Below are 57,292 nucleotides of genomic sequence, written 5' to 3'. Positions count from 1 at the left end.
GCGGAGTGCGAAGACGCCGTGGCCGTGCTTCCCGGCCGTCCACACGACTACATGCTGCAGGAGCCGCTCACCGCAGGCGTCTGCGACGGTGCGACGGAGAGCGCTCTGGCCAAGGACTGGGCCCGTCTGCTGTCGCGCGCGGCGGCTGAGCACGCCATGAGGCTGCCGGACCTTCTGGCGGGCGGCACTGCCTTCGAGGAGTTCGCGGCTGCGGCGGTGGCCCAGTGGGATCCCTGGCTCGTGCAGTACACGCAGATGCGCTGCGCGGAAGGGCGACCGTTGAAGTGGTACGAGCACACCAAGCTGGCAGAGGGTGCCTACGCGACTCTGCTCACGGTGCGCGTCGATCCGGAGTCCGATTCCCACCCCGATACACGTGGACCGGCCTGGCGATGGCGCGCTGCCGCACTCGGGGACAGTTGCCTGTTCCACCTGCACGACGACCGGCTGGTACAGGCATTCCCGGTGGCGGCCGTCGAGGAGTTCGGTACAGCTCCCGACCTCTTCAGCAGCCGCAACCACGACGTGGCACTGCTGGCCCGCCGCACGCGGTTCACCGAGGGCTGGTGTCGACCCGGTGACCGTCTGCTCTTGATGACCGACGCCCTGGCCGCATGGCTCTTGTCGGCCCCGGACCAGGACGACGCCGTAGGCCAGTTGCTGGAGTTCGCCAGTCCCGACGACCTGGACGGATTCAAGAACTGGCTGAACGGTCTGCGGGGCCGCCGACATCTGCGGAACGACGACGTGGCGCTCGTACGGATCGATTTCGAGGGGCGGTGAAAGTGGGCTTGGCCACCGGTCCGCAGCGACAGTTTCCCAGCGGCGCTGATTATGCGGAGGCGCTGCAGCACACGCAGTTGTGTTTTCAGCATCCCGAACTCCGGGGCGCACGGCCAGAACTGACCAAGCTCGGTCTGCCTCGCGCCATTTCCGGCGCCTTCGCGAGCGTTTTCTCGGTGACCTCGGCCTCCTCGGGCAAGCGGTATGCGGTCAAATGCTTCACTCGTCACGTCCCGGACCAGGAACGCCGTTACGAGGCCATCAGCTCCCGACTCGCGCAACTAGATCCAGCCGAACTCTCGCAACCGTGGAATCTGGGATTCGAGTACCTGCCCGACGCCATCAGCGTCGGTCGGGATCGCTATCCGGTCCTGAAGATGGAATGGGTCGAGGGCGTCACCCTCTCCTCCTGGCTCGACGACAACCACACCCACCGGTTCGCCGTCGACCGTCTGGCTGACCGGTTTGAGGCGCTGACCCGTGATCTGGCTACCCACGAGATAGCCCATGGGGACCTCCAACACGGCAATCTGCTCGTCGCGAGCGATGACACGTTGCGTCTGGTCGACTACGACGGAATGTACGTCCCGGCGTTGGCGGGCATGGGCGGCACTGAGCGGGGACACCGCAACTACCAGTCGCCCATGCGGGGGGATGATGACTTCGGGGTTGCGCTGGACCGGTTCTCCGCTTGGGTCATCTTCTTGTCGCTCAAGGCAATTGCCTCCGACCCTGATTTGTGGGGTCGGCTGCACGAGCCCAGCGGAGAGTTCCTGCTGCTCACCGAGGACGACTTCAAGAACCCAGGTGGTTCCACGAGACTGCAGACGCTGCTGTCCCACCCCGACCGGTCGGTGAGCGGCCTCGCTGACCAGGTACGGTCGTTGGCCTTCCAGCCGCTGGACCTCCTACCTCCGCTCGCCGTGGCCGTGCCCAGACAACGGGCCGCCACGGCGACAACCTCAGCGGTATCGGGCGGTGGCACAGCGGCCGCCCCTGGTACAGGTGGACTGCCCGGATGGATGACCGGCCACGTCTCTTCACAGGCCCCTCCGACGCCGAAAGTGCCCTCGGCCACCGCACCGGACGGCTTCCACACACGGACGCCGCTGGACGTTGTCACAGCCGTACTCTGGCCGCTCCTGCTTGTCGCAACGGTCTTGATGTTCGTCGCCGGGCTCTCGTTGCCACCGATCGGGCCAGGTGCGCCCGTTCTTGCTGCCATCGCGCTCACCACGTTCGCCAGAAGCCGCCGCACGGAGCGGGCGCAGTCACGGGCCGCTCTAGCGGAGTTGACGAATGAACTGGCCCAGCTCGATGACCCGGGCAAGGCTGCCGAGAAGCTGCGGAAGGACCAGGCGAAGTTCGACGCGGCGGAGACGAAGCGTGCCGCTGCCTACCCGCGAGCCCAGAGCAAGCTCACAGCCCGGTATCACGCCGAGCTCAAGGAGGCCGAGAAGCGCAAGGTACGCAAGCAGCGCGACATAGACAAGAAGATCGACGGGCTCTCGGAAGAGCTCCGTCGAGCCCTGGCCAAGGCACTCATCGACAAGCAGTCCGCGTATGTGCGGAATCAGCTCAGCCGATGGGTGATCGCTCAGTCTCCGCCGCACGGCATCGGACCGAAACTCGCCGGGCGGCTGGCAGTCAAAGGGATCCGTACGGCAGCTGACTTCATGGGCTACCGGCCCGTGCAGAACGCTCAGTACAACAGCACCGGAGCCGTGCTCGTGCTGAGCAGCGGCCGTGTCGTCGACGTCCACGGCATCGGCGAGACCAAGGCCATGGCCCTCGATGAGTGGCGAAGAGCCCTGGTCGCTGCTGCTGAAGCCCGGCAGCCGAGATCCCTCGACGCGTCAGAGCGACAGCCGATAGAGCAGGGTGTCGCCAGCCGCCGGATCCAGCTCACCGCCCAGCGTGAGGCCGTGGAATCCGAGGCCGATGCGTCGCGTGCGAAGGCACGGAAACAGATGGAGGACGACCAGAAGCGTCTCACCCGAGAGAACACCATTGCGGGCGATCAGGCTCGGCAGCAGCGACAGGAGTTGAGCCAGCGCGCGGTCGCGCTCCAGCAGAACGGCGCGCTCCACAGGACGCTGAGCGCCTCCGTCGAGGCTGCCAAGCTCCGGCAGCGCGGATTGTCGTTCGCGTGCTACATGCGATTCCTCTTCGTCGGTCGCTGACGGAGGGCGTGGCCGCAGTGGGGAGTCGTACCGCTTCAGATTCGTGTGCGGGAATCCAACGTGCCCAGGCGGTGTCAGACCTTCTCGGCGGCGATCCGGGTGTGATCGGCGGTGGGAAGGTCGAGGTCTTCGACGCCGGAGGTCAGGATGGTGACACAGCCAGGGTGAGCTAGAGCAGTGGCACAGAGCATGGCGTCGATGGCGTACTTGTGGCGGTACAGCCCGGCCGTGCGCAAGAGGGCGGCGGCGGACTGCGCGATGGCTTGGGTGACTGGCTCGACTCGCAGCCGAGGCAGGGTCCATTTCAGCGCCGCGTCATTGATCCTGGGATGGATGACCTCGACCAATACTGCGGCTGAGGTGACCACGGGCAGGTCCGCGTCACGGGCGGCGGTGAGCCGCTCGTGAGCCTCGCGGTCCCGCTGGACAGCTTTGGCCAGGCCCTCGCTGTCCAGGACGAGGGCGCTGCTCACGCGGCTGCCCCGGCATCGGAAGAGGGGGTGGTCCCGGTGAGCTTGGCCCGCTTGGCGGCCACGGCTTCCGCGTTGGCGGGACCGTTGGCCTGGTCGAGGTCGGCGATCAGCTCGTCCAGGTTCTTGCGCTCGATCTGGCGTTGTGCGGCCTTCTCCAGGTACGCGGATACGCCGCGCTTTCCGACCCGCTCGCGGATCGCCTGGAGGGTGCCGGCGGTGAGGGAATCGGAGATGCCGCTGCTGGGACCCTCGCCGGGGAGGAAGTCGGTGTCGTCGTCAGCCATGAACCGTGTATGGCATTTCTCATGCAATTTTGCTCTCGGCGGCCAGCTGACCTGCGGTTTCTCTTCACATGTTTTGATTCACGTTATTCCTATGGCGCATCATGTGGAGTGCGTCGCGATCCTTGAGCCCGTGGAGAAGCGTCGCTGAGCTGCTGGTGACCCTCGTCCGGCGTTCGTTGTGAACCGGGCCGGGCGGGGCGTTCCGTGTCGTCCGGCCCTCGGTGGCCACCAGCGTGACCGTCGCGGCTGCGAGGTACGCTCGGACGCATCGTCAACGCGGCCCGACGGGCTTCCGGCTCCATCTCGGTGGAGCCTCGAAGGACACGCCCCTACCCGCGCGAGTCACTTCGTGCTGCCTAGGGGAAGTCCTTGCTGTTCCGCGCGTCCGCGAAGACGGTCGCCGTCATGGCGCTCGACACGTCGCTCTACCACCACCTCGCCGAGCAGTTCTTCCATGTGCACGGCTACCGGCCGGGCACCTCGGAGGTGCGTTCTTGGGAGCGGAGCCTTCCGGCGTTGACCGCCGTGCTCAACGACGCGGGGCTGGGCGATGTCGAGGTCATGGTCGAGTACACGCTGCCTCTGAACAGCAAGCGTGCCGACGCGGTGCTCGCCGGAGTCCATCCGGTGTCGGGCGAGCCGTCCTACGTCGTCGTGGAGCTCAAGCAGTGGAGCCAGGCCGAGCCCGATGAGGATGACCTCGCCCTGTGTCGCGTCGACGCCTACGCGCATCCCGTGCTCAACCCCATCGAACAGGTGCGGCGCTACCGCGAGTACCTCGTTGACTTCAACGGTGCGTTGGCCGAGCACCCCGGCCGCGTCAGTGGCGTGGCGTTCCTCCACAACGCCACGGAGTTCGGTGTCGGAGCTCTGCGCGCGAGGGAGCGGGACGACCACGGCCAGCTGTTCACCGCCGAGCGACGCGGGGAGTTCATCGACTACCTCCGTGCCAGGCTCAGCCCCGATCACTCAGGTGCTCACGCGGCCGATGAACTGATGGGGGGCAAGACCGCCCCGTCGAAGCAGTTGATGGCGGTCGCGGCTCAAGAAGTGCGGGAGCGAGCGGAGTTCGTCCTCCTGGACGAGCAGCAAGTCGCGTACCGGCTGGTTCTCAACGCCGTGAGCAGGGCCAAGCGGTCCGACCACAAGGAAGTCGTGATCGTCACCGGTGGGCCCGGCACCGGCAAGAGCGTCATCGCGCTCTCCTTGCTCGGTGAGCTGTACCGGCAGGGCGTCTCCGCGCTGCACGCCACCGGCTCACAGTCGTTCACCAAGACGATGCGGAAGGTCGCGGGGGCGCGCAAGCGTCAGGTGCAGGAGCTGTTCAAGTACTTCAACAGCTTCATGGCGACGGAGAAGAACAGCCTCGACGTCCTGCTGTGCGACGAGGCCCACCGCATCCGTGAGACCTCGGCCAACCGCTACACGCCCGCCGCCCACCGCACCGGTAGGCGGCAGATCGACGAACTCATCGACGCCGCCCGGGTCCCCGTCTTCCTCCTGGACGAGCACCAGGTGGTGCGCCCCGGTGAGATGGGCACCGTGGACGAGATCAGGGCGGCCGCGGCGGCGAAGGGTCTGGACTGCCATGTCGTGCCGCTGGAGAGCCAGTTCCGCTGCGGTGGCAGCGACGCGTACCTGCGGTGGGTGGTACGACTGCTGGGCCTGGAGCCCGGTGGCCCGGTGGAGTGGGAGCCCGACGGCCGCATGAGTCTGCTGGTCGCGGAGAGCCCGGGGGAGATGGAAGCGTTCCTCCAGGCCCGCCGTGCCCGGAACTACAGTGCGCGGCTGTCCGCCGGTTACTGCTGGCGCTGGTCCCCGGAGCCCAAGCCCGGTGAACCGCTGCCCGCCGACGTCGTCATCGGTGACTGGGCCCGGCCCTGGAACCTGCGAGGTGACCGCTCTGTCGCCGGCGCGCCCCCGGCCGCGCTCTGGGCCACCGACCCCGCGGGCTTCGGACAGGTCGGCTGCGTCTACACGGCCCAGGGGTTCGAGTACGACTGGTCCGGCGTCGTCATCGGCCCCGACCTGGTCTGGCGGGGAGATCGCTGGGTGACGGACCGGGCGGCGTCCAAGGACCCGGTCTTCAAGAGGTCCACCCCCGATGCCGATGTGGACCGTCTCATCCGTAACACGTACAAGGTGCTGCTGACCCGGGGAATGATCGGCACGATCGTGTACTCGACCGACGCGGAGACGCAGGAGAAGCTGCGGGAGCTGGCGTGCGCCGGGCTGGCGGACGACTCCGCCGCGGATGGCCGCTCCGAGGTGCGCGGCACCGCGCCGAGTCGGTCGTGAACCTGTACGCGCCCGGGGCGCTGAGAGCGTGATCCGGCCACGACGTCCGCCGTTCGAGCCGTGAGTGGCAGATGGCGTTTCGTGATGAGCGGCGGTGTTCTTATGATCGCCGATACCGGTTGCGGCCCGACGGGCTTCCCCACGAGGACACGCCCCCACCCGCACGAGTCACTCGTGCCCTGGGGGGAACCATCTCGTGTCCATGCTCCTGCTGAAACTGGCGGCGCAGGATCTGCTCGCTCTGGACGCGAGGCGCCGCATGGTGTCGCACCTCGCCGCCAGATGGCGGCACTTCCGGGGGGCTGACGCCTCACTGACGGAGAGTTCCGCGTGGGCGGAGAGTCTGGTCAGTCTCGCGAACGACCTCGTGGCCGCCGGACGCGGCAACGTGGAGATGATCGTCGAGTGCGCCGCCACGGTCGACGAGGGTGACCGTCCAGGTGCTCCCCGGCTCATCGATGTCGTTCTCGTAGGGCAGCACCCGCGGGAACACCGACTGTCCGTGCAACTCGTCGAGCTGAAACGGTGGTCCCTGGTGACCCGGGTGGAGCGGGCCACCGCAGAGGTGGTGCACGTTCCGGGGATGGGCACGAAGAAGCACCCCGCCCTGCAACTGCGTGAGTACTACGAGGCCTTCACCAGCGACAGGGGCCCGTTCAGCGGGCTCGCGTTCGAATGCGGAGGCTTCGCGTATCTGCACAACGCCACGGACGACTCCGTACGGCCGCTGATGGACATCGACGCGCCGACCGGCCCCTACGCCCGCGTGTACACGAACGACGGGCGCGAGCGGCTCCTGGCCTCGCTCCGTGAGAGCTTTGCCGAAGAGGGCAGCGCCTCGGCCGCGGAGCTTCTCCTGCAGAGGATGGGTCTGCGCAACACGCCGTTGCTCGATGCCATGATCCGCTCACGCGGTGACGACAGCGTCTTCACGCTGAGGGGGCGGCAGCGCGAGGCCGCCGAGCAGATCCTGGACACGGCGTGCAAGGTGCTTCCCGACCCTGAGCGCCCCGCTCTCGTACCCGATGAGAGGCGTGTGGTCTTCCTGGTGACCGGTGGGGCCGGAACCGGCAAGAGTGCCATCGGACTCCAGGTCAAGGCGGAGCTGGAGGCTCAGGGCCGGTCGGTCAAGTACGCCAGCGGCAGCCGGGCGTTCAACGGCGCGATCCAGGAGCACGTGGGCTACGGGGACCGGGAGTTCAAGGAGAGCTTCACCTACTTCCACAGCTTCGTGACGACCCCCGAACCGCCGCTGGACGTGCTGATCTGCGATGAGGCGCACCGTCTCCGCGACCGCTCGACCAGCCGGTTCTGGAAGCCCGAACAGCAGGGCACACGACCGCAGGTGGACGAGCTCCTCGACGCGTCCCGGCTGACCGTCTTCTTCCTGGACGAGGACCAGACCGTACGGCCGAACGAGGTCGGCACGGTCGGCCTGATCGAGGAGGCGGCACGGCGGCACGACGCGCGGCTCGTGCGGTACGGCCTTCGGGAGCAGTTCCGTTGCGGCGGCAGCGACGCCTACATCGGCTGGGTGCGCGCCGTGCTCGGGGTCACGGACGAGCCACCGGAGCAGTGGACACCGGACGGGCTCATGCACGTCGAGGTGGCGGACACCCCCGAGGAACTCGAACACGTCATTCGTACCGAAGCGCGGGCGGGCGCGTCCGCCCGTATGGTCGCGGGCTACTGCTGGCCCTGGACGAAGCCGCTCGGCAAGGAGAAGCGGCTGGAGGCCGACGTGCGCATCGGTGGCTGGCACCGGCCGTGGAACGCGGACAGCGAGAGCTTCTGTGCGGACGGCGCGCCCCCGTCGAAGATCTGGTCCGTGCACGAGAACGGCATAGGTCAGATCGGCTGTGTGTACACGGCGCAAGGGCTGGAGTGGGACTGGTGCGGCGTGATCATGGGCGAGGACATGGTGTGGCGTGACGGCCGGTGGCTGTTCCGCCGGGGCAAGGCGGGCGAGGGCCCTGACCGAAAGATCAAACGCGTCGACATACCGGGTTCGTTCGACCCGAAGGTGAGGGCGTCGAGCGTCGACGACGACGAGTTCGCCCGGCTCGTGCGCCATGCCTACCACGTGTTGATGACCCGGGCGAGTCGCGCGACGGTGCTGTACTCCACGGATGAGGAAACGCGTGCCTATCTGAAGGGACGCGTCGGTCAGGTCGAGTTCCACGGGCTGCGCCCCACCTGGGAGAACCTGCCGCAGGAGGCACGGATACCGCATCAGCCCCGGCCGCGAAGAGGCAGGCGTCCCCGCCGGAACCGCAACGTGTCGGGGGCGCAAGGACCTGAGGCACGACTGTTCTGACCGGCGCTGTGCCCGGTGATGCGGAGTGGCGGGCTCTCCGGGCCCGCCACCTGCCTGGGTCAGAAGACCAGGCGCGCTGCCGCGATGAGGCACGCCACCATGAGGTTGGTGGCGACGCCTACGGCGACGTCGGCCAGGATCTCGCGAAACCGGTGACGACGTGCAGGCTTGTACTCAACGGGGTTCATGCGGCAACCACTCCTCGGGGTGAGCTGGGAATGGCAGGGATCGCCCTACCGGGCATCCGCACTCACACCACGTGAGACACATGGTGGAAACCACTCGACAGCTGACCGAGCAGAGGCACCTGAACACCGCCGTCGTACCCTCCGGGAAGGTGCGCAGCGTCAACAACAGTAGTACACGCCCGCGTTGGGAGAGGGCCGCGGGGCGCGATCAGGCCCCGCCCCCGTGATCAGGCCCCCGCCCCCGGATCCCCCCGCAAGTGCGCCAGTACCGCGAGCACCCTGCGGTTGCCCTCCGTTGGGTCCAGGGAGAGCTTGGTGAAGATGTTGCTGGCGTGTTTGACGACTGAGGCTTCGGTGACCGTGAGGCGGTGGGCGATGGTTTGGTTGTTGAGGCCCTGGGCCATCAGGGAGAGGACTTCTCGTTCGCGGGGGGTGAGGCGGGTCAGGGGTTCGGTGCGGCGGGAGAGGAGGACGCGGACGACCTCGGGGTCGATGACCGTTTCGCCCGCGGCGACCCGGCGCAGGGTGGTGAGGAAGTCAGCGACCTCGCCCACCCGGTCCTTGAGGAGGTAGCCGAGGCCCGTGAGGCCCGCGCCGTCGCCGGTCAGGAGTTGGGTCGCGTAGGCCGTGGCGACGTACTGGGAGAGGACGAGGACGGGAAGGCGGCCGTGGCGGGCGCGGAGGTCGAGGGCCGCTTTGAGGCCCTCGTCGCGGAAGTCGGGGGGCATGCGGACGTCCGTGATGACGACGTCCGGGCGCTCGGTGTCGACCGCGCGGGTCAGGGACGGGGCGTCGCCCACCGCCGCGACCACCTCGTGGCCGCCGCGCGTGAGCAGTTCCACGAGTCCGGCGCGCAGCAGTACGGCGTCCTCGGCGAGGACTACGCGGAGCACGGTACCTCCACTGTCAGTCGAGTCGGTCCGCCGACGGGGCTGGACACCGTCAGGCGTCCGCGCAGGATCGCCAGGCGGTCGGCCAGGCCGGTCAGGCCCGTGCCGTGGGCGGGGTCCGCGCCGCCGCGGCCGTTGTCTGTGATCGTCAGCGTAAGGCGTTCGTCCCGCAGGCTGCCCTGTACGCGTACTTCTGTGGCTTCGCTGTGTTTCGCCGCGTTCGTGAGGGCTTCCGTGATGGTGAAGTACGCCGTTGTCTCCACGGCGTCGGGCAGGCGGTGCGGCAGGTCGATGTCGACCGTCACGGGTATCGGGTGCCGCAGCGCGACCTCCGTGACCGCCGCGGCCAGGCCGTGGTCCGTGAGGACCTGCGGGTGGATGCCCCGCACCAGGTCACGCAGCTGGTCGAGGGCGTGGCGCGCCTCGCCCCTGCCGCGCGCGAGGAGTGCGGCCGCCTCCGGGTTGCCGTCGCCCAGCTCCATCTCGGCGAGGCCGAGCGTCATGGTGAGGGCGACGAGCTGCTGTTGCGCGCCGTCGTGCAGGTCCCGTTCGATACGGCGGCGCTCCGCCTCGAAGGCGTCCACCAGGCGTGCCCGGGAGCGGGTGAGTTCGACGACGTGCCGGGTGAGTGGTTCCTCGCGAGAGGTCAGGAGAAAGTGCGCCGTGCGGACCTGGAGGCCTGCCAGGAGTCCCGCCGCGTACGCGGTCAGGGCCAGGAAGAGGAGTCCCGCGGCGGTGAACGGCAGGGCCGCCAGCGGGTGCGGGACCGCCTGCCCCGGGATGATCATCACCGTGTCCGGCGCCAGCGCCCAGACGATGACCGGGCATATGAGGAGTACGAGCGCGAAGAGCAGCAGCAGGGACACGCCGAGGCCCGCGGTCGAGAAGACCAGGGCCAGCAGCCAGGCGTAGCCGAGCTCCCGCCACGTCGCCCGCTCCCCGCACCGCGTCCGCAGCCGCGCGCGGAGCCCGGTGCCCTTGAGGGGGCGGTGCGGGTCGCGCAGCGGTGTCGGTTCGACCAGTCGGAGACGGCGGCGCTCGAGGCGTCCCAGGGGGATGCCGGACAGCGCGGCCGCCGTCAGGAGGACCAGGCCGATCCCCACGGCGGACGTCAGCAGCCCTCCGGCTACGAGCACCAGCATGACGAGCAGCACCGCGAGCCCCAGCGGCACGCCGCCGCACACGTACGCCCAGCACCGCAGCGGCCAGGCGGAGAGGAGGAAGCGGTGGGGTGGGTGGTGGCGCATCACCGTCCATACGGTGACCGGTGCCGGTACCGGTGCCGGTCCTGGTGCCGGTGCGGTCTCCTCGGCCGTCCGGCTGCCCTGCGGGTGCCCCGACATCGGTGCCCTCCCGCCGACTGTCGCCTTCCGCGATCACGCCTCGTGATCGTGAAAAGCCTAGGTGGGTGTCAGGCGGCCCGGGGAGGGGGCTTTCCGGTGTTCTCAGGGGTGGGTTTTCCCCCCTCACGCCCGCCGCCCGCCGCCCGCCGCGAGCCGTGGCCACACCACAAGGACCACCGGCAGCGCCAAGTAGCCGAACCGGCCCGCCGGTGCGAGCAGGAACGCCGTGCACAGGCCCGCCGCGAGGCGGTCGGCCGCGGCCACGGCGGTGGCGGGCGGGCGTAGGACGAGCGTCGTCGCGACCGCGGCTCCGCCGCACAGGAGCAGCGCCACGGCCGCGTACCAGCCGAGCGGGCCGAGGTCGGCGAGCAGGCGGCCGGGCAGGGGGCTCGCCGCGGGGGTCGGGATGTCGCCGCGCCCGGTGGGGAAGGCCAGGACCTGGCGGACCATGGGGCCGGGCGTGAGCAGCGCGCTCGGCAGGGCGGCGGCCACCGCCCCGGCGACGGTCGTGGCCGCGCAGCGCACCGCCGCCCGCCTCCCCGCCCTGTGGGTGAGCAGCGCCGCGGCGACCGCCACCGCGGGCCACGCCGTCCACTTGAGCGCGCACGCGGCGGCGAGGGCGAGGCCCGCCGCCACCGGCCTGGCGCGCGCGGCGAGCGTGAGCCCGAGGCAGCACAGGCCCGCGAGCGGCAGGTCCACGCCGCTCACGCACAGCGGCAGGGCGACGACGGGGGAGGCGAGCAGGGCGGCCAGGCCGGTGCGGTACGAGGCCCGGGCGCGCGCTGTCTCCAGCCTCGCCGCCAGGCACGTAAAACCCGCCCGCAAGCACACCAGGAACACCCCCGCGCACCACAGCCGCGCGTCCCCGAGGACCCGCAGCGGCAGCGTGGCGTCGCCGAACAGGGCCCGGGGCAGCCCGAACAGCGCCATCCCGGGCAGGTAGGGGGTGTACTCGCCGACGTTCTGGGGGTCCGTCAGGTACGGGCTGGCCCGGTGGACGAGGAGGACGCCCGAGCGCTCGATCACCCCGACCTCGCTCTGTCCGTGCCCGGTCAGGACGAACAGCGTCAGCGGTACGACGACGGCGCCCGCGAGCGCGGACGCCAGCGAAAGCGCGCGGGCCCGGGGCCGGGGCAGCCACCACGCGGCCAGGGCGGCACCGGCGTACCCGGCCGCCGCGGAGAGCCCCCATGCGCGGTGCGTCGCCAGCGTGGAGGCGAGGGGGAAGGACAGGGCCCACGCGGCGGCGGCCAGCCAGCCCACGACCCAGACGGCTCGGCGGGGCAGGGCGCCCGGCCCCGTACGCGTACGGGGCTTCGTGGCTCGCGGCGGGGGAGTCGTCGTCCTGTCGATCAGCACCCGTCCATTGCAGCCGCGCGGTACGGGTGCGGTCATGACAGGTAGATCGACACTTCGTGGTCGGGTTTTCCCGACCGCGTTCCCTGCGCCCGCCGCGTCGGCCGCGGGGGTGACGCCCGGCGGCGTCACCCCCCCTTCCGGTTGTGTCGGATCAGGCCGCGGTCAGGGCCTCGATCAGGTTGGCGCGGGCGCGGGCCACGCGGGAGCGGACCGTGCCTACGGGGCAGCCGATGGCTGCGGCGGCCTCCGCGTACGGCTGCTGGAGGAGTTGGGTGAGGACGAACGCCTCGCGCCGTTCGGCCGGTATGCCCGCGAGGAGTTCGGCGAGCGCGATGCCGTCGTCGAAGCCGGGCAGGCCGCGCGGCTGGGCCTGCTCGGCGGCGGTCTGCCAGTCGTCGCGGTCGGAGAGCCGGGGCCGGGCGGCCGCGTGCCGCAGGCTGTCCACGACGGTGCGCCGCGCGATGGACAGCAGCCAGGTCCGCGCCGACGAACGGCCCTCGAACCGGTGCAGGCTGCCGAGCGCCCGCAGGAACGTGTCCTGCGCGAGGTCGTCGGCGGCCTGCGGGTCCGCGCTCAGGTGCGCGACGTAGCGCAGTACGTCGCGGTGCAGGGCCCGTACGAAACGGTCGACGGCCTCCGGGTCGCCGTCGCGCGCGGCGAGCGCGAGCCGCGTGACGGGTTCGTCGGCGGCGTCGGTGCGGCGGCCCGTCGGTCGACGGGGCTGGCCTTTCGGGATTTTTCGGGCAGGTGGGGTCGCCAGGGCAGCAGTCATCGCCTGTGGTCCTTACGGGTGTCCGGAAACCGGAGGTGCAGCGTCCGGAGTGCGGAGTTCGGAATCCGGCCGCGACGGCGCGCGGCCGGTGAGGGGTGTCGTACGGCCCGGTGCCGCCGGGTGGGGCGGTGCGGGCCGACGCCCGGTGCGCGCACGACGAGGGGCGGCGCGGCGCCGGGCGGCGCCGGGCCGGGGCCGCCGTCGTGGCGGGCCGGGGTACCGGCTGTCAGCTGACAGCGATCCCGAGGGGTGGGCCCCGTGAGGTGATGGCGTGGACGAGGAGCAGCCGCCGCAGCCGTCGCGCGCGGTGGTCGCGGCGCGGGCGCAGGCGCGGGCGGTGCGCGGGCGGCGGCAGCCGGAAGGCGAGCCGCAGCGGCGCGACCAGCCAGCCCGCGACGGCCCGGCCGATGCGGAATGCGGCGCGCTCGCCGTACGCCAGCCACAGGCCGCACAGCAGGGCGGCGATCAGGTGCGCGGCGAGCATGCCCAGCGGTGACATGCCGCCCATGTCGTGCCCAGCGTGCATGCCGGACATCGTGTCGGGCATCGCGCCCGACATGGTGTCGCCGTGGCCTCCCGCGGAGGTCATGTGGGTCATGTCGTGTGCGCCGGGTGCGGGGACGGCTGTCTCCTGCATGCCCATCGAGTGCCGGGTGTGCCCGGCGGCCTCGTGCATCCGGTCCGCGAGTCCCGCGTCCGTCACGGCGCGGAGCGCGTCCGCCTCCGACATGCTGCTTCCCGTGCCGTCCGCCCCGCAGAGCAGATGGCGAGCCCACTGCTGGGCGAGGGACGCCCCGCCGGACGCCGAGGACTGGGCCGCGGCCTGCGCGAGCGAGAACCACGTGTGCAGCGCGGCCTGTGCCACGACGGACGCGGCGGTCACCAGGAGGACGCCGCGCTCACGCCCGGCCAGGAGCCAGGCCCCCGCGAACGTCGCGGCGCCCGCGCCCGGCAGCGCCCACCACGGCAGCGGGGACGCCGACATGAGGGCGTGGCCGGTGGCCGCGAGCAGCACACAGGCGGCCGCGAACACCGCGGCCCGTATCGCGCGACAGCTTCGGCCCCCAGACATGGCGGCCTCATCTTTGCATCCGCTCGGCGCGGCCAGCGGGCGGGTCCGGAATGTTCCGCACGGGGCCGTACGGGGCCGTCGTGTGGTGCGGGTCACTCGGGGTGCCGGGAACTGGCGTGGGCGCGCGGCCGACTCCTGGTCGGCCGACTCCGATCGGCCCACTGTCGAGCAGGGGAGCGGCCGCGTGGCGAGAGAGCAGGGAGATGCGGCGGCGGGGGCCGGGGGCGGGGGCGCCGCGTCGCGTACGCCTGGCGTGGGCGGGGTCGGAGCCGTGGGCCGGGGTGGGGCCGCCGCGTCGCGTACGCCTGGCGTCGGCGGGGCTGGAGCCGTGGCCGGGGGTGGGGGCGAGGCCGTGGCTCGGGGCGGTGGCGTGGCCCGGGGCGGGGGCGTGGCGCGGGGCGAGACTGTGGCCGGGGCCGGGGCCGGGGCCGGGGCCGGGGCCGTGGCCGAGGGCGGGTCCGTGGCTCGGGGCACGGACGTGGCCAGGGGCGGCGAGGCCGCGCGGGCGCGGGGCGGGGGCGGTGCCCGGGCGCGGGGCGTGTCCACCGCGCTGCTCACCTGCGCCATGGCCTTCTCGATGCTCCAGCTCTTCCTGCTCGGCGCGCTCGGGCCGCGCCTGGTGGACGACCTCGACGTCTCGCCGACGACGCTCGGCCTGACCACGACGATCGGCTTCGGCACCGCCGCCGTCCTGTCGCCCGTCGGCGGCCGCGTCGTCGACCGGGTGGGGCCGCGCCGCGCGCTGGCCGTGCTGCTCCTGCTCTCGGCGGTGGCCCTCGCGCTGATCGGCGCGGCGCCCGGCGCGGGCTTCCTGCTCGTGGCGGTCGCGCTCGGCGGCCTGCCGCAGGCCCTTGCCAACCCGGCCACGAACAAGGCGATCCTGGCGTCCGTGGAGCCCGCGCGGCGCGGCGCGGTGACCGGCATGAAGCAGTCGGGCGTCCAACTGGGGGCGTTCGCGGCGGGCCTGCCCCTTGCGGGGCTCGCCGGGTGGCTCGGCTGGCGCGCGGCGGTGTGGACGGCGGCGGGCGCGGCGGTGCTGACGGCGGCGTGGGCGCTGCGGGCGCTGCCTGCGACTGCGCCTGCGGGGGGCGGGCCGCAGCGGTCCGCGGGGCCTGCGGCAGGCGGGCCTCAGCGGCCTGCCGGGGTCGCCCCGTCTCAGGCTGGTGGGGTCGCGCCGTCTCGGGCGGGTGGGGTCGCCCCGTCTCAGCCCGGTAGGGCCGAGCCTCCCCGGACCGGCGAGGCCCCTTCGCCGCGGCCGCGCGGCGACATCGCCTGGCTCGCGGCCTTCTCGCTGCTGCTCGGCTGCGGCATCGCCTCGGTCAACACCTACCTCGCGCTGTACGGGGCGGACCGCCTCGACCTGCCGGGGGCGGCGGCCGCCGCGCTGGTGGCGGTGCTCGGCGTGGCCGGGATCGGCGGGCGCGTGGCCTGGTCGCGAGCGGCGACCCCCGGCCGGGCGCCGTGGCTGCCGGGGTGGCTCGCGGCGGGGGCGGTCGGCGCGGCGCTGCTGCTCGTCGCCGCGGCGGCGGTGGGCCCGCTGGTGTGGCTCGCGGCGGTCGCCGTCGGGGTGTTCGCGGTGTCGGCCAACGCGGTCTCCATGGTCCTGGTCATGCAGCGCGCCGCGCCCGGCCGCGCGGGCCAGGACTCGGCCCTCGTCTCCGCGGGCTTCTTCGCGGGCTTCGCCCTGGGCCCGCCCCTCTTCGGCGTCCTCGCGGACGCGGGCCGCTACGGCTGGGGCTGGGCCCTGGTCGCGGCGGAGTTCGCCGGGGCCTGCGCGGTGGGCCTGACCTGGGCGGTACGGGAGCGGGGCGTGCGGCGCCGGGCGGGGGAGGCCTGATGTCGCGCGGACCCGAGGAGCCCCCCGCCTGGGCCGGGCCCGCCCTGCGCGCCGTGCTCGACCGGGCCGCCGTGACCCGGGCCGGGGTCGGCGCCCGCTTCCCGCTGTTCGCCGACCCCGCGACCGGTACGTGGACGACGACCCGGCGCGGTGCCTGGACCGGCGGCTTCTGGGCGGGCCTGCTGTGGCTCCGCGCCCGCTCCACGGGCACGGCGGAGGACCGCCACGCCGCGGCGGAGTGCACGGCCCGGCTCGCCCACTGGCTCCACGCGGACACGGCGACGCGCGGCCTGATCCTCTGGTACGGCACGGCGTCGGCGGGGCCCGCCCTTTCCGCGGGGGCCGCGGCCACACCGGGTTCCGCTCCGCCGCCCCGCGCGGCCGCGCCGGGCCACGCTGCCGCTGCGGGGGCGGAGGGGGCTGCTGGATCGGGCCCCGCCTCCGCGCAGGATGGCGCTGCCACACCGCGTGCGGAGGACGCCGCCGCGTCGGGCGGTGCTACGGGGCCGTGCCCGGCTTCCGCGCCGGATCGCACCGCCGCTACCGAGCCGGGCCGCGTTCCCGTGCCGGATCGCGCGGCCGTCCCGCGTGCGGAGGGCGCTGCCGCGCCGGGTTCCACGGCTGGTACGCGAGGGGAGAGTCCTGCTGCGTCGGGTTCCACGGCTGGTACGCGAGGGGAGGGTCCTGCTGCGTCGGGTTCCACGGCTGGTACGCGAGGGGAGGGTCCTGCTGCGTCGGGTTCCACGGCTGGTACGCGAGGGGAGAGTCCTGCCGTGCCGGGTTCCACGGCTGCTACGCGAGGGGAGAGTCCTGCCGCGCCGGATCACACCGCCGCTGCCGCATCGGTCCGCACCCATGGGACGTGCCCCGCTCCCACCCCGTGCCCCGCTCCGCCCCCGTGCCCGAGCGGCCCCCCTGCCGTCTCGGACGGCGCCGCTCCCACACGCGCGGAGGCCACCGCCCCGCCGGACCGCTCCGCCTCCCAGCCGCACCCCACCACCCCTGCGGACCCGCCCTCCCCACGAGCGGCGCGCCCCGCCCTGTCGGGCCACGCCCCCGCATCCGGCGCAGCCGCCGAGGCCCTGCGCGCCGAAGCCGCACGGGTCTGTCTCGATGCCTTCGACCCGGGTCTGGGCCTGGTCCCCTGGGGTGCGGCCTTCGGAGGGCCGAGGCTCGTGGCGCGGGCCGATGCCGTGCCCGGGCTCGTGCCGCTGCTCGCGGCGGCGGGGCCGCGCGGGGCGGAGGCCGCCGCCGCGCATCTGCACCGGCACCTGGACCTGTGCCGGGCCGGAGCCATGGCCTGGCGGTACGTGCCGGGCAGCGGCTGGTGCCCGCTCGCCGAACCGGCGCCCGGCTGGAGCCGGGGCCGCGCCTGGCTGCTGCTCGCGGTCGCGGACGCGCTGGCGCGCGCGGACAGCGAGGTCTGGCGCCCTGACCGGCTGCGCCGGGCGGCGACGTGGCTCGGCGCGCCCCCGGCTTTGGGGGAACCCCTCGTGCCGCCCGCCGACACCGCCGAGCCGGGCGGATTCCTCGACACCTCCGCCGCCGCGATCACCGCCGTCGCGCTGCTCAAGCTCGCCGAGCTGCCCGGCGCCGACGCCGGGCAGCTCACGCGCCGCGCGACCGCCGTCCTGCACCGCCTGGTGACCGCGCACCTGAAAGACGGGATGCTGCTCGACGGCTGCTACGACGCCGCCACCGGCACCGCCGAGCGGCACGAACTGGTCTGGGGCGACTACTTCTTGGCCCTCGGCCTCGCCGTCCTCACCGGCCTCGTCCGCCCCGGCGACGTATAGACGTAGACGTAGCTAGACGTAGCGCACGTAAGAGACGTGGCTACGCGTAGGTCTCCAGGACACGGCGCGCCACCGACGTGACGTGCAGCTCGTCCGGGCCGTCGAGGATCCGCGCCGCGCGTGCCGTGCGCAGGAGCGTGGGCAGCGGGGTGTCGGGGCCGAGCCCGGCGGCGCCGTGGACCTGGATCGCCGCGTCCACGACCTGGTGCAGGGCGCGGGCCGCGGCGACCTTCGCGAGGCCCACCTCGACGTGCGCGTCCTCGCCCGCGGCGAGCCGCGCGACCGCCTCGTGGACCAGCGGCCGCGTCGTCCGCAGCGCGAGCAGGGACTCGAAGACGTGCTGCTGCACGAGCTGGTGGGTCCGCAGCGGGCCGCGGGCGCCGCCCCGCGTGGCGGCGCGCCGGGCCAGCAGGTCGAAGGCCCGCTGGGCCTGCCCGAGCCAGCGCAGGCTCCGCAGCGTTCGGCCGAGCTGGAGCCGTTCGGCGGCGACGGCGAGGCCCGCGCCGCGCTCGCCGACGAGGTGGTCGCCGGGCACGCGGACGTCGTCGAGGGCGATCTCCCACTGGCCGCTCGCCCCGAGCACGGGCAGCTCGCGCACGACGCGGAAGCCGGGCGAGCGCGTCGGCACGACGAACAGGGACAGGCCGCGGCGGTCCCGCGGCGCGCCGTCGGTGCGGGCGAGCACGGTCACCAGGTCCGCGCCCGCAGCCCCGGACGTGAACCACTTGCGGCCGCTGACCACCCAGTCCCCGTCGGTCCGCCGCGCCGCCGTGGTCGCGGTCAGGAACGGGTCGGTGCCGGGGCTCTCCGGCTCGGTCATCGCGTAGCAGGCGCGCAGCCCGCCCGCGACAAGGCCGGGGAGATACGCGGCCCGGACGCGGTCGCTGCCGTGCCGCAGCAGCATCCGTACGTCGAGCAGCGGCGCGGAGCCGAGCGCGGCGGGTCCGTGGTCGCTGGCGCCCTCCGCCTCCGCGTGGCGCGCGTACGCGCTCAAGTCGAGCCCCTGGCCGCCCAGTTCGGCGGGCAGCGGCAGCGCCCACAGGCCCGCGTCCCGGGCCAGGGCCCGCAGCGCGCGCAGCGCCTCGTCGGCCTCGGGCCCACCCGCGTCCAGGACGTCCTCACGGGGCATGACGTGCTCCCGTACGAACGCCCCGACGCGCTCGCCGAGCCCCGCGTCCCTGCCGTCCCGCTCCTTCGACTCCGTCACTGACGCCACCGCTTCCTTCCGTTCGCCGGGAACCCGCGGGCCCGGGCGCCCGACTGACTCTCCAGGGAACTGGTCGGGCGCCGACGCCCCCGAGTTCCCGCCTTCGCGGCGGCCGCCGCACCGGAAGAGGAGACACGACGGACATGACCCAGGCAGCGTCACACGACCTCACCGCACGGGCCGGGGCGCGGCCCCTCGACGCGCTGCGCTGCGACATCGGCGGGCCGCCGGAGCTGACCGGTGTCGTCGAGGCGCACCTGCGGCTGCTCGGCGCGCACACGGCCCGGGCCGACGAGGCGGCCGGTCCCGGCCGCGCGCTGCTCTGCGGCGGTGGCTTCGGGCCGCTGAAGGCCGAGGTCCTGTGGGCCGACCCGATGGGCCCGGCGCGCGACGCCGTGGCCCCGCTCGCGGACGCCGCTCCCGGCGGCCCGGGCCCCGGCCTGGTGCACGACGAGGCCACCGCCCAGGCCGTCACCGGTGTCATGTCCGTGCACGGGCGCCGCGACGGCTCCCCGCGCGGCCTCGGCGTCGACTACACCGCGACCGCCGCGGGCGTCCTCGCCGTCCAGGGCCTGCTCGCCGGGCTGCTCGCGGAGGCCCGCGGCGGATCGGCGGGCCGGGTGACCACGAGCGCGGTGCGCGCGGGCCTGCTCGCCGTCTCGCAGTACGTCGCTGCGGCCGGGGCCGACGAGGGCGAGGCGGCGCCGCTCGCGCCGGGCGGGCCGCCGTTCACCTCCGCCGACGGCGTGGTCTTCGAGCTGGAGACCCTCGACCCCGGCGCCTGGGCCGCGTTCTGGCGGGCCCTCGGCGCGCCCGCCGACGCGCTGCGCGCGGGCTGGCGCCCCTTCCAGTTCCGGTACGCCACCGCCTGTGCGCCCTTGCCCGAGGCCCTGCACACCACCGTGTCCGGCGCCGTCTGGAGCCGGATCCAGGCGGCCGCCGCCGCGTCCGGAGCCGAGGTGTGCGCGCTGCGCACGCTCGCCGAGCGCGCCGCCGAGCACGACCACGCGCCGCCGTGGACGCTCACGCCGTACGGCCCCGGCGGGCCCGTGACACACCGTCAGATCCCTACCGCCGACCGGCCCTTGGCCGGGATCACCGTCCTGGAGGCGGGGCGCCGCATCCAGGCCCCGCTGGCCGCGCACCTGCTGCGGCTGCTCGGGGCCGACGTCGTGCGGATCGAGCCGCCGGGCGGCGACCCGCTGCGCGGCATGCCGCCCGCGTGCGGCGGCGTCTCCGCGCGCTGGCTCGCCCTCAACCGCGGCAAGGACGCCGTGGAGGCCGACATCAAGTCCCCCTCCGGCCGCCGCCGACTGCGCGACCTCGCCGCCGACGCGGACGTCTTCCTGCACAACTGGGCGCCGGGCAAGGCCGCGCGGCTCGCCCTGGACGCGGACGACCTCGCACGGGTCAACCCCGGCCTCGTGTACGCGTACACGAGCGGCTGGGCGGGCCGGATCGACGGCGCGCCCATGGGCACGGACTTCATGGTCCAGGCGCGTACCGGCGTCGGCGAGGCCGTGCGGCCCGCCGACGAGCCGCCCGCGCCCTCCCTGATGACGCTCCTCGACGTCCTCGGCGGGCTGCTCGGGGCGGAGGCCGTGCTCGCGGGGCTGCTGCTGCGCGAGCGGGGCGGGGGGCGGGGCGTGCGGGTCGACTCCTCGCTGCTCGGGGCCGCCGACCTGCTGGTCGGGCCCGCGCTCGCGCGGGGCGCGCGCCGTCCCGCCGGGTTTCGGCGGCCGCTGCGGACGGCTGACGGGTGGGTGGCTGCTGGGGACGGGTGTGCCGGAGCCGTCGCCGCGTACGACCTGGGCGGTCTGGCCGTGGGGGACGCGGTGCGGTTGCTCTCCTCCCATGGGCTGGGGGCCGCCGTGGTCGCCCCCGGGCCGGGGGCGCTCCTTCCGGGGGTGCTCGGGCGGGACGCGCACGGGGCGCCGGTGGTGCCGGACCCGTGGACCTTCGGCTGACGCTCGTCTCCTCGCGGGGCGCCCCAGACCCGCCCCTTCCCGCTTCCTGGGGGCTCCGCCCCCAGACCCCCGCTCCTCAAACGCCGGAGGGGCTGACAACACAGCCGCAACCGGCGACAGTTCCAGCCCGTCCGGCGTTTGAGGACGAGGCGCGGAGCGCCGAAAAGCGGGGGCACGGGGGCGCAGCCCCCGGATCGGGAAGGGGCGGGCCTGGGGCGTCCCACGTGGGCGCCTCACCCTTCACCCACCCCTAAGGAGCCCCCCATGCCAACCACCCTCCACGACCTCCTCCCCGCCGCCCTCCGCAGGAGCTGGGCGGTGGAGGGGGTCTGCCCCGACCTCGACCTGTACAGCCTGTTCCGGGCGCGGCAGATCGGTGATCCGCATCGCGCGGCCGTCGTCGACGGCAAGGGCAAGCTCTGTTACACCTGCCTGGACCGCAAGGTCCGCTGTCTGGCCGTCGGGCTCAGAGGGCTCGGCATAGGGCCGGGCGACGTCGTCGGCGTGCAGCTGCCCAACGGGCGCGACGCGGTCATGACGGACCTCGCCCTCGCCGCCCTCGGCGCCATCGCGCTGCCCTTCCCCGTCGGCCGGGGCACGGCGGAGGCCACGAGCCTGCTGCGCCGCGCGGAGGCCGTCGCGGTGGTCGCGGCGGCGGAGCACCGGGGCGCGCACCCGGCGCGGGCGCTCGCCGAGGCGCGGGCCGCCCTGCCCGCGCTGCGCCACGTCGTCGCGGCGGGCCGGGGCCCTCAGCCCGAAGGGGCGCCCACCTTGGGGGAGTTGCTGCGACGCGACCCGAAGGACTTCGTGGCCGCGCGGCCCGACCCGGACGGCCCCGCCCGCATCCTGGTCTCCTCCGGATCCGAGGCCGAGCCGAAGATGGTCGCGTACTCGCACAACGCCCTCGCGGGCGGCCGGGGCAACTTCTTCGCCTCGCTCATGCCCGCCGGGGCGAGGCCGCCGCGCTGCCTCTTCCTGGTGCCGCTGGCCTCGGCGTTCGGCTCCAACGGCACGGCCGTCGCCCTCGCCCGGCACGGCGGCACGCTCGTCCTGCTCGACCACTTCACGCCCGAGGCCGCGATCGCCGCGATCCGGGAGCACGAGCCCACGCACGTCCTCGGCGTACCGACCATGGCGCGGATGATCCTGGACCGGCTCGCGGCCGACGGCGGGACGCTGCCGCCGCCCACCGCGCTCGTGCTCGGCGGCTCCCCGCTGGACGCCACCACGGCGGCCGCCGCGCGGGAGGCCTTCGGCTGCCCCGTCGTGAACCTCTACGGCTCCGCCGACGGCGTCAACTGCCATACGGGCCTTGACGGGTACGCGGAGGGCTCCGCCCCGGAGCACGGCGTCGTGGCGGGGCGGCCCGACCCCCGCGTCGCCGACATCCGCGTCGCCGACCCCGCCACCCACGAGCCCCTGCCGGACGGCGCTGTCGGCGAGATCGTGGCGCGCGGCCCGATGACCCCGCTGTGCTACGTCGGCGCCCCCGAGCTCGACGCCCGCTACCGCACCCCCGACGGCTGGGTCCGCACCGGCGACCTCGGCCTGATCGACGACGGCGGCGTGCTGCACGTCGTCGGCCGCCTCAAGGACGTGGTGATCCGCGGCGGCGCCAACATCAGCCCGGCCGAGGTGGAGCGCGAGCTGAGCGCCCACCCGCTGATCCGGGACGTGGTGTGCGTCGGCGTCCCCGACCCGGTCATGGGGGAGCGGCTCGCGGCCTGCGTGGTGCCCGCCTCCGGCGTCCCGGCCGGGGCGCCCCTGACCCTCGACGCGCTCGGCGAGCACCTCGCGGGGCGCGGCCTCCACCGGGCCAAGCACCCCGAACGGCTGCTGCTCGTAAAGGAGTTGCCGCTGACCCCGGCGGGCAAGCCGGACCGGAAGGCCCTGCGGGAGCGGGCGGTCGCCGGTTCCTGACGCGGCAGGGGCCCCGCCGGTTCCCACCGGCGGGGCCCCTGCCGCGCGTGCTACTCCGCCCGCAGCGCCTTCTTCAGCTGGGCCGCCGCGTTCCGGTACACCGGCAGCAGGTCCAGGTCGTCCCCGGGGTAGTTGACGATCTTCAGCTGCTCGGCGCCGGAGCCGGGCAGGACCGTGCCGGTCGACATGTGCGCGTTGTCGAGCACAAGGGCGGGCTTCTTCGCGGCCAGCTCGGCGACCTGGGAGGCCTTCACGGGCTCGGGGCCGTACGTGCCGACGGTGCGGGCGCCCGCCATCCGCGCGGACCAGGCGGTGAAGACCTGGCTGACCGCGGTGGGCGCCTTGCCGCCGGGCCAAGCCGACTTGAGGTCCGCGGACAGCTGCGCGTACTCCCGCTCGAAGGAGGTCTTCCACTTCTTCGCGGACACCTCGGTGCCGAAGAGCCCGCCGAGCCGGGTGACCTCGCCCGCGGCCTTGCCCGCGTCGTTGTCGAGGTCGACCTGGACGAGCTCGGCCTTCGAGCCCGCCGCCTCCTTGATCTTGTCGGCGTACGGCTCGAAGGGCGCGTACAGCACGAAGTCGGCCTTGGCGACCGCCGCGAGGTCGGAGGGCTTGGGGTCGTAGTCCGGCGCGTGGTGCGTGGACGGCGGCACCAGGACGGTGACGTCCTTGGCCCCGGCGGCCTTGGCGAACGCGCCCTCCCAGGTGGTGGTGGCGACGACCACGGGCCCGCCGCCCTCGCCCGCGTCGGTCTTCTTCGGCTGGTTCTCGTCGGCGCAGGCGGTGGCCGTGAGGGCGAGGGCGGCGCTCAGTGCCACGGCCCCGGCCGTGCGGGAGAGGTGCGGGGGGATGCGGACGCCGGTGCGCGCCATGAGGTGATGCTCCGTTCGGGGATGAGGTGGACGGCGAGGACGACGGCCCCCGCCAGCAGGACGAGGACGGGCCCGGGAGGCCAGTCCAGCCACAGGGCGAGCAGGAAGCCCGTGGCGTTCACGACGACGCCGATGGCCACGGCCCACAGCGCGATCGTGGTGAGCCGGTTGCCGAGGCGGCGCGCGGCGAGCGCGGGAAGCAGCGTGAGCGCGTCGACGAGCAGCGCGCCGGTCAGCTTGATCGCCCCGCCCACCGCGACGGCGACCAGGACGAGAAGGACCACGGTGAGCCCGCCGACGGGCACCCCGGAGCACTGCGCCAGCTCACGGTCGTACAGCAGCAGCGCGAGGTCGCGCCGCCGCCAGAGGAACAGCGCCGGTACGGCGACGGCGAGCACCGCCACGACGACGATGTCGGCGGTGGTGACCGACAGGATCGACCCCCACAGCAGCGCGAACGCGCCGGAGGCGTTGACCCCGGCCACCGAAAGGACGAGCAGCGCGGCCGCGATGGCCATGCTCATCAGCAGGCCCATCGCGCCCGACAGGCCGTCCGGCGTGCGGGCCAGGGGCGCCACGCCCGCGCCCGCGAGCGCGCAGGCCACCAGGGCGCACAGCATCGGGTCGAGCCCGGTGAGCAGCCCCACGGCGATGCCGAGCAGCGCGACGTGCATCATCGCGAACCGCACCGGCATGATGTCGAGCCCGACGATCACGACGCCGACGATCGGCAGGCCGACGGCGGCGAGCAGCAGCGCGAACCCGGCGCGCCGCACCGGCACGAGCTGGAGCATGAGGCCGAGGTCGGCGGTGGCGATCGCGGTCATGAGCACGCCTCCGGTGGTGTTTTGAGCCCGTCCGGCGTTTGAGGACGAGGCCGCAGGCCGATGGCCGTCGTCTCGGGGCGGTAGCCCTCGCGCAGGCGGCCCGCCGCCATGTCCAGGACGCGGTCGCACCGCGCGGCGAGCGTCCGGTCGTGCGTGACGACCAGGAGCGTGACGGGCAGCGAGGTGAGCAGTGCGGCGGCCTCCTCCTGGCCCGTGAAGTCCAGGGCGGCGGTGGGCTCGTCCGCGAGCAGCACCCCCGCACCGGCGGCGACGCAGCCCACCGCGCGCGCCAGATAGGTCCGCTGGAGCTGGCCGCCGGACAGGGTGTGCAGCGGCTTGCGGCGAAGCCCGCCGACGCCGAGGCCTTCCGCCGCGTCCGCCGCCGGGCCCGGCGCGCCGCTGGAGTCCAGCAACTCGCCCGCGAGCAGCGGGAAGCGGCCCGTCGCGGGCTTCTGCGGCACCCACGCGCAGGCGCGCCGCCGCCAGGCCCGGTCGGCGGCCGAGCGGGTGCCGCGCCCGCCGACGAGGACCGTGCCGCGGGTCTGCCGGTGCAGCCCGAGCACGGCCCGCAGGAGCGTGGACTTGCCGGAGCCGTTCGTCCCGGTCAGGGCCACGCGCTCGCCCGCCGCGACCTCCAGGTCCACGCCGTCCACGGCGACGACGCGCCCGTGCCCGCAGGTCACGTCGCACAGCCGTACCTCAAGCCCGCCCATCGGCCCTCACGCGCCTTCCTTCCGCCGCCTCGGCTCACGCCGTGTGCGGCAGTAGTCGGACGGTGGGCGCGCGGAGTTCCCGTACGACCCCCAGGAGTCGCGCGGCGCGGGGCGCGGTCAGCTGCCGGGCCGCACCACCAGGGCCGTCACCCGCACCTCGCCGCTGCGGCGGAACGTCAGGACGAACGGCACCTCGGCGCCAAGACGCAGGGCCCGCTTCGGGCGGAGCATCACGTCGAGCCCGTCGGGCCTCATGGTGATGCGCCTGCGCGCGGGCACGGTCGCCGACTCGACCATCCGCATGGACTCGACGCCCTGGCCCGGCCGCTCCACGGTCCGGCTCAGCATGACGCCGTCGGCGGCGGGCGAGCGCACGGACTCCAGGACGTCGTCGGAGTCGCCGGAGTTGGTGATCCGGAAGAACGCGGCGGTCTCCGCGACGCTGCCGTAGGTCAGGAACACCCGCCCGTCCGTCACCGAGATCCGCGCGGGCCCGCCCGCGGCACCGGCCGCGACCCAGGCCGTGAGCCCGCCCAGGGTCAGCGCGGCGGCGAGGACGGGCGCGAGCGCGGCGAGCAGGCCGGGGCGCAGGCGCGCGTACAGGGAGCTCATCGATGGTTCCTTCCCCGGGCCGCGCGCGGCACCGGCTCCCACGTCCGCAGGCGCAGGCTGTTGGCGACCACGAGCAGGGAGCTCGCGGACATGGCGACGGCCGCCGTCATCGGGCCGAGGCGGCCCACCGCGGCCAGCGGCACGGCGAGCGCGTTGTAGCCGAACGCCCAGACGAGGTTGGCGCGGATCGTGGCCAGGGTGCGCCGGGCGAGCCGGACGGCCACCGCGGCCGCGCCGATGTCGCCGCCCGCGAGCGTCACGTCGGCCGCGCCGATCGCCGCGTCGGTGCCGCAGCCCATGGCGATGCCCAGGTCGGCGCGGGCGAGCGCGGCGGCGTCGTTCACGCCGTCGCCGAGCACCGCGACGCGGCGGCCCGCGGCGCGCAGTCGGCCCACGAGCGCGGCCTTCTCCTCGGGCGTGCAGCGCGCGTGCACCTCGGTGATGCCGAGTTCGGCGGCCACGGCGTGCGCGGTCGCCGCCCGGTCGCCGGTGGCGAGCACCGGCTCGACGCCCAGGCGCCGCAGCCGGTCCACGGCGCGGTAGCTGCCGGGCCGCAGCACGTCGCCGACGGCGACGAGCGCCTCGTCGACGCCGTCCACGCGGACGAGGACGGCGGTGCGGGCGGCCTCCTCCGCCTCGGCGAGCGCGGCGGCCAGCTCCTTGGGCAGCGCGTCGCCGGGCACGCGCACCTCCACGCGGCGGCCCTCCACCACCCCGCCGACACCGGTGCCGGGCGTCGCCAGGAAGCCGTCCACCGGCGGCAACGGCTCGCCCGCAGACCGCTCCTGCGCGTACGTCACCAGGGCGCGGCCCAGCGGGTGCTCCGAGCCCTGCTCCACGGCCCCGGCGAGCCGCACCACCGCGTCCTCGCCGAGGCCGCCGGGCACGGCGGTGACGCGCGCGACGGTCATGTTCCCGGTGGTGAGCGTGCCGGTCTTGTCCAGGACGACGGTGTCGACGTGCCGCAGTGTCTCCAGGGCCCGCGGCCCGCTGACGAGGACGCCGAGCTGGGCGCCGCGCCCGGTGGCGGCGAGCAGCGCGGTGGGCGTGGCGAGGCCGAGCGCGCAGGGGCAGGCGACGACGAGCGCCGCCACGGCCGCGGTGACGGCGGCCTGCGGGTCGGCCCCGGCGCCCAGCCAGAAGCCGAGCACGGTGACCGCGAGGGTGAGGACCACGGGCACGAACACGCCCGCCGCGGCGTCCGCGAGGCGCTGGGCGCGGGCCTTGCCGGTCTGGGCCTCCGTCACCAGCTTCGTGATCCGCGCCAGTTGGGTGTCCGCGCCGACCGCCGTGGCCCGGACGACGAGCAGCCCGCCCGCGTTGACCGCGCCGCCGACGACGGCCTGCCCGGCGGCGGCCTCCACCGGTTCGCTCTCGCCGGTGACGAGCGACACGTCGAGCGCGGACGCGCCCGAGACCACCACGCCGTCGGTGGCGACGCGCTCGCCGGGCCGCACGGTGAACTCCTGGCCCACCCGCAGCAGCCCGACGGGCACGCGCCGCTCGCCGCCGTCCGGGCCGCGCACCGCCACGTCCTTGGCGGCGAGTTCGGCGAGCGAGCGCACCGCGGCGCCCGTGCCGTGGCGGGCCCGTGCCTCCAACAGCCGTCCGGCGAGCACCGAGAGCGGCACCCCGACCGCGGCCTCCAGATACAGGTGCGCGGCCCCGCCCCCGGCGGACGGCAGGAACGCGAAGGGCATCCGCATGCCCGGCTCGCCCGCCCCGCCGAGGAACAGCGCGTACGCCGACCAGGAGAAGGACGCGGCGACGCCGAGCGACACCAGGGTGTCCATGGTGGCCGCCCCGTGCCTGAGGCCCCGCAGCGCCCGCTGGTGGAAGGGCCAGGCGCCCCACACCGCCACCGGCGCCGCGAGGACGAAGCACAGCCACTGCCAGTGGCGGAACTGCCAGGCGGGCACCATCGACAGGGCGAGCACCGGCAGCGAGAGCAGCGCGGTGACGAGCAGCCTGGTGCGCTCGGCCCGCGCTCCGTCGTCCTCGGCGGCCCCGCCCGCCGCCCGCTCGGGCGCGGGCGGCGCGGACACCTCCGCCGTATAACCCGCCCGTACGACGGCCGCGACCAGCTCCTGCGCGGTGGTGTCGGCCGGGTGCGTCACGTGGGCCCGCCCGGTGGCGAGGTTGACGCTCGCACTGACCCCGTCGAGCTTGCCGAGCCGCTTCTCGACGCGGTTCACGCACGCGGCGCAGGTCATGCCGCCGACGACCAGGTCGGTGGTCGTCACCTCGGCCGCGGGGGCCGTACCGGTGGCGGTGCCCATCAGCCGTGCCCCCCGTGCCCGCCGCCGTGGCCGCCGGAACCGCCGCCTCCGGAGCCGCCGTCCCCGTCGGACGTCGAGGACCGCATGCCCGGCGCCACCGGTCCCACGGCGTCACCGACTTGGTACGCGACGACGAACACGACGGCGAGCAGCGCGAGGAACCCGAGCAGGGCGGGCGGCGGCCGCCAGGCGCGCGGCGGGGGTGACCCGGACGGTCTGGACGGACTGGGCATCGGCGCTCCCGAGACTGAGGCGGTGGCGCGGGCAGGGGACACCCGGCGCCGGGCAGGTGGTCGGGCGCGCGGGCGCGGAAGTTCCCGCCGCGGTGTCCTCCTCGTGTCGCAATTGGGCCAACCGGGTGAAGTGGCGTAAGAATTGCCTGGTACAGACGTTGAGGACGAGCCAGGACGGGGTTGCTCTGTGACCAGCAACGAAGCCACCGACGAACAGTGGGAGGGGCTCGCGCAGGTCGTGCCGCTGCGCGGTCGCAACGAATGGCCGTCGTGGCCGGGGCACCGCTCGCTGCCCGACGCCGAGACCGAGACCCGGCGGCGCTTCGTCGTCACCCGCGTCAACGTCTTCTCCGACGCCCGCGAGGTCGCCGAGAACCTGATGGCGCAGATCCCCGTCCTCCTCGACCTCAGCGGCGCCGAGACCGAGACCGCCAAGCGGGTCCTCGACTTCAGCAGCGGCGTCGTCTTCGGCCTCGGCTGCGGCATGCACCGGGTGGAGAAGAACGTCTTCCTGCTCTCGCCGCCCGACACCGAGGTGCAGGGCCTGGTGGAGGCGGCCACCGTCTGACCGGGACCCCGGCGGGCATCGCGCGTGCTCCGTAGCCCAACCGCCCAGCTCACACGGCCCCTTGGGTGGTGATCGCCCGATCGGGCGAAGGTCGGCCGGGCAAAACGGTTCGCCTGATCCACTGCGGCCTAGCTTCCGTGCATGACTGTGCACTCCCGCCGGACGTTCGCGCAGGATCCAGCGGCCCTGGCCCGGGACAAGCCGCGCGTCACCGAACTGCGGCTCTCCGCCTTCGCCGGGCACCGGGCCGCCGCGTTCCCGCTCGGCCCGCTCACGCTCTTCTCGGGGCCGAGCGGCAGCGGCAAGACCAGTGCACTGCGCGCGTACGAGGCGCTCGCGCGGCTCGGCGCGGGCGCCGAACTCGTCGACGTGTTCCCGCAGCCCGCCCGCTGCGTGCCCGAGCGGGCCCGTGCCGACGGCCAGGCCCGCCGCGGCTTCCGCATCGGCTGCACCGTCGACGGCCCCGCGGGCCCCGTCCGCCTCGACGTCGCCGTGCAGGCCGAGCCGGAGCTGCGCATCGCGGGCGAGCGCCTGACCCGCGACGGGCTCACCCTCCTGGAGACCGCCCTGCGCGACCCCGGCCGCCGCGCCGTGCAGGCCTCCTGGCACACGGCGGGCGCCGCGCCGGTCACCCGCGCGCCGCTGCCCGACGACCGGCTCGGCACGGCCCTGCTTCCGCTGCGCGTCGCGGGCAAGACCGACGGGCAGCGGCTCGTGCTGGCCGCCGCCGAGCAGGTCGTCGTCGCGCTGCGGTCGGTGTTCGCCTGCGACCCGCGCCCCGCCCGGATGCGCGAGCCGGTGGCGGTGGGGGCGGAGGGCCTCGCGGGCGCGGGCCGACTGCTGGGGGGCTGCGACAACCTCGCCGAAGTCCTGTGGCGCACCCGCGCCGAGTGCGGCAACCGGCACGCCCAGCTCGTCGCCGCCCTGCGCGCCGGGTGCGCGGGGCCGGTCGTCGACGTCCTCGCCGAGCAGGCGGGCGACGGCGCCCTGCGCGCCGTGCTCGACCGCGGGGACGGGGTGCGGACGTGCGTGGGGCGGCTCGGCGACGGCGAACTGCGCTATCTGGCGCTCGCGCTCGTGCTGCTCACCGGCCCCCGGGTCCTGGAGGTCGACCCGGTCGCGGAGGTCCCGGAGGCGTACCAGAGCCTGACCGTCCTCGCCGACGGCTTCGACCGCTGCCTGGACCAGCGGCAGAAGCGGGCCCTCGCGGACCTCGCGGCCCGCGCGTGCGGGCGCGGGCACATCCGCCTGATCGGGGCCGTCGCGGACGCCACCTGGGCCGCGGCGGCCGACGGCGTCACCGTGGTGAACCTCGGACGGACGCGCTGTCACGGGATGTAGTTGACTGGGGCCCGTGACCGATCAAGACATCACGGGACTGCAGCACCGGCTGGCCGAGTTCGCCGCCGCGCGGAACTGGGAGCAGTACCACACGCCCAAGAACCTGGCCGCCGCGCTCAGCGTCGAGGCCTCCGAACTCGTGGAGATCTTCCAGTGGCTGACGCCGGAGGAGTCGGCCCGCGTCATGGAGGACGCCGACTCCGCCCACCGCGTCACGGACGAGGTCGCGGACGTGCTCGCCTACCTCCTCCAGTTCTGCGCGGTGCTCGGCGTCGACCCGCTCAAGGCGCTCGCGGCGAAGATCGAGCGGAACGAGCAGCGGTTCCCGGCGCCCTGAGGCGCCGCCCGGCGCACGCCCCGGGCCCCCTGCGGCGCACGCCTCGCGGGGCGCCCCGCGTACGCCCCGACGGCCGCGGGCGCCCGGCGTCAGGCGATCCGCTGGGCCCAGCAACCCCGTAAGTCCGCCGCTGTCACCACCCGTTGGACAGCCGGAAAGAGGGCCCAAGACACCTCTTCGTCACTCTCCGGAGTGGATGCCTTGTCCACACTCAGATTTTTGTCCACAGATTTCAGGCTTCCTCTGGCTTTTCGAACGGAAGGCGCTCACTGTGGGTAGTGAACAAGGGAGTTCTGGTGTACGTGCCGCGAGTGGGCGCGGGATGAATGGGGACGGCGCATGGATGCGATGAGGCTCATCGAGGCGACGAGATGCGCCTTGGCGCGCAGTCAGGAGCCCGCGGCCATCGTGGCGGAGGTGTGGCAGTCCCAGGCTCTGGCCCAGGCGATAGGACATCGCCTCGCCGTCGCGGGCCCGCCGGAGTTACGGGGTGAGGCGCTGGGCCTGAGCGAGCTGAGCGGCCGGGGCTGCGGCCTCCTGGACCCGCCCCGCTCCCAGGCGGAGGAGATACGGGCGGCGGGCCTGACGGAGATAGGGGACGCACACGACACCCTGCTCGGCCTCGGCGCTCTGCTCGCCGAGGCCGGGATCGCCCTCGTCTCGGTGGCGATGGGCGCCGAGGACGAGGGCCTGTACTGGCAGTGCATGGAGTCGATCGACGCGGCCGACGAGTCCAGGGACCGCGTGGTGGAGATGCTCCGCCGACTGGCGGCCCGCGAGCGGACCCTGTCGGCCGAGAGCGACTGCGAGAAGTGCACCGGCACCGTCCTCGAAGGCTGACGCCTCCCGGGCCCGGCCGGACGGCCGACACCCCCGGCCCGGCCGGACGGCCCGCACACAGAGCGCTGGATGTACGGGCCGCCGGTCTTCGGGGGAAGCACCCCAAGGGGGGCGCGGGTCTGTGCCCGCGGGGTCAGGCGCGGGGCTGGTCACCCTCCGGCGTGGGCGGCCGGGTGGACTGCTGAAGGTCGGCGTCCAGCTGCGTCAGATCCGCGTTGAGCGCTGCCATCAACTCTTCCATCTGTTGCAGCAGGCCCTTGGGCGCGCCCTGCGGCCCGGCCGGGGGCAGGGCGCGTTGCTGCTCTGGCACGACGTGGTCGCGCGCCTGCTCGGGCACGGCTTCCTGGGACATCACGGCCTCCTCGGCCCGCGCCCCGCGCGGGGCGGAAGCGTCCCGGCCCGACGAGGCAGTTCATGCGGCGGACGCGCCGACGGTGGCCGCCGGCGCGGGTGCCGGGCGGCCCGGCTCCGCCCGAGCCAACGATCACCGGCTCGGGGGAGTCACTGGCACGGACCCGCCCCGGCCGCCGGGTTGACGGACTTTCACCCGACCGGTGCCGGTGGGGACCGGCGGGACAGACGAGGTTGACGGGCGTTCGAGCGTGCAGGATGGAGACATGGATCTGCGCATCTTCACAGAGCCCCAGCAGGGGGCCACCTATGACACCCTCCTCACCGTCGCCAAGGCCACCGAGGACCTCGGCTTCGACGCCTTCTTCCGGTCCGACCACTATCTGAAGATGGGCTCGGGCGACGGCCTGCCGGGGCCCACCGACGCCTGGATCACGCTCGCCGGGCTCGCCCGCGAGACGCGGCGCATCCGGCTCGGCACGCTGATGACCGCGGGCACCTTCCGGCTGCCCGGCGTGCTCGCCGTCCAGGTCGCGCAGGTCGACCAGATGTCCGGCGGCCGGATCGAACTGGGCCTGGGCGCGGGCTGGTTCGAGGAGGAGCACAAGGCCTACGGCATCCCCTTCCCCAAGGAGAAGTTCGCCCGCCTGGAGGAGCAGCTGGCGATCGTGACGGGCCTGTGGGACACGCCCGTGGGGCAGACGTTCTCGTACGACGGCACGTACTACCAGCTGACCGACTCGCCCGCGCTGCCCAAGCCCGCGCAGAGCAGGGTGCCGGTCCTCATCGGCGGCCACGGCGCCGTGCGCACCCCGCGCCTGGCCGCGCGCCACGCCGACGAGTTCAACATCCCCTTCGCCTCCGTGCAGGACAGCGAGCGCCAGTTCACACGCGTGCGCGAGGCCGCCGAGCAGGCCGGGCGCAAGGGCGGCGACCTGGTGTACTCCAGCGCCCTGGTGGCCTGCGTCGGCAAGGACGACGCGGAGGTCGCCCGGCGTGCCGCCGTCATCGGCCGCGAGGTCGACGAGCTCAAGGCCAACGGCCTCGCGGGCTCCCCGGCCGAGGTCGTCGACAAGATCGGCCGGTACGCGGAGATCGGCGCGAGCCGGATCTACCTCCAGTGCCTGGACCTGTCCGACCTCGACCACCTGGAGCTGATCTCCTCGCAGGTCCAGTCGCAGCTGGCGTAGCCCCGGCCGCCACGCTCGGCGGCGGGAGACCCAGGTCACATCCGTCCATGTCACAGGGGTCCGGGCCACCTCGTCCCAGGGGGTGTAGGCACGGACCACCACGAAGGAGCACACCATGGACGCGCGACTGAACTACTTCGGCAGCCCGACCGCCGGGAAGGCCCTCAAGTACGTGATGTCGGCGGGCAAGACGCTCAAGGAGTCGCCGCTGCCCGCCGAGACACAGGAGCTGGTGGCGCTGCGCGTGAGCCAGATCAACGGCTGCGCCGCCTGCATCGACATGCACACCAAGGAGGCCGCCGCGGCCGGTGAGAGCGCGGTGCGCCTGCACCTGGTCGCGGCGTGGCGGGAGGCCACAGTCTTCACCGAGGCCGAGCGCGCCGCCCTGGAGTTCGCCGAGGAGGCGACCCGGGTCGCGGACGGGGCGGGCGGGATCGGCGACGCGGTGTGGGCGCGCGTCGCCAAGCACTACGACGAGGAGCAGCTCACCGTCCTCGCCCTGCACGTCTCCTTCATGAACATGGCCAACCGGATGAATATCATCGCCCAGCAGCCCGCGGGCGACTACGAGCCCGGGCAGTTCCAGCACTGAGCACCACTGAGCACCATGCCCGGGGCCCGGCGGCGGGCCCCGGGCCGGGGGAGGGAAGTCGGCGTGAGCAAGGTCGAGGAGTTCGAGGAGCTGCGGTCGCTGCTGTTCTCGATCGCCTACCGGATCCTGGGCAGCGTGAGCGAGGCGGAGGACGCGGTGCAGGAGGCGTGGCTGCGCTTCGACGCCTCGCCGACCCAGCCCGTGTCGGCCAAGGCGTTCCTGTCCACCACGGTGACCCGGATCGCCATCGACGTGCTGCGCTCCGCGCGGGTGCGGCGCGAGGAGTACGTGGGCCCGTGGTTCCCCGAGCCGCTGCTCAGCGACCCGTATCAGGACCCGGCGCGGGCGGTGGAGCTGGCCGACTCGGTGTCGATGGCGGCGCTGCTGCTCCTGGAGCGGCTCAGCCCGCTGGAGCGGGCGGTCTTCCTGCTGCGGGAGGTCTTCGGCTTCGGGTACGACGAGGTGGCCGCCGCGGTGGGCCGCTCCGAGGCCGCGTGCCGACAACTGCTCGTGCGGGCCCGCAAGCACATGGAGGCCGGACGGCCGCGGTTCGAGGCGGACCGCGCGGAGCGGCAGGAGCTCGCGACGCGGTTCTTCGACGCGCTGAAGGACGGCGACGTGGGCGGCCTGCAGGACCTGCTCGCCGCCGACGTCCAGCTCGTCGGGGACGGCGGCGGCAAGGCCCCGCAGCTCGCCCGGGCCGTCGTGGGCGCCCAGAACGTGGCCCGGCTGCTCGGCACGGTCTTCCCCTGGCTGTTCAGGATCGACGTGACGTGCGAACCGCACGAGATCAACGGCCAGCCCGGCGCCGTCGTCCGCGACCGCGACGGCAAGGTCCTGCACACCCTGTCCCTCGACGTGCTCGACGGGCGGATCCAGACCATCCGCTCGGTCGTCAACCCCGACAAGCTCGGCCACATCGGCCCGGTCGCCGACGCCTGGGCCGTCGACCGCGAGGTCAAGCGGGTCCGCGGCGGGCGCGGCTGACCCCGGGGCCCGCGCGCCCCGGGCCGGGGCGGCCGCGTCGAAATGCCCGGGTGCGTTCGCGCTGTTCGAGGTACGTTTGGGCGGACGCGCCGGGGGAGGGCGCCGTACCGGCGAGCTGACCGCGGACGGCGCACACGCACGGACACGAGGGCCGGGGAAGGACCCAGCCGTGATCGCCCACGCGCGCCCGTCCGATCCGAGCCGATACCAAGGCAGACCCACCGTGTTCCTGACGCTCAGCACGACCGGCAGCCCCGAACGCCCCGCGACCGACCTCGGGTTCCTGCTGCACAAGCATCCCGGCAAGGCGCAGGCGTTCTCCACGTCCTACGGACGCGCGCACGTCTTCTACCCCGAGGCGAGCGACGAGCGCTGCACGGCGGCGCTGCTCCTCGAGGTGGATCCGCTGGCGCTCGTACGGCGGGGCAAGGGCCGCGGCGGCGCCCCGGACGCGGCCCTCGGGCAGTACGTGAACGACCGTCCGTACGCCGCCTCTTCGCTGCTCGCCGTCGCGCTCAGCGCGGTGTTCTCCAGCGCCCTGCGCGGCGTGTGCAAGGCCCTGCCCGAGCGCGCGGCGCAGCCGCTGCCGCTGCGCGCGGAGGTGCCCGCGCTGCCCGCGCGCGGCGGGCCCGACCTGGTGCGCGCCCTGTTCGAGCCGCTGGGCTGGACGGTGCGCGCCGAGCCGGTGGCCCTGGACGAACGCTTCCCGGAGTGGGGTGACTCGCGGTACGTGCGCCTCGTCCTCGACGCGCCGGACGGCACGCTCACGCTGAGCGAGGCGCTGCGCCACCTGTACGTGCTCCTTCCGGTGCTCGACGACGCCAAGCACTACTGGGTCTCGGCCGACGAGGTCGACAAGCTGCTGCGCGCAGGCGAGGGCTGGCTCGCGGAGCACCCGGAGCAGAAGCTGATCACCAGCCGCTACCTGTCCCGCCGCTGGTCGCTCACGCGCGAGGCGATGGAGCGCCTGGAGCTGGTGCGGCTCGCCGACGCGGACGACCGCGACGTCACGGAGGTCGACAACGCCGTGAACGAGGACGTCGACACCGAGGAGCAGCCGGTGCCGCTCGCCGTGCGGCGCCGCGAGGCGATCCTCGCGGCCCTTGAGGACGCGGGCGCGGCCCGGGTGCTCGACCTCGGCTGCGGCCAGGGCCAGCTGGTGCAGGCCCTGCTCAAGGACGTGCGGTTCACCAAGGTCGTCGGCGTCGACGTGTCGATGCGCGCGCTCACCGTGGCGGCGCGGCGGCTGAAGCTGGAGCGCATGGGCGAGCGCCAGGCCGAGCGCGTGGAGCTGTTCCAGGGCTCCCTGGCGTACACGGACAAGCGCCTGAAGGGGTATGACGCCGCCGTGCTCAGCGAGGTCGTCGAGCACGTCGACGTGGAGCGGCTGCCCGCCCTGGAGTACGCGGTGTTCGGCGCGGCCCGCCCCCGCACCGTCCTGGTGACCACGCCGAACGTGGAGTACAACGTGCGCTGGGAGTCCCTCCCGGCGGGCCACGTCCGCCACGGCGACCACCGCTTCGAGTGGACCCGCGCCGAGTTCCGGCGGTGGGCGCGGTCGGTCGCCGGGCAGCACGGCTACGACGTCGCGTTCGAGCCCGTCGGGCCGGACGACCCCGAGGTGGGTCCGCCCACGCAGATGGCGGTGTTCACCCGGGGCGAGCAGCCCATGGGCCACGGCGGCGACCGTGCCAAGGAGGTGGCGGCATGACCAGGACCCTGTCCGTCACCGACCTCTCCCTCGTCGTGCTCGTCGGCGCCTCGGGCTCGGGCAAGTCGACGTTCGCGCGGCGGCACTTCAAGCCGACCGAGGTGCTGTCGTCGGACTTCTGCCGCGGCCTCGTCGCCGACGACGAGAACGACCAGGGCGCGAGCCGCGACGCCTTCGACGTGCTGCACTACATCGCGGGCAAGCGCCTCGCCGCGGGCCGCCGCACCGTCGTCGACGCCACGAGCGTGCAGAGCGAGAGCCGCAAGCAGCTGGTCGAGCTGGCCAGAGCGCACGACGTGCTGCCCATCGCCATCGTGCTGGACGTGCCCGAGGAGGTCTGCGCCGCGCGCAACGCCTCCCGGAGCGACCGCGCCGACATGCCGCGCCGCGTCATCCAGCGGCACACCCGCGAACTCAAGCGCTCGCTGCGGCACTTGGAGCGCGAGGGCTTCCGCAAGGTGCACGTCCTCCGGGGCGTCGAGGAGGTCGACGCGGCCGAGGTCGTCACCGAGAAGCGCTTCAACGACCTCACCCACCTCACCGGCCCGTTCGACATCGTCGGCGACGTCCACGGCTGCGCGAGCGAGCTGGAGTCCCTGCTGACCCGGCTCGGCTACGTCGACGGCGTCCACCCCGAGGGCCGCACGGCCGTCTTCGTCGGCGACCTCGTCGACCGCGGCCCCGACACGCCGGGCGTCCTGCGCCGGGTCATGTCCATGGTCGCCGCGGGCAGCGCCCTGTGCGTGCCCGGCAACCACGAGAACAAGCTCGGCCGCCACCTCAAGGGCCGCAAGGTCCAGCACACGCACGGCCTCGCGGAGACGATCGCGCAGCTGGACGGCGAGAGCGAGGAGTTCCGCACCCGGGTGCGGGAGTTCGTGGACGGGCTCGTCAGCCACTACGTCCTGGACGGCGGCAGGCTCGTCGTCTGCCACGCCGGGCTGCCCGAGAAGTACCACGGCCGCACCTCGGGCCGGGTCCGCTCGCACGCGCTGTACGGCGACACGACGGGCGAGACCGACGAGTTCGGGCTGCCCGTGCGCTACCCGTGGGCCGAGGAGTACCGCGGCCGGGCGGCCGTCGTGTACGGCCACACGCCGGTGCCCACGGCGACCTGGCTGAACAACACGATCTGCCTGGACACCGGGGCGGTCTTCGGCGGCAAGCTCACCGCCCTGCGCTGGCCCGAGCGCGAACTGGTCGACGTACCGGCCGAGAAGGTCTGGTACGAACCGGCCAGGCCGCTGCGCACGGACGCGCCCGGCGGTCACGATGGGCGCCCCCTCGACCTCGGTGACGTGCACGGCCGCCGGGCCGTGGAGACCCGCAACGCCGGGCGGGTGACCGTGCGCGAGGAGAACGCGGCGGCGGCCCTGGAGGTCATGAGCCGCTTCGCGGCCGACCCGCGCCTGGTGCCGTATCTGCCGCCGACCATGGCGCCGACGGCGACCTCGCAGCGCGAGGGCTACCTGGAGCACCCGGCGGAGGCGTTCGCGCAGTACGCGGCGGACGGGGTCGCGCGGGTGGTGTGCGAGGAGAAGCACATGGGCTCCCGCGCCGTGGCCCTGGTCTGCAAGGACGCGGACGCGGCCCGCGAGCGGTTCGGCGTGGACGGGCCCACGGGCTCGCTCTACACCCGCACCGGCCGCCCCTTCCTCGACGACCCGGCGCTGACCGAGGAGATCCTCGACCGGATGCGTACGGCCGTCGGCGCGGCCGGTCTGTGGGCGGAGCTCGACACCGACTGGCTGCTGCTCGACGCCGAGCTGCTGCCCTGGTCGCTGAAGGCCACGGGCCTGCTGCGCACCCAGTACGCCGCCGTGGGCGCCGCGTCCGGCGCGGTCTTCCCGGACGCCCTGAACGCCCTGGAGGCGGCCGTCGGGCGCGGCGTCGACGTCGGCGACCTGCTCGACGCGCAGCGCGAACGGGCGGCGGACGCGGCCGCGTTCACCGACGCCTACCGCCGCTACTGCTGGCCGACCGACGGGCTCGACGGCGTGCACCTGGCGCCGTTCCAGATCCTCGCCGTCCAGGGCCGGAGCCTGGCCGCGCTGCCGCACGACGAGCAACTGGCCCTGATCGACCGCATGGTGGAGCACGACGGCTCGGGCCTGCTGCGCACCACGCGCCGCCTGTACGTGGACACGGGCGACGAGGAGTCGGTGCGCGCGGGCGTCGACTGGTGGCTGGAGATGACCGGGCGCGGCGGCGAGGGCATGGTCGTCAAGCCGGTCGGCGCCCTCGTCCGCGACGGCAGGGGCCGCCTGGTCCAGCCGGGCATCAAGTGCCGGGGCCGGGAGTACCTGCGGATCATCTACGGACCGGAGTACACGCGCCCGGAGAACCTGGCGAAGCTGCGCGGCCGCGTCCTCGGCCACAAGCGCTCGCTCGCGATCCGGGAGTACGCGCTCGGCCTCGAGGCCCTCGACCGGCTCGCGGAGGGCGAGCCGCTGTGGCGGGTCCACGAGGCGGTGTTCGCGGTGCTCGCACTGGAATCGGAACCGGTGGATCCGCGTCTGTGACGTGACGTGGGACGCGCGGTACCGGTGTCCCGCCGGGCAGGACGCCCGGCGGGACACTCCGCGGCGGCACCCGCCGGGACACCGGCAACGCGGCGCGTTGTGATGTGTTCTGGACGTGTTCTGGTCGCCTTGGACGCGTGTCCCGGCCGTCGAGAGGTGAGGATGGGGGCATGGGATTCCACGTCGACTCCGAGGCCGGGCGGCTGCGCCGCGTCATCCTGCACCGCCCGGACCTGGAGCTGAAGCGCCTGACCCCCACCAACAAGGACGCGTTGCTCTTCGACGACGTCCTGTGGGTGCGGCGGGCGAGACAGGAGCACGACGGCTTCGCCGACGTCCTGCGCGACCGGGGGGTGACGGTCCATCTCTTCGGCGACCTGCTCACCGAGGTGCTGAACGTGCCCGCGGCCCGGCAGCTCGTCCTGGACCGCGTCTTCGACGAGAAGGAGTACGGCCCGCTCGCCACCGACCACCTGCGCGCCGCCTTCGAGGCGCTGCCGTCGGGGGAGCTGGCGGAGGCGCTGGTCGGCGGCATGACGAAGCGGGAGTACCTGGAGCGGCACCCGGAGCCCACGTCCGTGCGCTTCCACTGCATGGACCTGGACGACTTCCTGCTCGGCCCGCTGCCCAACCACCTGTTCACGCGCGACACCTCCGCGTGGATCTACGACGGCGTGTCGATCAACGCGATGCGCTGGCCCGCGCGGCAGCGCGAGACCGTCCACTTCGAGGCGATCTACCAGCACCACCCGCTCTTCCACGGCCAGGTCGGCCACGTCTGGTCGCAGGGGCAGGCCGACTACCCCTCCACCATCGAGGGCGGCGACGTCCTGGTGATCGGCAACGGCGCGGTGCTCATCGGCATGAGCGAGCGCACCAAGCCGCAGGCCGTCGAGATGCTCGCGCACAAGCTGTTCGCGGCGGGCTCGGCGCGCACGATCGTGGCCCTTGACATGCCCAAGCGCCGGGCCTTCATGCACCTGGACACGGTCATGACGATGGTCGACGGAGACACGTTCACGCAGTACGCGGGCCTCGGCATGCTGCGCTCGTACACCATCGAGCCGGGTGTCGACGAGCGCGAGCTGAAGGTCACCGACCATCCGCCGGAGCACATGCACCGGGCGATCGCGGCGGCCCTCGGCCTGGACCGCGTCCGGGTCCTGACCGCCACGCAGGACGTGCACGCGGCCGAGCGCGAGCAGTGGGACGACGGCTGCAACGTCCTCGCGGTCGAGCCGGGCGTCGTCGTCGCGTACGAGCGGAACGCGACGACCAACACCTATCTGCGCAAGCAGGGCATCGAGGTCATAGAGATCCCGGGCAGTGAGCTGGGCCGGGGCCGGGGCGGGCCGCGCTGCATGAGCTGCCCGGTGGAGCGCGACCCGGTCGGCGGCTGAGCGGGTCGGGCCGGGAGCCGACGGGGGCCCCGGGGAGGGGCCCGGGAAGAGGGGTGCATACATTTGTGGTCGGTCGTATAGACTTCCAGTATCACGTATCCGCACCCCAGGAGCGCCCCCATGGCGAACGGCCCGACCAGCCTCGACCTCACCGGCCGCCACTTCCTCAAGGAGGTGGACTTCACCGCCGAGGAGTTCCGAGGTCTGCTCGCCCTGGCCGCGGAGCTGAAGGCCGCCAAGCGCGAGGGGCGCGAGCGGCGGCGGCTGAGCGGCAAGAACATCGCCCTGGTCTTCGAGAAGGCCTCGACGCGCACCCGCTGCGCCTTCGAGGTGGCCGCCGCCGACCAGGGCGCGGCCACGACCTACATGGACCCCTCGGCCTCGCACATCGGGCAGAAGGAGTCCGCGAAGGACACCGCCCGCGTCCTCGGCCGGATGTTCGACGCGATCCAGTACCGGGGCGACGCCCAGGCGACGGCCGAGACGCTCGCCGCCCACGCGGGCGTGCCCGTCTACAACGGCCTGACCGACGACTGGCACCCCACGCAGATGCTCGCCGACGTCCTCACCATGACCGAGCACTGCGCCAAGCCCCTGGAGCGGATCGCGTACGCCTACCTCGGTGACGCCCGCTTCAACATGGGCAACTCCTACCTGGTCACCGGGGCCCTGCTCGGCATGGACGTACGGATCGTGGCGCCCCGGGCCTACTGGCCCGCCGAGCACGTGGTCGCCCGGGCGCGCGGTCTCGCCGAGGCCAGTGGTGCCCGGATCACGCTCACCGAGGAGGTCGCCGAGGGCGTCGCGGGCGCGGACTTCGTCGCCACCGACGTCTGGCTGTCCATGGGGGAGCCCGCGGAGGTCTGGGACGAGCGCATCCGCGACCTCGCGCCGTACGCCGTGACGATGGACGTCCTGCACGCCACCGGCAACCCGGGTGTGCGGTTCCTGCACTGCCTTCCGGCCTTCCACGACCTGGAGACGACGCTGGGGCGCGCCCTGTGCGAGCGCCACGGCCTGAGCTGGCTCGAAGTCAGCGACGAGGTCTTCGAGTCCCCCCACTCGGTCGTCTTCGACGAGTCGGAGAACCGCCTCCACACGATCAAGGCGGTCCTGGTCGCCACGCTGACGCCCTGACCTGGCACCCCGCCCTTCATCGCGCTGGCGCGCTCGTCCTCAAACGCCGGACGGGCTGAAAGTCTCCGGTGCGGGCCTGGGGAGCCCCGCTAGGGGGCTGCCGTCAAGGTGAACCAGACCGCCTTGCCCGAGGCGGTCGGGCGGTGGCCGCAGGCCGTGCTCAGGGTGCGGATCAGGAGCAGACCGCGGCCGTGCTCCTGCCAGGGATCCGGCTCGCAGCCGGGACCGGGGACGGAGAGGTCCCCGGGCGGGGTGGGGTTGGAGTCCCGGACCTCCACCTGGCACTGCGTCGGCAGCAGCTCGATGAGCAGCTCTATCGGCGCGTGCCCCGGCGCGTGCTCCACCGCGTTGGCCACCAGCTCCGCCGTGAGCAGCTCGGCCGTGTCGGTGTCCGCCGTGGAGCCGATGTCGATGAGCGCCGTGCGGACCAGGGCGCGCGCGATCGGCACGGCGGCCACCGTGTGCGGCAGCGCGATGCGCCAGCTGGCGGGGGAGTGCGGTTCGGGCACGTGTGGGTCCGTTCGGCGAGCAGGTGGTCCGGTGCGGTCCTGCCTTCAACCGTACGAATCCTAAGCGGAGGGGCGACAGGGTCCTTGGTCGGGCCTTCCCAGGGGCACCGGCACGCCTGTCACCGGCCGGTCCCGCCCGGCTGATATCGCGCACTCGTGACGACAGTCATGGAACGGTGATAACTTCGAAAGGGGAACCCCCCGTCAGGGAACCCCCCGTCGCACTCCGCCGAGGAGGCCGCACGTCATGAGTCCCTTCACCGGCTCCGCAGCCCGCACCCCCGAGTGGGAGCATCTGCGCCTGACCGTCGACGAGGGCGTCGCCACCGTCACGCTCGCCCGCCCCGACAAGCTCAACGCGCTCACCTTCGGCGCGTACGCCGACCTGCGCGACCTGCTCGCCGAGCTGTCCCGTACGCGGTCCGTGCGCGCCCTCGTGCTCGCGGGCGAGGGCCGCGGCTTCTGCTCGGGCGGCGACGTGGACGAGATCATCGGCGCCACCCTCGCCATGGACACCGCCCAGCTGCTCGACTTCAACCGCATGACCGGCCAGGTCGTCCGGGCCCTGCGCGAGTGCCCCTTCCCCGTGGTCGCCGCCGTGCACGGGGTGGCCGCGGGCGCGGGCGCGGTCCTTGCGCTCGCCGCGGACTTCCGGGTCGCGGACCCGTCGGCGCGGTTCGCGTTCCTGTTCACCAGGGTCGGTCTGTCCGGCGGCGACATGGGCGCCGCGTATCTGCTGCCGCGCGTGGTCGGGCTCGGGCACGCCACCCGGCTGCTGATGCTCGGCGAACCGGTGCGCGCCCCCGAGGCCGAACGGATCGGCCTGCTCAGCGAGCTGACCGACGAGGGCAGGGCCGACGAGGCCGCCGCCGCCCTCGCCCGCCGCCTCGCCGAGGGCCCGGCCCTCGCGTACGCGCAGACCAAGGCCCTGCTCACCGCGGAGCTCGACATGCCGCTCGCGGCCTCCGTGGAGCTGGACGCGGCCACCCAGGCGCTCCTCATGAACGGCGAGGACTACGCCGAGTTCCACGCGGCCTTCACCGCGAAGCGCGACCCGAAGTGGCGGGGGCGGTGACCATGGCCTCCGCGCCCCCGGGCCCCTCCGCGGCCCCCGCCGTGCACCGGGTCGCCGTCATCGGCGGCGGCCCCGGCGGTCTGTACGCCGCCGCCCTGCTCAAGCGCCTCGACCCGGCGCGCGAGGTCACGGTCTGGGAGCGGAACGCCCCGGACGACACCTTCGGCTTCGGCGTGGTCCTCTCCGACGAGACGCTCGGCGGCATCGAGCACGCCGACCCCGTGGTCTACGCGGCCCTGCGGGAGCGCTTCGTACGATGGGACGACATCGACATCGTGCACCGCGGCACCCGGCACACCTCCGGCGGCCACGGCTTCGCGGCGCTCGGCCGCCGGGGGCTGCTCGCCGTGCTGCACGAGCGCTGCCGCGACCTCGGCGTGGACCTCCGCTTCCGCGCCGAGGCCCCGCCCGCCGCCGAGCTGGCGACGGCGTACGACCTGGTGGTCGCCGCGGACGGGGTGCACAGCGCCACCCGCGAGGCGCACGCGGACGTCTTCCGGCCCACCGTCACCCGGCACCGCTGCCGCTACATCTGGCTCGCCGCCGACTTCGCCTTCGACGCGTTCCGCTTCGAGATCGCCGAGACCGAGCACGGCGTGATGCAGCTGCACGGCTATCCGTTCGCCGCGGACGAGTCCACCGTGATCATCGAGATGCGCGAGGAGGTCTGGCGGGCGGCGGGCTTCGCCGACGCCGATCCCGCCGAGTCCATCGACCGCTGCGCCAAAATCTTCGCGGACGCCCTGCACGGCCGCGGCCTGCGCTCGAACAACTCGTCCTGGCTGACCTTCCGTACGGTCGTCAACGACCGCTGGTCGCACGGCAACACGGTGCTGCTCGGCGACGCGGCGCACACCGCGCACTTCTCCATCGGCTCCGGGACGAAGCTCGCCGTCGAGGACGCGCTCGCCCTCGCGGCCTGCCTCCAGGAGCAGCCGGACGTCCTGCGCGCGCTCGCGGCGTACGAGGCCGAGCGCCGCCCGGTCGTGGCGTCCACGCAGCGCGCCGCGCAGGCCAGCCTCCAGTGGTTCGAGGAGCTCGACCTCTACCTCGGCCAGCCGCCCCGGCAGTTCGCGTTCAACCTGCTCACCCGCAGCCGCCGTGTCACCCACGACAATCTGCGCCTGCGCGACGAGCGGTTCACGGCGGCGGTGGAGCGGGACTTCGGCTGCCCCGAGGGCACTCCGCCCATGTTCACCCCCTTCACCCTCGGCGGCCTGACCCTCCGCAACCGCGTCGTCGTCTCGCCGATGGACATGTACTCCGCCCGGGACGGCGTCCCCGGCGACTTCCACCTGGTCCACCTGGGCGCGCGGGCCCTCGGCGGGGCGGGCCTCGTCATGACCGAGATGGTCTGCGTGAGCGAGCGGGGGCGCATCACCCCGGGCTGCGCCGGGCTCTACACCGACGAGCAGGCCGCCGCCTGGGCGCGCATAGCGGACTTCGTGCACGCCCAAGCGCCCGGCACCGCCCTCGGGATCCAGCTGGGCCACGCGGGCCGCAAGGGCTCCACCAAGCTCATGTGGGAGGGCATCGACGAGCCCCTGGAGGAGGGAAACTGGCCCCTGGTGGCCCCGTCCGCGCTGCCCTACACCTCGCGCAGCCAGGTCCCGCACGCCCTGCGGGCCGACGAACTGCCCGCGCTGCGCGAGGAGTTCGCCGCCGCGGCCCGGCGGGCGGCGCGCTGCGGCTTCGACCTCCTGGAACTCCACTGCGCGCACGGCTACTTGCTCTCCGGCTTCCTCTCCCCGCTCACCAACCACCGTACGGACGCGTACGGCGGCTCCCTCGAAGCCCGGCTGCGCTTCCCCCTGGAGGTCTTCGACGCGGTGCGCGAGGCGTGGCCCTCCGAGAGGCCGATGACGGTCCGCGTCTCCGCCACGGACTGGGCGGAGGGCGGTACGACGGCCGACGACGCCGTGGCGCTCGCCCGCGCCTTCGCCGCCCACGGCGCCGACGCCATCGACGTCTCCACGGGCCAGGTGGTCTCCGACGACGCCCCCGCCTACGGCCGTTCGTACCAGACGCCGTACGCGGACCGCATCCGCAACGAGACCGGCGTCCCCGTCATCGCGGTCGGGGCCATCTCGTCCTGGGACGACGTCAACTCCCTGCTCCTGGCGGGCCGCACCGACCTCTGCGCCCTGGCCCGCCCGCACCTGTACGACCCCCACTGGACCCTGCACGCGGCCGCCGAGCAGGACTACCAGGGCCCCGCCGCCCCGTGGCCGCACCCCTACCGGGCCGGAAGCCGCCGCCCCCAGACGGGCCGCACGGACGCCCCGAAGCCGCGGCTCAGCCTCTGAGCACGAACTCCGAGCCCGCTCGGTGGAGGCGGTCGTGCAGGCCCTGGAAGACCTCCGCCGAGCGGGTGCCCGGCCAGTACGCCGGGAGGAGTTCCGCGGGCAGGCCCGGGTCGACGTAGGGGAGGTGGCGCCAGGTGTCGAGGGCCAGGAGGTAGTCGCGGTAGGCCTGTCGCGGGGGCGTGTCGGAGCGGGCCTGCCAGGCGCGCAGGACCGGGCCGTGGCGGTCGAGGAAGGCCTCGTGCTCCTTGGCGATGGCGGCGAGGTCCCACCAGCGCGCCACCGCCTCCGCGGTGGGGGTGAAGCCCAGGTGCTCGCCCCGGAAGAGGTCGACGTACGCCGTGAGGCCGAGGCGCTCCAGGGTGTGCCGGGTCTCGTCGTACAGGCGGGCGGGGGCGATCCACACGCCCGGCGCGGCCGTGCCGAAGCCGAGGCCCGCCAGGCGTGAGCGCAGCACGTGGCGCTTGCTGCGCTCCGCCTCCGGGACGGAGAACACGGCGAGCACCCAGCCGCCGTCGCGGCGCCCGCCCGCGGCCGGGTAGACGCGCCGGTCGCCGTCGTCGAGGAGCTGGCGCGCCTCCGCGGACAGCTCGTACCCCGCGGCTCCGTCGGAGGTGCGCGCGGGCACGAGGAGCCCGCGCCGCTTGAGGCGGGACACCGACGAGCGGACGGACGGCGCGTCGACGCCCACCGGCGCGAGGAGTCGGACGAGTTCGGCGACCGCGACGGGGCCGGGGGTCGCCCGGCCGTACGCGCCGTAGAAGGTGACGATCAGGGACCTGGGGGCGTGTTGCTCGGACACGTGATCACTCTAGGCCCCGGACGCGGGCCCCGGTTCCGCGAGTGGATCTACCGCGCCGGGCGCCGCCCCCGCGTCCCGCAGGCGGAAGCGTTGCAGCTTGCCCGTCGCCGTCCTCGGCAGGGCGTCGAGGAACTCCACCGCGCGCGGGCACTTGTAGGGCACCAGCTCCGCCTTGACGAACTCCCGCAGGCGCTCGGCGTCGCGGACCGCGCCCTCGCGCAGGACGACGTACGCGACGGCGATCTGCCCGCGCCGCTCGTCCGGGCGGCCCACGACGGCGGTCTCCACCACGTCCGGGTGGCGCAGCAGGGCCTCCTCGACCTCGGGGCCCGCGATGTTGTACCCGGCCGAGATGATCATGTCGTCCGCGCGCGCCACATAGCGGAAGTAGCCGTCGGCGTCGCGGACGTACGTGTCGCCGGTGACGTTCCAGCCGTGCCGGACGTAGTCGAGCTGCCGGGGGTCGGCGAGGTAGCGGCAGCCGACCGGGCCCCGCACCGCGAGCAGGCCCGGCTCGCCGTCCGGCACGGGCGCGCCGGAGGCGTCGACCACGCGCGCGTGCCACCCCGGCACGGGCAGGCCCGTGGTGCCGGGGCGGATCGCCTCGTCGGCGGCGGAGATGAAGATGTGGAGCAGCTCCGTCGCGCCGATGCCGTTGATGATGCGCAGGCCCGTGCGCTCGTGCCAGGCCCGCCAGGTCGCGGCGGGCAGGTTCTCGCCCGCCGAGACGCACCGGCGCAGCGACGACACGTCGTACGGTCCTGACCCGTCCGGCGGGGGCGGCCCGTCGAGCGCGTCCAGCATCGCCCGGTACGCCGTCGGCGCGGTGAACAGCACGCTCACCCGGTGCGCGCCGATCGCGGGCAACAGCTGCTTGGGGCCCGCCTGTTCGAGCAGCACGGAGGCCGCGCCGACGCGCAGCGGGAAGATGACGAGGCCGCCCAGGCCGAAGGTGAAGCCGAGCGGCGGGCTGCCCGCGAACACGTCGTCGGAGCGGGCTTTGAGGACGTGGCGCGCGAAGGTGTCGGCTATCGCGAGCACGTCCCGGTGGAAGTGCATGCAGCCCTTGGGCCGCCCCGTCGTGCCGGACGTGAAGGCGATGAGCGCCACGTCGTCGGCCGCGGTGTCCACCGCCCCGTACGGCTCGGGCGGGCGGGCCGCCGCGCGGGCCAGGAGGTCCTCGGGGCCCTCGCCGCCGTACGTCGTCACGCGCAGGCCCGGCACCCCGGCCTTGATCAGGTCGTCGACCGCGCGGGCGTCGCACAGCGCGTGCGAGACCTGCGCGATCTCGCACATCGTGGCCAGCTCCTGCGCGCGCTGCTGGGCGAGGACGGTGACCGCGACCGCGCCCGCCTTCATCACGGCGAGCCAGCAGGCGGCGAGCCGGGGCGAGGTGGCGCCGCGCAGCAGCACGCGGTTGCCGGGCACCACGCCGAGCTCGGCGGTCAGCACGTGCGCGATCCGGTCCACCTGGTCCTGGAGCTCGCCGTACGTCCACGCCGTGCCGTCGGCGGCGATGAAGGCGGGCCGGTTGGTGCCGTACCGCTGGGCCGAGGCGTCCAGGAGCTCGGCGCCGCAGTTGAGCCGGTCGGGGTAGTGCAGCTCGGGCCGGTCGCGCACCAGCGCGGGCCACTGGTCGCGCGGGGGGAGGTGCGCACGCGCGAAGGTGTCGACGTGTCCGGTGGGCGCGGCGCCGCTGTCGCCGTAGGTTGCCCCTGTGGTCTCCATGGCGCCTCGCCACCTTTGCCGTCGGGCGTAGTGATGGGCTCGCCCAACGAGCGTATCGTGTTGGTGACGGCAGTCAACACTGCGCGATAAGACTCCGGGGTGTGGCAGCGCGCCCCGCGCCAGGGGAGGCCCGAGATGACCGACGTGCCGACTGTGTCACCTGTGCCGGATATGCCGCCTTCGCTGGCATATCCGCAATTTTCGCTCGGCCCGGAGCAGACCGCTCGGCGTGAGCGGCTGCGGGAGCTGGCCGAGACCCGTCTCCGCCCCCTCGCCGAGAAGGGCGAGCCGGGGCGCGTGAACCGTCCGCTCACCGAGGCCCTCGGTGAACTCGGGCTGCTCGACGGGCTGTTCACCGCCGGAGCCCTCGACCTGTGCCTGACCCGGGAGTCGCTCGCCCGCGGCTGCACGGAGGCCGAGACCGCCTACGCCCTCCAGGGCCTGGGCGCCTACCCCGTGCACGCCTACGGCTCGGCGGAGCTGCGCGAGCGGTGGCTGCCGGGGGCGCGCGCGGGCCGTGCCGTCGCCGCCTTCGCCCTGTCCGAGCCGGGCGCGGGCTCCGACGCCGCGGCCCTCGCGCTGCGCGCCGAGCCCGAGCCCGGCAGCGTCGGCGCCTGGCGTCTGACCGGCGAGAAGTCCTGGATCTCCAACGCGCCCGAGGCCGACTTCTACACCGTCTTCGCCCGCACCACACCGGACGCGGGCGCCCGCGGCGTGACCGCCTTCCTGGTGCCCGCCGACCGCCCGGGACTGAGCGGCACCCCCCTCGCGATGCTCTCCCCGCACCCCATCGGCACCCTCGCCTTCGACGGCGTCCGCGTGACCGCCGACGACCTCCTCGGCGAGGTCGACCGGGGCTTCACCGTCGCCATGACGACCCTCAACCGCTTCCGCCCGAGCGTCGGCGCCTTCGCGGTCGGCATGGCCCAGGCCGCGCTCGACGCGACCCTCGCGCACACCGCGGCGCGGGAGGCGTTCGGCGGCAAGCTGAAGGACCTCCAGGCGGTGTCCCACCAGGTCGCGGAGATGGCCACGCGCACGGAGGCCGCGCGGCTCCTGGTGTACGCGGCCGCCGCGGCGCACGACCGCGAGGAGCCCGGCATCGCGGGCCGCGCGGCGATGGCGAAGCTCTTCGCCACGGAGACCGCGCAGTACGTCGTCGACACCGCCGTCCAGCTGCACGGCGCCCGCGCCCTCCAGCACGGGCACCTGCTCGAACACCTCTACCGCGAGGTGCGGGCGCCGCGCATCTACGAGGGCGCGAGCGAGGTCCAGCGCGCCGTCATCGCCAAGCAGTTGTACGCGTCCGCCCCCTTCCCGAAGGAGACCGCGTGAGCCTCGACCGTCTGAACCCCGCCTCGCTCTCCCCGGCCACCGGCTTCAGCCACGCCGTCGTGGCGAGCGGCGGCCGCGTCGTCTTCCTCGCCGGGCAGACGGCCCTGGACGCCGACGGCAAGGTCACCGGGGCCACGCTGCCCGAGCAGTTCGAGCGGGCCCTCGGCAACCTCCTCGCCGCCCTGCGCGCGGCGGGCGGCGCCCCCGCGGATCTCGCCCGCGTCACCGTCTACGCCACGGATGTCGCCGACTACCGCGCGCATGCCCGTGAACTGGGCGCGATCTGGAAGCGGTTGGCGGGCCGCGACTACCCCGCCATGGCGGTCCTCGGCGTGGTCCGCCTCTGGGACGAGGACTGCCTCGTGGAACTGGACGGCTTCGCGGTGCTGCCCTGAGCCCTGCCGGGGGCCTTTCCCCAATCCCGCCCCTTCCCGAAACTGGGGCTCCGCCCCAGACCCCGCTCCTCAAACGCCGGAGGGGCTGAGATGTTGAGCGCGGAGCGCCGAAAAGGCGGGGGTGCCAGGGGGCGCGGCCCCCTGGTTCGGGAAGGGGCGGGTCTGGGGCGTCCCGCGAGGGCAGCCCTAGCGAGGCGGGGCGAACTTGCGGGTCGAGAAGACGACGGCGTCCTTCGGGCCCACGCCGCGCGTGACCCACCAGTGCGTCGGGACCGAGCCGTACGTGTCGTACAGCTTGCTGAACGCCCACGACAGCACCACCTCGTCCTTGCCGTCCCCGTCGAAGTCGACGACCCCGTGCACCCGCTGCCCCCCGGCCCCCGCGGGAATCCGCTTGCCGTCCACCCGCGCAGGCGGCCGACGGACCAGGACACCGACCCGGCGGCCGCCCTCGTAGAGGACGGGGCCCCGGCGGCTGCCGAACAGCAGCGCGTCCCGGCCGTCGCCGTCGTGGTCGACGGCCGTGTACGTGCCGTCCGTGCCCGGCACCCGGTAGGTGCGGACGGGGCCGCCGTCCCCCGGGTAGACGGAGTAGCTCCCGGAGACGTCGGCCGCCTCGGCCCCGGCGCCGGGCTCGTCGTTGCGGCCGCCGTCGTCGCCGACGGCGAGGTCGCGGGTGCCGTCCCCGTCGAAGTCGCCGAAGGCGTAGCCGTTGCCCTCGCGCACCGGGCGGCTGGTGGTGGCGAGGCCGCCGCCGGGCCGGGCCGCGAAGTACTGGCCCGCCGACTGCTCGCCGTCGTTGCTGTAGTGCACGTACAGGCCGGTGGTGCGGGGCTCGCCCGAGGGGGCGATGTCGTCGGCCCGGAGGCCGCTGTACGACGCGTACGGCGGCCGCGGCAGGGTCCGTTGCTCGGTGCGCGCGGCCACGCCCGTGCGCGAGAACGGGCCGAACAGCAGCGCCACGGCCATCCTCTCGGACTTCAGCCCCGAATCGCCCACCTGGAGGCCCGCCAGGTCGTGGTGCCCGTCGCCGTCGAAGTCGCCCCGGACGACGTCGTCGAAGCCGTCCGCCGCGTCCGGCGCGGGCACCTGGATCCGGGTCGGCGCGGCGCCGCGCCGGGGCCCTTGCGGCCCGCCCCAGTTGACGTACTCGACGACGCGGTTTCCGGAGGCGCCGGTGCGGGTGACGAAGTCCGCGAAGCCGTCACCGTCCAGGTCGGCGGTGGTCCCGGGGTACGGCGGGGTGTTCCCGACGGGGCTGGGGTCGGGCACGGCGAGGTCCTCGGCGGTGTAGAGGGTCCGCGTCGTCGGGTCGGGCCCGCGCGGGGAGCCGAAGACGACGGCGACCTGGGGCACGCCGCCGTGGCTTGCGGGCCAGGCCACCGGCACGGTCATCAGCAGGTCGGGGTGCCCGTCGCCGTTGACGTCGTCCGGGTCGCCGGAGCCCTTGCCGGGTGCGGGCGCGCGGCTCTCGGTGGGGACGACGTCCGGCGCCCGGGACGACCCGCCCCGCTCGCCGTCGCGGGAGCCGTCAGACCGGGAGCCGTCGGACCCGCCGCCGCACCCGGCGACCAGCGCGAGGGCGGCGAGTACGGAGACGGCGCGGGCCGCGGTGCGAGGAGTCATGGGGGACACCCTCACACCACGGCCCGCGCCGGTTCCACACAGCTGTGCGAGCGGCCGGACGGGACGCCCTCAGATGTCCCGGAACGTCTCGATCTGCGCGCCCACGGAGTTGAGGCGCTCCGCCAGATCCTCGTAGCCGCGGTTGATCACGTACACGTTGCGCAGGACCGACGTGCCCTCGGCCGCCATCATCGCGAGCAGGACGACCACGGCGGGGCGCAGCGCGGGCGGGCACATCATCTCGGCGGCGCGCCAGCGGGTCGGGCCCTCGACGAGCACCCGGTGCGGGTCGAGCAGCTGGAGGCGGCCGCCGAGGCGGTTCAGGTCCGTGAGGTAGATCGCGCGGTTGTCGTAGACCCAGTCGTGGATGAGGGTCTTGCCCTGCGCCGCGGCGGCGATGACCGCGAAGAAGGGGACGTTGTCGATGTTCAGGCCGGGGAACGGCATGGGGTGGATCTTGTCGATGGGCGCCTCCAGCTTGGAGGGGCGCACCGTGACGTCCACCAGGCGGGTGCGGCCGTTGTCCGCCGGGTACTCCGCCGAGCGGTCGTGGTCGAGGCCCATCTCCTCCAGGACGGCGAGCTCGATCTCCATGAACTCGATCGGCACCCGGCGGATGGTCAGCTCCGACTCGGTGACCACGGCGGCGGCGAGCAGGCTCATCGCCTCGACCGGGTCCTCGGAGGGGGAGTAGTCGACGTCCACGTCGATGTCCGGCACGCCGTGCACGGTCAGGGTCGTGGTGCCGATGCCCTCGACCTTGACGCCGAGCGCCTCCAGGAAGAAGCACAGGTCCTGGACCATGTAGTTGGAGGAGGCGTTGCGGATGACCGTGGTCCCGGCGGAGCGGGCGGCGGCGAGCAGCGCGTTCTCCGTCACCGTGTCGCCGCGCTCGGTCAGGACGATCGGGCGGTCGGGCGTGACGTCGCGGGCGACCTCCGCGTGGTAGAGCCCCTCGGTCGCGGCGATGTCCAGGCCGAAGCGGCGCAGCGCGATCATGTGCGGCTCGATCGTGCGGGTGCCGAGGTCGCAGCCGCCCGCGTACGGCAGGCGGAAGCGGTCCATGCGGTGCAGGAGCGGGCCGAGGAACATGATGATCGAGCGGGTGCGGCGCGCGGCCTCCGCGTCGATGGCGTCCATGTCGAGCCGGGCGGGCGGCACGATCTCCAGGTCCACGCCGTCGTTGATCCAACGGGTGCGGACGCCGATGGAGTTGAGGACCTCCAGGAGGCGGTAGACCTCCTCGATGCGGGCGACGCGGCGCAGGACCGTGCGGCCCTTGTTGAGCAGGGAGCCGCAGAGCAGGGCCACGCAGGCGTTCTTGCTGGTCTTGACGTCGATGGAGCCGGAGAGGCGGCGGCCGCCGACGACTCGCAGATGCATCGGACCCGAGTACCCGAGCGAGACGATTTCACTGTCCAGCGCCTCGCCGATCCGGGCGATCATCTCAAGGCTGATGTTCTGGTTGCCGCGCTCGATGCGGTTCACGGCGCTCTGGCTGGTGTTGAGCGCCTCGGCCAGCTGCGACTGTGTCCAGCCACGGTGCTGCCGGGCGTCACGGATGAGCTTGCCGATGCGTACGAGGTAGTCGTCTGCCATGCGCCAGAGGCTATCTCAGATATGAGATGAGGTACCCGCTGGGGTGGGCCATTAGGGGAATGACCGATTCCGATCCGTCAGGCGCTCGCCGTCGCGCGGGTGTTGAGCCGCAGGTGGGCGCCGTCCACCACTGTGCCCGCGCGGCGGGTGTGTCGCACGTCCGCGACGGGGAACTCGGCCACTTGGCGCAGCGCCGACCCATGGCGAGCCCGGGGGCGCACACGCCTGGGCGCGCGTGAGTCCGCGCATGGGTCCCGGACGGAAGCGAAACAAGCCCGTCCGGCGTTTGAGGACGAGCGCGCAGCGCGAAGCCCCGCCCAAGGCCCCGGGGCCAGCACGCGCGCGGCTGATGTATTAGAGTTATCTCGACATCGAGATATCTGCCGAGGCGCACCGCAGCCGTACGCATCGCCAGTCCGGCGGTAAGGATTACCTAACTAAGCCTTACCTTAGCGGATCGGCCAGGAGGCGTGACGGCAGGATGCGGTGGAACGCGCACATATATGAAGGAGACTGTCGTGTCGGCGAACAGCTTCGACGCCCGCAGCACGCTGCAGGTGGGCGACGAGTCGTACGAGATCTTCCGGCTGGACAAGGTGGAGGGCTCGGCCCGCCTGCCGTACAGCCTCAAGGTCCTGCTGGAGAACCTGCTCCGCACTGAGGACGGCGCCAACATCACGGCCGACCACATCCGTGCCCTCGGCGGCTGGGACTCGCAGGCCCAGCCCAGCCAGGAGATCCAGTTCACGCCGGCCCGCGTGATCATGCAGGACTTCACCGGCGTTCCCTGTGTCGTGGACCTCGCCACGATGCGTGAGGCCGTGAAGGCCCTCGGCGGCGACCCGGCGAAGGTCAACCCGCTCTCCCCGGCCGAGCTGGTCATCGACCACTCCGTCATCGCCGACAAGTTCGGCACCCACGACGCGTTCTCGCAGAACGTGGAGCTGGAGTACGGCCGCAACAAGGAGCGCTACCAGTTCCTGCGCTGGGGCCAGACCGCGTTCGACGACTTCAAGGTCGTCCCGCCGGGCACCGGCATCGTCCACCAGGTGAACATCGAGCACCTGGCGCGCACGGTCATGGTCCGTAACGGACAGGCCTACCCCGACACCCTGGTCGGCACCGACTCGCACACCACGATGGTCAACGGCCTGGGCGTCCTCGGCTGGGGCGTCGGCGGCATCGAGGCCGAGGCCGCGATGCTCGGCCAGCCGGTCTCGATGCTGATCCCGCGCGTCGTCGGCTTCAAGCTGACCGGCGAGCTCAAGCCGGGCACGACCGCCACGGACCTGGTGCTCACGATCACCGAGATGCTGCGCAAGCACGGTGTCGTCGGCAAGTTCGTCGAGTTCTACGGCGAGGGCGTCGCCGCCACCTCGCTGGCCAACCGCGCCACCATCGGCAACATGTCGCCGGAGTTCGGCTCCACCGCCGCGATCTTCCCGATCGACGGCGAGACCCTGAACTACCTCAAGCTCACCGGCCGCTCCGAGCAGCAGGTCGCGCTCGTCGAGGCGTACGCCAAGGAGCAGGGCCTGTGGCTGGACCCGGCCGCCGAGCCGGACTTCTCCGAGAAGCTGGAGCTGGACCTCTCCACGGTCGTCCCGTCGATCGCCGGTCCGAAGCGCCCGCAGGACCGCATCGTCCTCGCGAACGCCGCGCAGCAGTTCGCCCTCGACGTCCGCAACTACGTCGACACCGTCGACGAGGCGGGCAAGGAGTCCTTCCCGGCCTCCGACGCCCCGGCCACCACGAACGGCGTGCCGAGCAACCCGGTCCAGGTCACGGCCCCCGACGGCTCGACCTACGAGCTCGACCACGGCGCCGTCACCGTCGCCGCGATCACCTCCTGCACCAACACGTCGAACCCGTACGTGATGGTCGCCGCCGCGCTCGTCGCGAAGAAGGCCGTCGAGAAGGGCCTGACCCGCAAGCCGTGGGTCAAGACCACCCTCGCCCCGGGCTCGAAGGTCGTCACCGACTACTTCGACAAGGCGGGCCTCACCCCGTACCTGGACAAGGTCGGCTTCAACCTCGTCGGCTACGGCTGCACCACCTGCATCGGCAACTCAGGCCCGCTGCCGGAGGAGGTCTCCAAGGCCGTCAACGACCACGACCTCGCCGTCACCTCGGTCCTCTCCGGCAACCGGAACTTCGAGGGCCGCATCAACCCCGACGTCAAGATGAACTACCTGGCGTCCCCGCCGCTGGTCGTCGCGTACGCGCTCGCGGGCTCCATGAAGGTGGACATCACCACGGAGGCGCTCGGCACCGACACCGAGGGCAAGCCGGTCTTCCTCAAGGACATCTGGCCGACCGAGGCCGAGGTCAACGACGTCGTGGCGAACGCCATCGGCGAGGACATGTTCAACAAGTCCTACCAGGACGTCTTCGCGGGCGATGCCCAGTGGCAGGCCCTGCCGATCCCGACCGGCAACACCTTCGAGTGGGACACCGAGTCCACCTACGTCCGCAAGCCCCCGTACTTCGAGGGCATGACGATGGAGACCACCCCGGTCTCCGACATCGAGGGCGCCCGCGTCCTGGCGAAGCTGGGCGACTCGGTCACCACCGACCACATCTCCCCGGCCGGTGCCATCAAGGCCGACACCCCGGCCGGCCAGTACCTCACGGAGCACGGCGTCGCCCGCCGCGACTTCAACAGCTACGGCTCGCGCCGCGGCAACCACGAGGTCATGATCCGCGGCACGTTCGCCAACATCCGCCTGCGCAACCAGATCGCGCCGGGCACCGAGGGCGGCTACACCCGCGACTTCACGAAGGACGGCGCCCCGGTGTCGTTCATCTACGACGCCTCGCAGAACTACCAGGCGGCGGGCACCCCGCTGGTCATCCTGGGCGGCAAGGAGTACGGCTCCGGCTCGTCCCGCGACTGGGCGGCCAAGGGCACCGCGCTCCTCGGCGTCAAGGCCGTCATCACCGAGTCGTACGAGCGCATCCACCGCTCGAACCTCATCGGCATGGGCGTCCTGCCGCTGCAGTTCCCGGCGGGCCAGTCGGCCGACTCGCTCGGCCTGACCGGTGAGGAGACCTTCTCCATCACGGGCGTCACCGAGCTGAACGAGGGCACCACCCCGAGCACGGTGAAGGTCACCACCGACACCGGTGTCGAGTTCGACGCGGTCGTCCGCATCGACACCCCCGGCGAGGCGGACTACTACCGCAACGGCGGCATCATGCAGTACGTGCTGCGCAACCTGATCCGCAGCTAAGCGGCGACGGCACGCGGCCGAGGGCCGCACCCCCGGAAGGCTCCGGGGGTGCGGCCCTCTCGCGTGCTCACACGGTGAGGAGCTCCGCCGCTCCGGAGCGCAGCACGTGGTCGACGTGGATCAGCCGGGCGATGAACCGGCCGTTCTCCACGTTCGCCTCGATGCCCACGGGGGCGAGCGAGTTCCCGTCCGGGAGCCCGGCGTAGTACAGGCCGGGGAGCGCCCCGAGGAGGCCCCTCTCCTGGATCGGCGCGCCGTGCTCGTCCAGGACGTGGTCCGGCAGGATGCGGTAGTCGGGGCCGAAGCCGGTGCACCAGACGACGGTCGTGATGCCGTGGCGCGCCAGGTCGAGCTGCTCGCCGAAGTCGGCCACGTGCTCCAGGGGAACCTCGGGTGCGGGCCGCTCCTGGGGCGCCGCGAACCCCCGCTCGCGGATGCGGGCGTCGATGAGGTCGACGGCCCGCCGGAACGAGCGGGCGGACTCCTCCACGACGGCGACGACGTTGTCCTTCAGGTGGAGTACGCCGCCGTCCGCCGCGCGTACGGAGCCGACCAGGGTGACGCCCTTCGCGGCCAGGGTGCCGAGGTTCAGGTCGCGGCGCTTGTCCCGTACGGCGGTCACCGGCAGGCCCGGCAGGACGGGTCCGCCGTCGCCGCCCACGGCCCCGAACTCCTCGTACAGGGAAGGGAGCGCGCGGATCCACTCCTGGATGCCGCGGCCGCGGTAGCGGCGCGGCCACGCGCGGTGCCGCCCGACCGCGAGGAACGTGCGGCGCCCGGCGTCCACCAGCTCGTCCGCGATCTGCTGGCCGCTGATCCCCGCGCCGACGACCAGGACGGCCCCGTCCGGCAGGGCCCCGGGGTTGCGGTAGCCGTGGGAGTGGAGCTGGTGGACGACCGGGTCGATGTCGGCGGCCAGGGCGGGGGTGCGGGGGGCCGCGTAGCCGCCCACGGCCGCGACGAGGTTGCGGGACTCGACGACGCCGCCGGTGGCCAGATGGGTCCTGAACCGTACGTCGTCACGGTCGGAGGCGTCGGGCGGGCACTCGACTTTCGCCACGGGTGTGTGCTGCCGTATCCGGAGCTTCCGTTCCGTCGCGTACCGGCGCAGGACGCGGGCCAGTTCGGGGCCCGAGGGGCAGCCGTAGGGGTCGTCGCCGTCGTACTCCCGGCCGGGGAAGCGCAGCGAGCGGTTCCCGCTGCCGATCAGGAGGCTGTCCCAGCGTTCGTGGGCCCAGGCCTGGCCGATCTCTCCCCGCTCCAGGACGAGCGCGGTGTGCCCGAGCTCCTGGAGGGCCCCGGCCACGCCGCACCCTTGCTGTCCGGCGCCGATGACCAGGGTCTCCGCGTATTCGACTTTGACGGACTCGACGCGCTTGCCAGTTGTCATGACCGACCCCCTCTGCCGCGAGGACGCGGCTACTTAGGTAAACCTAAGTAAGACCTTGCCTCTTGAAGTCGCCTTGATGTCAACTGGGTTCATGGT

General features: G+C 73.7%; 47 protein-coding genes (1 of these 47 cut by a window edge). 25 read left to right on the top strand and 22 right to left on the bottom strand.

All coding sequences use genetic code 11. The features are described from left to right. Nucleotides 1-51: 51 nt before the first annotated feature. Entirely contained in the window at nt 52-783 is a 732-nt protein-coding gene (locus ACIG3E_RS21750; RefSeq protein WP_399618791.1) for a hypothetical protein, read from the top strand. Between the two features lie 2 nt (nt 784-785). Then, nucleotides 786-2,966 (top strand): AarF/UbiB family protein, encoded by a 2,181-nt coding sequence (locus ACIG3E_RS21745; RefSeq protein WP_399618788.1) that lies wholly within the window; start codon nt 786-788, stop codon nt 2,964-2,966. A 74-nt stretch (nt 2,967-3,040) separates the two neighbouring features. On the opposite strand, the gene ACIG3E_RS21740 is transcribed toward ACIG3E_RS21745, so the two are convergent. Continuing rightward, nucleotides 3,041-3,439: a type II toxin-antitoxin system VapC family toxin gene (locus ACIG3E_RS21740; protein WP_399618785.1), complete on the bottom strand. Its 399-nt coding sequence runs from the start codon at nt 3,437-3,439 to the stop codon at nt 3,041-3,043. Then, nucleotides 3,436-3,723: a hypothetical protein gene (locus ACIG3E_RS21735; protein WP_399618782.1), complete on the bottom strand. Its 288-nt coding sequence runs from the start codon at nt 3,721-3,723 to the stop codon at nt 3,436-3,438. The genes ACIG3E_RS21740 and ACIG3E_RS21735 overlap by 4 nt, the downstream gene beginning before the upstream one ends. Nucleotides 3,724-4,092: 369 nt before the next feature. Here ACIG3E_RS21735 and ACIG3E_RS21730 point away from each other — a divergent pair, with 369 nt between their 5' ends. Next, the gene (locus ACIG3E_RS21730) at nt 4,093-6,021 is read left to right on the top strand and encodes a DNA/RNA helicase domain-containing protein (protein WP_399618780.1); all 1,929 of its coding nucleotides are present in this window, start codon (nt 4,093-4,095) and stop codon (nt 6,019-6,021) included. Nucleotides 6,022-6,223: 202 nt separating this feature from the next. Continuing rightward, the gene (locus ACIG3E_RS21725; RefSeq protein ID WP_399618869.1) at nt 6,224-8,338 is read left to right on the top strand and encodes a DNA/RNA helicase domain-containing protein; all 2,115 of its coding nucleotides are present in this window, start codon (nt 6,224-6,226) and stop codon (nt 8,336-8,338) included. Nucleotides 8,339-8,397: 59 nt separating this feature from the next. Here the strand turns inward: ACIG3E_RS21725 and ACIG3E_RS21720 are convergent, their stop codons facing one another. The 6 genes from ACIG3E_RS21720 to ACIG3E_RS21695 all read right to left on the bottom strand — a co-directional run bounded on the left by ACIG3E_RS21720 (nt 8,398) and on the right by ACIG3E_RS21695 (nt 13,962). Further along, nucleotides 8,398-8,526: a DUF6408 family protein gene (locus ACIG3E_RS21720; protein ID WP_399618777.1), complete on the bottom strand. Its 129-nt coding sequence runs from the start codon at nt 8,524-8,526 to the stop codon at nt 8,398-8,400. 227 nt (nt 8,527-8,753) lie between these two features. After that, on the bottom strand, nt 8,754-9,419 hold the full coding sequence (locus ACIG3E_RS21715; RefSeq protein ID WP_399618775.1) for a LuxR C-terminal-related transcriptional regulator: 666 nt from the start codon (nt 9,417-9,419) through the stop codon (nt 8,754-8,756). Next, nucleotides 9,407-10,663, bottom strand: coding sequence for a sensor histidine kinase (locus tag ACIG3E_RS21710; RefSeq protein ID WP_399618866.1), 1,257 nt, complete (start codon nt 10,661-10,663; stop codon nt 9,407-9,409). The genes ACIG3E_RS21715 and ACIG3E_RS21710 overlap by 13 nt, the downstream gene beginning before the upstream one ends. A 219-nt stretch (nt 10,664-10,882) precedes the next feature. Beyond that, nucleotides 10,883-12,154 carry a glycosyltransferase 87 family protein gene (locus ACIG3E_RS21705; RefSeq protein WP_399618772.1) on the bottom strand — a complete coding sequence of 424 codons (1,272 nt, stop codon included), beginning with the start codon at nt 12,152-12,154 and terminating at the stop codon, nt 10,883-10,885. Between the two features lie 115 nt (nt 12,155-12,269). Further along, on the bottom strand, nt 12,270-12,890 hold the full coding sequence (locus ACIG3E_RS21700) for a sigma-70 family RNA polymerase sigma factor (RefSeq protein ID WP_399618769.1): 621 nt from the start codon (nt 12,888-12,890) through the stop codon (nt 12,270-12,272). A gap of 226 nt (nt 12,891-13,116) precedes the next feature. After that, nucleotides 13,117-13,962 carry a hypothetical protein gene (locus tag ACIG3E_RS21695; RefSeq protein WP_399618766.1) on the bottom strand — a complete coding sequence of 282 codons (846 nt, stop codon included), beginning with the start codon at nt 13,960-13,962 and terminating at the stop codon, nt 13,117-13,119. A gap of 565 nt (nt 13,963-14,527) precedes the next feature. Between ACIG3E_RS21695 and ACIG3E_RS21690 the strand changes: the two genes are divergently transcribed. Both ACIG3E_RS21690 and ACIG3E_RS21685 read left to right on the top strand, forming a co-directional pair. Continuing rightward, on the top strand, nt 14,528-15,799 hold the full coding sequence (locus ACIG3E_RS21690) for an MFS transporter (protein ID WP_399618864.1): 1,272 nt from the start codon (nt 14,528-14,530) through the stop codon (nt 15,797-15,799). 1,175 nt (nt 15,800-16,974) lie between these two features. Then, nucleotides 16,975-17,595 carry a hypothetical protein gene (locus ACIG3E_RS21685; RefSeq protein WP_399618764.1) on the top strand — a complete coding sequence of 207 codons (621 nt, stop codon included), beginning with the start codon at nt 16,975-16,977 and terminating at the stop codon, nt 17,593-17,595. A gap of 40 nt (nt 17,596-17,635) precedes the next feature. Here the strand turns inward: ACIG3E_RS21685 and ACIG3E_RS21680 are convergent, their stop codons facing one another. Continuing rightward, nucleotides 17,636-18,802, bottom strand: a complete 1,167-nt coding sequence (locus tag ACIG3E_RS21680; protein WP_399618760.1) for an acyl-CoA dehydrogenase family protein — start codon at nt 18,800-18,802, stop codon at nt 17,636-17,638. Between the two features lie 143 nt (nt 18,803-18,945). Between ACIG3E_RS21680 and ACIG3E_RS21675 the strand changes: the two genes are divergently transcribed. Both ACIG3E_RS21675 and ACIG3E_RS21670 read left to right on the top strand, forming a co-directional pair. Next, the gene (locus tag ACIG3E_RS21675) at nt 18,946-20,769 is read left to right on the top strand and encodes a CoA transferase (protein WP_399618758.1); all 1,824 of its coding nucleotides are present in this window, start codon (nt 18,946-18,948) and stop codon (nt 20,767-20,769) included. Nucleotides 20,770-21,033: 264 nt separating this feature from the next. Continuing rightward, the gene (locus ACIG3E_RS21670) at nt 21,034-22,689 is read left to right on the top strand and encodes a class I adenylate-forming enzyme family protein (protein WP_399618756.1); all 1,656 of its coding nucleotides are present in this window, start codon (nt 21,034-21,036) and stop codon (nt 22,687-22,689) included. Nucleotides 22,690-22,739: 50 nt separating this feature from the next. On the opposite strand, the gene ACIG3E_RS21665 is transcribed toward ACIG3E_RS21670, so the two are convergent. The 6 genes from ACIG3E_RS21665 to ACIG3E_RS21640 all read right to left on the bottom strand — a co-directional run bounded on the left by ACIG3E_RS21665 (nt 22,740) and on the right by ACIG3E_RS21640 (nt 28,225). After that, a complete protein-coding gene (locus tag ACIG3E_RS21665; RefSeq protein WP_399618754.1) occupies nt 22,740-23,561 on the bottom strand; it encodes a metal ABC transporter solute-binding protein, Zn/Mn family in 822 nt (273 codons plus the stop codon). Next, nucleotides 23,498-24,388: a metal ABC transporter permease gene (locus ACIG3E_RS21660; protein WP_399618752.1), complete on the bottom strand. Its 891-nt coding sequence runs from the start codon at nt 24,386-24,388 to the stop codon at nt 23,498-23,500. The genes ACIG3E_RS21665 and ACIG3E_RS21660 overlap by 64 nt, the downstream gene beginning before the upstream one ends. Continuing rightward, nucleotides 24,385-25,101 carry an ATP-binding cassette domain-containing protein gene (locus tag ACIG3E_RS21655; protein ID WP_399618750.1) on the bottom strand — a complete coding sequence of 239 codons (717 nt, stop codon included), beginning with the start codon at nt 25,099-25,101 and terminating at the stop codon, nt 24,385-24,387. The genes ACIG3E_RS21660 and ACIG3E_RS21655 overlap by 4 nt, the downstream gene beginning before the upstream one ends. A 117-nt stretch (nt 25,102-25,218) precedes the next feature. Beyond that, nucleotides 25,219-25,713: a copper chaperone PCu(A)C gene (locus ACIG3E_RS21650; protein WP_399618748.1), complete on the bottom strand. Its 495-nt coding sequence runs from the start codon at nt 25,711-25,713 to the stop codon at nt 25,219-25,221. Beyond that, on the bottom strand, nt 25,710-27,992 hold the full coding sequence (locus ACIG3E_RS21645) for a heavy metal translocating P-type ATPase (protein WP_399618745.1): 2,283 nt from the start codon (nt 27,990-27,992) through the stop codon (nt 25,710-25,712). Before ACIG3E_RS21645 ends, ACIG3E_RS21650 begins: the two co-directional genes overlap by 4 nt. Beyond that, a complete protein-coding gene (locus ACIG3E_RS21640) occupies nt 27,992-28,225 on the bottom strand; it encodes a hypothetical protein (protein WP_399618742.1) in 234 nt (77 codons plus the stop codon). The genes ACIG3E_RS21645 and ACIG3E_RS21640 overlap by 1 nt, the downstream gene beginning before the upstream one ends. A 187-nt stretch (nt 28,226-28,412) precedes the next feature. Between ACIG3E_RS21640 and ACIG3E_RS21635 the strand changes: the two genes are divergently transcribed. From ACIG3E_RS21635 to ACIG3E_RS21620, 4 genes are all read left to right on the top strand, one after another. After that, on the top strand, nt 28,413-28,793 hold the full coding sequence (locus ACIG3E_RS21635; RefSeq protein WP_030682464.1) for a cell division protein SepF: 381 nt from the start codon (nt 28,413-28,415) through the stop codon (nt 28,791-28,793). 141 nt (nt 28,794-28,934) lie between these two features. Continuing rightward, complete coding sequence (locus tag ACIG3E_RS21630; protein WP_399618739.1) at nt 28,935-30,134, top strand: ATP-binding protein; 1,200 nt, start codon at nt 28,935-28,937, stop codon at nt 30,132-30,134. Between the two features lie 13 nt (nt 30,135-30,147). Next, complete coding sequence (locus ACIG3E_RS21625) at nt 30,148-30,471, top strand: nucleotide pyrophosphohydrolase (RefSeq protein ID WP_399618738.1); 324 nt, start codon at nt 30,148-30,150, stop codon at nt 30,469-30,471. Nucleotides 30,472-30,810: 339 nt separating this feature from the next. After that, nucleotides 30,811-31,311 (top strand): DUF6099 family protein, encoded by a 501-nt coding sequence (locus ACIG3E_RS21620; protein WP_399618736.1) that lies wholly within the window; start codon nt 30,811-30,813, stop codon nt 31,309-31,311. A gap of 133 nt (nt 31,312-31,444) precedes the next feature. Here the strand turns inward: ACIG3E_RS21620 and ACIG3E_RS21615 are convergent, their stop codons facing one another. Beyond that, the gene (locus ACIG3E_RS21615; RefSeq protein ID WP_399618733.1) at nt 31,445-31,663 is read right to left on the bottom strand and encodes a hypothetical protein; all 219 of its coding nucleotides are present in this window, start codon (nt 31,661-31,663) and stop codon (nt 31,445-31,447) included. 265 nt (nt 31,664-31,928) lie between these two features. On the opposite strand from ACIG3E_RS21615, the gene ACIG3E_RS21610 reads away from it, so the two are divergent. From ACIG3E_RS21610 to argF, 7 genes are all read left to right on the top strand, one after another. Continuing rightward, complete coding sequence (locus ACIG3E_RS21610; RefSeq protein WP_399618730.1) at nt 31,929-32,852, top strand: LLM class F420-dependent oxidoreductase; 924 nt, start codon at nt 31,929-31,931, stop codon at nt 32,850-32,852. A gap of 115 nt (nt 32,853-32,967) precedes the next feature. Then, nucleotides 32,968-33,444 carry a carboxymuconolactone decarboxylase family protein gene (locus ACIG3E_RS21605; protein WP_399618728.1) on the top strand — a complete coding sequence of 159 codons (477 nt, stop codon included), beginning with the start codon at nt 32,968-32,970 and terminating at the stop codon, nt 33,442-33,444. 63 nt (nt 33,445-33,507) lie between these two features. Continuing rightward, nucleotides 33,508-34,431: an RNA polymerase sigma-70 factor gene (locus ACIG3E_RS21600; RefSeq protein ID WP_399618725.1), complete on the top strand. Its 924-nt coding sequence runs from the start codon at nt 33,508-33,510 to the stop codon at nt 34,429-34,431. Nucleotides 34,432-34,654: 223 nt separating this feature from the next. Continuing rightward, complete coding sequence (locus ACIG3E_RS21595) at nt 34,655-36,142, top strand: 3' terminal RNA ribose 2'-O-methyltransferase Hen1 (RefSeq protein ID WP_399618722.1); 1,488 nt, start codon at nt 34,655-34,657, stop codon at nt 36,140-36,142. Next, nucleotides 36,139-38,664, top strand: coding sequence for a polynucleotide kinase-phosphatase (locus ACIG3E_RS21590; protein WP_399618719.1), 2,526 nt, complete (start codon nt 36,139-36,141; stop codon nt 38,662-38,664). The genes ACIG3E_RS21595 and ACIG3E_RS21590 overlap by 4 nt, the downstream gene beginning before the upstream one ends. A gap of 170 nt (nt 38,665-38,834) precedes the next feature. Further along, nucleotides 38,835-40,064, top strand: a complete 1,230-nt coding sequence (locus ACIG3E_RS21585) for an arginine deiminase (RefSeq protein WP_366793720.1) — start codon at nt 38,835-38,837, stop codon at nt 40,062-40,064. Between the two features lie 120 nt (nt 40,065-40,184). Next, nucleotides 40,185-41,201, top strand: a complete 1,017-nt coding sequence (gene argF, locus ACIG3E_RS21580; protein ID WP_399618717.1) for an ornithine carbamoyltransferase — start codon at nt 40,185-40,187, stop codon at nt 41,199-41,201. 89 nt (nt 41,202-41,290) lie between these two features. Here the strand turns inward: argF and ACIG3E_RS21575 are convergent, their stop codons facing one another. Next, nucleotides 41,291-41,710 carry an ATP-binding protein gene (locus ACIG3E_RS21575; protein WP_399618714.1) on the bottom strand — a complete coding sequence of 140 codons (420 nt, stop codon included), beginning with the start codon at nt 41,708-41,710 and terminating at the stop codon, nt 41,291-41,293. A 247-nt stretch (nt 41,711-41,957) separates the two neighbouring features. On the opposite strand from ACIG3E_RS21575, the gene ACIG3E_RS21570 reads away from it, so the two are divergent. Continuing rightward, a complete protein-coding gene (locus tag ACIG3E_RS21570) occupies nt 41,958-42,785 on the top strand; it encodes an enoyl-CoA hydratase family protein (RefSeq protein ID WP_399618711.1) in 828 nt (275 codons plus the stop codon). Nucleotides 42,786-42,787: 2 nt separating this feature from the next. Next, a complete protein-coding gene (locus ACIG3E_RS21565) occupies nt 42,788-45,091 on the top strand; it encodes a bifunctional salicylyl-CoA 5-hydroxylase/oxidoreductase (RefSeq protein ID WP_399618708.1) in 2,304 nt (767 codons plus the stop codon). Here the strand turns inward: ACIG3E_RS21565 and ACIG3E_RS21560 are convergent. Both ACIG3E_RS21560 and ACIG3E_RS21555 read right to left on the bottom strand, forming a co-directional pair. After that, a complete protein-coding gene (locus ACIG3E_RS21560; protein WP_399618705.1) occupies nt 45,081-45,890 on the bottom strand; it encodes a PaaX family transcriptional regulator C-terminal domain-containing protein in 810 nt (269 codons plus the stop codon). The genes ACIG3E_RS21565 and ACIG3E_RS21560 overlap by 11 nt on opposite strands. 9 nt (nt 45,891-45,899) lie before the next feature. Continuing rightward, the gene (locus ACIG3E_RS21555; RefSeq protein WP_399618702.1) at nt 45,900-47,618 is read right to left on the bottom strand and encodes an AMP-binding protein; all 1,719 of its coding nucleotides are present in this window, start codon (nt 47,616-47,618) and stop codon (nt 45,900-45,902) included. Nucleotides 47,619-47,789: 171 nt separating this feature from the next. Between ACIG3E_RS21555 and ACIG3E_RS21550 the strand changes: the two genes are divergently transcribed. Then, nucleotides 47,790-48,953 carry an acyl-CoA dehydrogenase family protein gene (locus ACIG3E_RS21550; RefSeq protein ID WP_399618700.1) on the top strand — a complete coding sequence of 388 codons (1,164 nt, stop codon included), beginning with the start codon at nt 47,790-47,792 and terminating at the stop codon, nt 48,951-48,953. Further along, nucleotides 48,950-49,348, top strand: coding sequence for a RidA family protein (locus ACIG3E_RS21545; protein ID WP_399618697.1), 399 nt, complete (start codon nt 48,950-48,952; stop codon nt 49,346-49,348). The genes ACIG3E_RS21550 and ACIG3E_RS21545 overlap by 4 nt, the downstream gene beginning before the upstream one ends. Nucleotides 49,349-49,534: 186 nt before the next feature. Here the strand turns inward: ACIG3E_RS21545 and ACIG3E_RS21540 are convergent, their stop codons facing one another. Both ACIG3E_RS21540 and ACIG3E_RS21535 read right to left on the bottom strand, forming a co-directional pair. Beyond that, nucleotides 49,535-50,974, bottom strand: coding sequence for an FG-GAP repeat domain-containing protein (locus ACIG3E_RS21540; RefSeq protein ID WP_399618694.1), 1,440 nt, complete (start codon nt 50,972-50,974; stop codon nt 49,535-49,537). Between the two features lie 69 nt (nt 50,975-51,043). Next, nucleotides 51,044-52,573, bottom strand: a complete 1,530-nt coding sequence (locus ACIG3E_RS21535; RefSeq protein ID WP_399618691.1) for a helix-turn-helix domain-containing protein — start codon at nt 52,571-52,573, stop codon at nt 51,044-51,046. Nucleotides 52,574-53,091: 518 nt separating this feature from the next. Here ACIG3E_RS21535 and acnA point away from each other — a divergent pair. Beyond that, nucleotides 53,092-55,806, top strand: a complete 2,715-nt coding sequence (acnA, locus tag ACIG3E_RS21530; protein WP_399618690.1) for an aconitate hydratase AcnA — start codon at nt 53,092-53,094, stop codon at nt 55,804-55,806. Between the two features lie 67 nt (nt 55,807-55,873). Here the strand turns inward: acnA and ACIG3E_RS21525 are convergent, their stop codons facing one another. Then, nucleotides 55,874-57,196: a flavin-containing monooxygenase gene (locus tag ACIG3E_RS21525; RefSeq protein ID WP_399618687.1), complete on the bottom strand. Its 1,323-nt coding sequence runs from the start codon at nt 57,194-57,196 to the stop codon at nt 55,874-55,876. 76 nt (nt 57,197-57,272) lie between these two features. On the opposite strand from ACIG3E_RS21525, the gene ACIG3E_RS21520 reads away from it, so the two are divergent. Next, a protein-coding gene (locus ACIG3E_RS21520) for a MerR family transcriptional regulator (RefSeq protein WP_399618685.1) crosses the window boundary here: on the top strand, nt 57,273-57,292 show its 5' end (the start). The gene runs 610 nt beyond the window's last position; the window shows 20 of its 630 coding nt (coding positions 1-20); its start codon is at nt 57,273-57,275; the stop codon falls past the right edge of the window.

It is taken from the genome of Streptomyces sp. NPDC053474, from assembly GCF_044544845.1.
Taxonomy (GTDB): domain Bacteria; phylum Actinomycetota; class Actinomycetes; order Streptomycetales; family Streptomycetaceae; genus Streptomyces.
The sequence above is the reverse complement of the archived record's forward strand: the minus strand, read 5'-3'. Positions and strand labels throughout refer to the sequence as shown.

Coding starts and splice junctions, on each gene's coding strand:
- ACIG3E_RS21640 (WP_399618742.1), bottom strand. CDS start 28,225: ATGCCCAGTCCGTCCAGACCGTCCGGGTCACCCCCGCCGCGCGCCTGG.
- ACIG3E_RS21670 (WP_399618756.1), top strand. CDS start 21,034: ATGCCAACCACCCTCCACGACCTCCTCCCCGCCGCCCTCCGCAGGAGC.
- ACIG3E_RS21615 (WP_399618733.1), bottom strand. CDS start 31,663: ATGTCCCAGGAAGCCGTGCCCGAGCAGGCGCGCGACCACGTCGTGCCA.
- ACIG3E_RS21660 (WP_399618752.1), bottom strand. CDS start 24,388: ATGACCGCGATCGCCACCGCCGACCTCGGCCTCATGCTCCAGCTCGTG.
- ACIG3E_RS21655 (WP_399618750.1), bottom strand. CDS start 25,101: ATGGGCGGGCTTGAGGTACGGCTGTGCGACGTGACCTGCGGGCACGGG.
- ACIG3E_RS21665 (WP_399618754.1), bottom strand. CDS start 23,561: ATGGCGCGCACCGGCGTCCGCATCCCCCCGCACCTCTCCCGCACGGCC.
- ACIG3E_RS21555 (WP_399618702.1), bottom strand. CDS start 47,618: ATGGAGACCACAGGGGCAACCTACGGCGACAGCGGCGCCGCGCCCACC.
- ACIG3E_RS21630 (WP_399618739.1), top strand. CDS start 28,935: ATGACTGTGCACTCCCGCCGGACGTTCGCGCAGGATCCAGCGGCCCTG.
- ACIG3E_RS21700 (WP_399618769.1), bottom strand. CDS start 12,890: ATGACTGCTGCCCTGGCGACCCCACCTGCCCGAAAAATCCCGAAAGGC.
- ACIG3E_RS21710 (WP_399618866.1), bottom strand. CDS start 10,663: ATGCGCCACCACCCACCCCACCGCTTCCTCCTCTCCGCCTGGCCGCTG.
- ACIG3E_RS21620 (WP_399618736.1), top strand. CDS start 30,811: ATGGATGCGATGAGGCTCATCGAGGCGACGAGATGCGCCTTGGCGCGC.
- ACIG3E_RS21610 (WP_399618730.1), top strand. CDS start 31,929: ATGGATCTGCGCATCTTCACAGAGCCCCAGCAGGGGGCCACCTATGAC.
- ACIG3E_RS21690 (WP_399618864.1), top strand. CDS start 14,528: ATGGCCTTCTCGATGCTCCAGCTCTTCCTGCTCGGCGCGCTCGGGCCG.
- ACIG3E_RS21585 (WP_366793720.1), top strand. CDS start 38,835: ATGGGATTCCACGTCGACTCCGAGGCCGGGCGGCTGCGCCGCGTCATC.
- ACIG3E_RS21535 (WP_399618691.1), bottom strand. CDS start 52,573: ATGGCAGACGACTACCTCGTACGCATCGGCAAGCTCATCCGTGACGCC.
- ACIG3E_RS21590 (WP_399618719.1), top strand. CDS start 36,139: ATGACCAGGACCCTGTCCGTCACCGACCTCTCCCTCGTCGTGCTCGTC.
- ACIG3E_RS21565 (WP_399618708.1), top strand. CDS start 42,788: ATGGCCTCCGCGCCCCCGGGCCCCTCCGCGGCCCCCGCCGTGCACCGG.
- ACIG3E_RS21605 (WP_399618728.1), top strand. CDS start 32,968: ATGGACGCGCGACTGAACTACTTCGGCAGCCCGACCGCCGGGAAGGCC.
- ACIG3E_RS21650 (WP_399618748.1), bottom strand. CDS start 25,713: ATGAGCTCCCTGTACGCGCGCCTGCGCCCCGGCCTGCTCGCCGCGCTC.
- ACIG3E_RS21695 (WP_399618766.1), bottom strand. CDS start 13,962: ATGTCTGGGGGCCGAAGCTGTCGCGCGATACGGGCCGCGGTGTTCGCG.
- ACIG3E_RS21645 (WP_399618745.1), bottom strand. CDS start 27,992: ATGGGCACCGCCACCGGTACGGCCCCCGCGGCCGAGGTGACGACCACC.
- ACIG3E_RS21725 (WP_399618869.1), top strand. CDS start 6,224: ATGCTCCTGCTGAAACTGGCGGCGCAGGATCTGCTCGCTCTGGACGCG.
- argF (WP_399618717.1), top strand. CDS start 40,185: ATGGCGAACGGCCCGACCAGCCTCGACCTCACCGGCCGCCACTTCCTC.
- ACIG3E_RS21675 (WP_399618758.1), top strand. CDS start 18,946: ATGACCCAGGCAGCGTCACACGACCTCACCGCACGGGCCGGGGCGCGG.
- ACIG3E_RS21705 (WP_399618772.1), bottom strand. CDS start 12,154: ATGACCGCACCCGTACCGCGCGGCTGCAATGGACGGGTGCTGATCGAC.
- ACIG3E_RS21735 (WP_399618782.1), bottom strand. CDS start 3,723: ATGGCTGACGACGACACCGACTTCCTCCCCGGCGAGGGTCCCAGCAGC.
- ACIG3E_RS21570 (WP_399618711.1), top strand. CDS start 41,958: ATGAGTCCCTTCACCGGCTCCGCAGCCCGCACCCCCGAGTGGGAGCAT.
- ACIG3E_RS21540 (WP_399618694.1), bottom strand. CDS start 50,974: ATGACTCCTCGCACCGCGGCCCGCGCCGTCTCCGTACTCGCCGCCCTC.
- ACIG3E_RS21720 (WP_399618777.1), bottom strand. CDS start 8,526: ATGAACCCCGTTGAGTACAAGCCTGCACGTCGTCACCGGTTTCGCGAG.
- ACIG3E_RS21750 (WP_399618791.1), top strand. CDS start 52: ATGCTGCAGGAGCCGCTCACCGCAGGCGTCTGCGACGGTGCGACGGAG.
- ACIG3E_RS21525 (WP_399618687.1), bottom strand. CDS start 57,196: ATGACAACTGGCAAGCGCGTCGAGTCCGTCAAAGTCGAATACGCGGAG.
- ACIG3E_RS21550 (WP_399618700.1), top strand. CDS start 47,790: ATGCCGCCTTCGCTGGCATATCCGCAATTTTCGCTCGGCCCGGAGCAG.